Source organism: Kitasatospora sp. GP30 (assembly GCF_029892145.1).
GTDB classification, from domain to species: Bacteria; Actinomycetota; Actinomycetes; order Streptomycetales; family Streptomycetaceae; genus Kitasatospora; species Kitasatospora acidiphila.
In genome coordinates, this window is the sequence record NZ_JARZAH010000008.1 from 168,527 (window position 1) to 221,517 (window position 52,991).

At 71.2% G+C, this 52,991-nt stretch carries 70 protein-coding genes and 1 tRNA gene (2 of these 71 running past the window's edge); 54 read left to right on the top strand and 17 right to left on the bottom strand.

The window, feature by feature from the left end; translation table 11 throughout:
- From tpiA to P3T35_RS15370, 3 genes are all read left to right on the top strand, one after another.
- Nucleotides 1-287, top strand: partial view of a triose-phosphate isomerase gene (gene tpiA, locus P3T35_RS15360; protein WP_101382627.1) — the end only. The gene continues 499 nt to the left of window position 1, outside the view; 287 of the gene's 786 nt are visible here — the last part of the coding sequence; the start codon falls outside the window, past its left edge; it ends in the stop codon at nucleotides 285-287.
- A gap of 105 nt (nucleotides 288-392) precedes the next feature.
- Nucleotides 393-629, top strand: coding sequence for a preprotein translocase subunit SecG (secG, locus tag P3T35_RS15365; RefSeq protein ID WP_101382628.1), 237 nt, complete (start codon nucleotides 393-395; stop codon nucleotides 627-629).
- A 142-nt stretch (nucleotides 630-771) separates the two neighbouring features.
- Nucleotides 772-1,107 (top strand): RNA polymerase-binding protein RbpA, encoded by a 336-nt coding sequence (locus P3T35_RS15370; protein ID WP_035841977.1) that lies wholly within the window; start codon nucleotides 772-774, stop codon nucleotides 1,105-1,107.
- Nucleotides 1,108-1,171: 64 nt separating this feature from the next.
- Here P3T35_RS15370 and pgl read toward each other — a convergent pair whose 3' ends face one another.
- The 5 genes from pgl to tkt all read right to left on the bottom strand — a co-directional run bounded on the left by pgl (nucleotide 1,172) and on the right by tkt (nucleotide 7,959).
- Nucleotides 1,172-1,957 (bottom strand): 6-phosphogluconolactonase, encoded by a 786-nt coding sequence (gene pgl, locus P3T35_RS15375; protein ID WP_101382629.1) that lies wholly within the window; start codon nucleotides 1,955-1,957, stop codon nucleotides 1,172-1,174.
- Entirely contained in the window at nucleotides 1,954-3,030 is a 1,077-nt protein-coding gene (gene opcA, locus P3T35_RS15380) for a glucose-6-phosphate dehydrogenase assembly protein OpcA (RefSeq protein ID WP_101382630.1), read from the bottom strand. Before opcA ends, pgl begins: the two co-directional genes overlap by 4 nt.
- Nucleotides 3,027-4,541, bottom strand: a complete 1,515-nt coding sequence (gene zwf, locus P3T35_RS15385; RefSeq protein WP_101385328.1) for a glucose-6-phosphate dehydrogenase — start codon at nucleotides 4,539-4,541, stop codon at nucleotides 3,027-3,029. Before zwf ends, opcA begins: the two co-directional genes overlap by 4 nt.
- A 110-nt stretch (nucleotides 4,542-4,651) precedes the next feature.
- Nucleotides 4,652-5,797: a transaldolase gene (tal, locus tag P3T35_RS15390; protein ID WP_101382631.1), complete on the bottom strand. Its 1,146-nt coding sequence runs from the start codon at nucleotides 5,795-5,797 to the stop codon at nucleotides 4,652-4,654.
- Between the two features lie 62 nt (nucleotides 5,798-5,859).
- Nucleotides 5,860-7,959 carry a transketolase gene (gene tkt, locus P3T35_RS15395; protein ID WP_280706301.1) on the bottom strand — a complete coding sequence of 700 codons (2,100 nt, stop codon included), beginning with the start codon at nucleotides 7,957-7,959 and terminating at the stop codon, nucleotides 5,860-5,862.
- 439 nt (nucleotides 7,960-8,398) lie between these two features.
- Between tkt and P3T35_RS15400 the strand changes: the two genes are divergently transcribed.
- Nucleotides 8,399-9,340 carry a heme o synthase gene (locus P3T35_RS15400; RefSeq protein WP_101385329.1) on the top strand — a complete coding sequence of 314 codons (942 nt, stop codon included), beginning with the start codon at nucleotides 8,399-8,401 and terminating at the stop codon, nucleotides 9,338-9,340.
- Nucleotides 9,341-9,359: 19 nt separating this feature from the next.
- Here the strand turns inward: P3T35_RS15400 and P3T35_RS15405 are convergent, their stop codons facing one another.
- Entirely contained in the window at nucleotides 9,360-9,992 is a 633-nt protein-coding gene (locus tag P3T35_RS15405; RefSeq protein ID WP_101382632.1) for a DUF2461 domain-containing protein, read from the bottom strand.
- A 91-nt stretch (nucleotides 9,993-10,083) separates the two neighbouring features.
- Here P3T35_RS15405 and P3T35_RS15410 point away from each other — a divergent pair, with 91 nt between their 5' ends.
- A complete protein-coding gene (locus P3T35_RS15410; protein WP_101382633.1) occupies nucleotides 10,084-10,419 on the top strand; it encodes a hypothetical protein in 336 nt (111 codons plus the stop codon).
- An 89-nt stretch (nucleotides 10,420-10,508) separates the two neighbouring features.
- Here P3T35_RS15410 and P3T35_RS15415 read toward each other — a convergent pair whose 3' ends face one another.
- Nucleotides 10,509-11,510, bottom strand: a complete 1,002-nt coding sequence (locus P3T35_RS15415; protein ID WP_101382634.1) for a COX15/CtaA family protein — start codon at nucleotides 11,508-11,510, stop codon at nucleotides 10,509-10,511.
- A 152-nt stretch (nucleotides 11,511-11,662) separates the two neighbouring features.
- On the bottom strand, nucleotides 11,663-11,947 hold the full coding sequence (locus P3T35_RS15420; RefSeq protein ID WP_101382635.1) for a hypothetical protein: 285 nt from the start codon (nucleotides 11,945-11,947) through the stop codon (nucleotides 11,663-11,665).
- Between the two features lie 347 nt (nucleotides 11,948-12,294).
- Between P3T35_RS15420 and P3T35_RS15425 the strand changes: the two genes are divergently transcribed.
- Nucleotides 12,295-12,957 (top strand): hypothetical protein, encoded by a 663-nt coding sequence (locus tag P3T35_RS15425; protein ID WP_180356617.1) that lies wholly within the window; start codon nucleotides 12,295-12,297, stop codon nucleotides 12,955-12,957.
- Nucleotides 12,958-13,051: 94 nt separating this feature from the next.
- Here the strand turns inward: P3T35_RS15425 and P3T35_RS15430 are convergent, their stop codons facing one another.
- Nucleotides 13,052-13,822: an ABC transporter permease gene (locus P3T35_RS15430; RefSeq protein WP_101382636.1), complete on the bottom strand. Its 771-nt coding sequence runs from the start codon at nucleotides 13,820-13,822 to the stop codon at nucleotides 13,052-13,054.
- Nucleotides 13,819-14,748, bottom strand: coding sequence for an ABC transporter ATP-binding protein (locus tag P3T35_RS15435; protein WP_101382637.1), 930 nt, complete (start codon nucleotides 14,746-14,748; stop codon nucleotides 13,819-13,821). The genes P3T35_RS15430 and P3T35_RS15435 overlap by 4 nt, the downstream gene beginning before the upstream one ends.
- 388 nt (nucleotides 14,749-15,136) lie before the next feature.
- Here P3T35_RS15435 and P3T35_RS15440 point away from each other — a divergent pair, with 388 nt between their 5' ends.
- From P3T35_RS15440 to P3T35_RS15480, 9 genes are all read left to right on the top strand, one after another.
- A complete protein-coding gene (locus P3T35_RS15440; protein WP_101385330.1) occupies nucleotides 15,137-15,931 on the top strand; it encodes an HTH domain-containing protein in 795 nt (264 codons plus the stop codon).
- Nucleotides 15,928-17,343, top strand: a complete 1,416-nt coding sequence (gene sufB / locus P3T35_RS15445; protein ID WP_101382638.1) for a Fe-S cluster assembly protein SufB — start codon at nucleotides 15,928-15,930, stop codon at nucleotides 17,341-17,343. Before P3T35_RS15440 ends, sufB begins: the two co-directional genes overlap by 4 nt.
- 75 nt (nucleotides 17,344-17,418) lie before the next feature.
- Nucleotides 17,419-18,648: a Fe-S cluster assembly protein SufD gene (sufD, locus tag P3T35_RS15450; protein WP_101382639.1), complete on the top strand. Its 1,230-nt coding sequence runs from the start codon at nucleotides 17,419-17,421 to the stop codon at nucleotides 18,646-18,648.
- The gene (locus P3T35_RS15455) at nucleotides 18,645-18,962 is read left to right on the top strand and encodes a bifunctional 3-phenylpropionate/cinnamic acid dioxygenase ferredoxin subunit (RefSeq protein WP_101382640.1); all 318 of its coding nucleotides are present in this window, start codon (nucleotides 18,645-18,647) and stop codon (nucleotides 18,960-18,962) included. The genes sufD and P3T35_RS15455 overlap by 4 nt, the downstream gene beginning before the upstream one ends.
- A 5-nt stretch (nucleotides 18,963-18,967) precedes the next feature.
- Nucleotides 18,968-19,732 carry a Fe-S cluster assembly ATPase SufC gene (gene sufC / locus P3T35_RS15460; RefSeq protein WP_101382641.1) on the top strand — a complete coding sequence of 255 codons (765 nt, stop codon included), beginning with the start codon at nucleotides 18,968-18,970 and terminating at the stop codon, nucleotides 19,730-19,732.
- Nucleotides 19,729-20,991, top strand: coding sequence for a cysteine desulfurase (locus tag P3T35_RS15465; RefSeq protein WP_280706310.1), 1,263 nt, complete (start codon nucleotides 19,729-19,731; stop codon nucleotides 20,989-20,991). The genes sufC and P3T35_RS15465 overlap by 4 nt, the downstream gene beginning before the upstream one ends.
- Nucleotides 20,992-21,008: 17 nt before the next feature.
- Nucleotides 21,009-21,452, top strand: coding sequence for a Fe-S cluster assembly sulfur transfer protein SufU (gene sufU, locus P3T35_RS15470; RefSeq protein WP_101382642.1), 444 nt, complete (start codon nucleotides 21,009-21,011; stop codon nucleotides 21,450-21,452).
- Nucleotides 21,453-21,481: 29 nt separating this feature from the next.
- A complete protein-coding gene (locus tag P3T35_RS15475; RefSeq protein WP_280706312.1) occupies nucleotides 21,482-21,850 on the top strand; it encodes a metal-sulfur cluster assembly factor in 369 nt (122 codons plus the stop codon).
- Nucleotides 21,851-21,974: 124 nt separating this feature from the next.
- The gene (locus tag P3T35_RS15480; RefSeq protein ID WP_180356618.1) at nucleotides 21,975-22,631 is read left to right on the top strand and encodes a Uma2 family endonuclease; all 657 of its coding nucleotides are present in this window, start codon (nucleotides 21,975-21,977) and stop codon (nucleotides 22,629-22,631) included.
- Nucleotide 22,632: 1 nt separating this feature from the next.
- On the opposite strand, the gene P3T35_RS15485 is transcribed toward P3T35_RS15480, so the two are convergent.
- Nucleotides 22,633-23,955 carry an MFS transporter gene (locus P3T35_RS15485; protein ID WP_180356619.1) on the bottom strand — a complete coding sequence of 441 codons (1,323 nt, stop codon included), beginning with the start codon at nucleotides 23,953-23,955 and terminating at the stop codon, nucleotides 22,633-22,635.
- Between the two features lie 414 nt (nucleotides 23,956-24,369).
- Here P3T35_RS15485 and P3T35_RS15490 point away from each other — a divergent pair, with 414 nt between their 5' ends.
- Entirely contained in the window at nucleotides 24,370-26,037 is a 1,668-nt protein-coding gene (locus tag P3T35_RS15490; RefSeq protein ID WP_280706316.1) for a hypothetical protein, read from the top strand.
- Here P3T35_RS15490 and P3T35_RS15495 read toward each other — a convergent pair.
- Entirely contained in the window at nucleotides 26,015-26,497 is a 483-nt protein-coding gene (locus P3T35_RS15495) for an SRPBCC family protein (protein WP_101382645.1), read from the bottom strand. The genes P3T35_RS15490 and P3T35_RS15495 overlap by 23 nt on opposite strands.
- Nucleotides 26,498-26,775: 278 nt before the next feature.
- Here P3T35_RS15495 and P3T35_RS15500 point away from each other — a divergent pair, with 278 nt between their 5' ends.
- A complete protein-coding gene (locus P3T35_RS15500; protein WP_101382646.1) occupies nucleotides 26,776-27,921 on the top strand; it encodes a hypothetical protein in 1,146 nt (381 codons plus the stop codon).
- 50 nt (nucleotides 27,922-27,971) lie between these two features.
- Nucleotides 27,972-28,043 (top strand) — tRNA-Val (locus P3T35_RS15505).
- Nucleotides 28,044-28,111: 68 nt separating this feature from the next.
- Here P3T35_RS15505 and P3T35_RS15510 read toward each other — a convergent pair.
- A complete protein-coding gene (locus tag P3T35_RS15510) occupies nucleotides 28,112-29,704 on the bottom strand; it encodes a helix-turn-helix domain-containing protein (RefSeq protein ID WP_280706318.1) in 1,593 nt (530 codons plus the stop codon).
- 169 nt (nucleotides 29,705-29,873) lie between these two features.
- Between P3T35_RS15510 and pruA the strand changes: the two genes are divergently transcribed.
- Both pruA and P3T35_RS15520 read left to right on the top strand, forming a co-directional pair.
- Entirely contained in the window at nucleotides 29,874-31,502 is a 1,629-nt protein-coding gene (pruA, locus tag P3T35_RS15515) for an L-glutamate gamma-semialdehyde dehydrogenase (protein ID WP_101382648.1), read from the top strand.
- Nucleotides 31,503-31,645: 143 nt separating this feature from the next.
- Nucleotides 31,646-32,575: a proline dehydrogenase family protein gene (locus P3T35_RS15520; RefSeq protein WP_101382649.1), complete on the top strand. Its 930-nt coding sequence runs from the start codon at nucleotides 31,646-31,648 to the stop codon at nucleotides 32,573-32,575.
- Nucleotides 32,576-32,706: 131 nt separating this feature from the next.
- On the opposite strand, the gene P3T35_RS15525 is transcribed toward P3T35_RS15520, so the two are convergent.
- The 3 genes from P3T35_RS15525 to P3T35_RS15535 form a co-directional block, all read right to left on the bottom strand.
- The gene (locus tag P3T35_RS15525) at nucleotides 32,707-34,305 is read right to left on the bottom strand and encodes a tyrosine-type recombinase/integrase (RefSeq protein WP_101382650.1); all 1,599 of its coding nucleotides are present in this window, start codon (nucleotides 34,303-34,305) and stop codon (nucleotides 32,707-32,709) included.
- A gap of 40 nt (nucleotides 34,306-34,345) precedes the next feature.
- Nucleotides 34,346-34,633, bottom strand: a complete 288-nt coding sequence (locus tag P3T35_RS15530; protein ID WP_101382651.1) for a hypothetical protein — start codon at nucleotides 34,631-34,633, stop codon at nucleotides 34,346-34,348.
- A 100-nt stretch (nucleotides 34,634-34,733) separates the two neighbouring features.
- Nucleotides 34,734-35,090 (bottom strand): hypothetical protein, encoded by a 357-nt coding sequence (locus P3T35_RS15535; RefSeq protein ID WP_143676917.1) that lies wholly within the window; start codon nucleotides 35,088-35,090, stop codon nucleotides 34,734-34,736.
- 609 nt (nucleotides 35,091-35,699) lie between these two features.
- On the opposite strand from P3T35_RS15535, the gene P3T35_RS15540 reads away from it, so the two are divergent.
- The 19 genes from P3T35_RS15540 to P3T35_RS15630 all read left to right on the top strand — a co-directional run bounded on the left by P3T35_RS15540 (nucleotide 35,700) and on the right by P3T35_RS15630 (nucleotide 46,332).
- Nucleotides 35,700-35,987, top strand: a complete 288-nt coding sequence (locus tag P3T35_RS15540; RefSeq protein ID WP_107503364.1) for a helix-turn-helix domain-containing protein — start codon at nucleotides 35,700-35,702, stop codon at nucleotides 35,985-35,987.
- Between the two features lie 89 nt (nucleotides 35,988-36,076).
- Nucleotides 36,077-36,472 (top strand): hypothetical protein, encoded by a 396-nt coding sequence (locus P3T35_RS15545; protein ID WP_101382654.1) that lies wholly within the window; start codon nucleotides 36,077-36,079, stop codon nucleotides 36,470-36,472.
- Nucleotides 36,469-36,894, top strand: coding sequence for an AP2/ERF family transcription factor (locus P3T35_RS15550; RefSeq protein ID WP_101382655.1), 426 nt, complete (start codon nucleotides 36,469-36,471; stop codon nucleotides 36,892-36,894). Before P3T35_RS15545 ends, P3T35_RS15550 begins: the two co-directional genes overlap by 4 nt.
- Entirely contained in the window at nucleotides 36,891-37,457 is a 567-nt protein-coding gene (locus P3T35_RS15555) for a hypothetical protein (protein WP_101382656.1), read from the top strand. Before P3T35_RS15550 ends, P3T35_RS15555 begins: the two co-directional genes overlap by 4 nt.
- The gene (locus P3T35_RS15560; RefSeq protein ID WP_180356621.1) at nucleotides 37,454-37,621 is read left to right on the top strand and encodes a hypothetical protein; all 168 of its coding nucleotides are present in this window, start codon (nucleotides 37,454-37,456) and stop codon (nucleotides 37,619-37,621) included. Before P3T35_RS15555 ends, P3T35_RS15560 begins: the two co-directional genes overlap by 4 nt.
- Nucleotides 37,621-37,983, top strand: a complete 363-nt coding sequence (locus P3T35_RS15565; RefSeq protein WP_101382657.1) for a hypothetical protein — start codon at nucleotides 37,621-37,623, stop codon at nucleotides 37,981-37,983. Before P3T35_RS15560 ends, P3T35_RS15565 begins: the two co-directional genes overlap by 1 nt.
- A gap of 56 nt (nucleotides 37,984-38,039) precedes the next feature.
- A complete protein-coding gene (locus P3T35_RS15570) occupies nucleotides 38,040-39,185 on the top strand; it encodes an ATP-binding protein (protein ID WP_101382658.1) in 1,146 nt (381 codons plus the stop codon).
- Complete coding sequence (locus P3T35_RS15575; RefSeq protein WP_101382659.1) at nucleotides 39,182-39,709, top strand: hypothetical protein; 528 nt, start codon at nucleotides 39,182-39,184, stop codon at nucleotides 39,707-39,709. Before P3T35_RS15570 ends, P3T35_RS15575 begins: the two co-directional genes overlap by 4 nt.
- Nucleotides 39,706-40,425 (top strand): exonuclease domain-containing protein, encoded by a 720-nt coding sequence (locus tag P3T35_RS15580; protein WP_101382660.1) that lies wholly within the window; start codon nucleotides 39,706-39,708, stop codon nucleotides 40,423-40,425. The genes P3T35_RS15575 and P3T35_RS15580 overlap by 4 nt, the downstream gene beginning before the upstream one ends.
- Nucleotides 40,422-41,285 carry a hypothetical protein gene (locus P3T35_RS15585; protein ID WP_101382661.1) on the top strand — a complete coding sequence of 288 codons (864 nt, stop codon included), beginning with the start codon at nucleotides 40,422-40,424 and terminating at the stop codon, nucleotides 41,283-41,285. The genes P3T35_RS15580 and P3T35_RS15585 overlap by 4 nt, the downstream gene beginning before the upstream one ends.
- Nucleotides 41,282-41,719 carry a WhiB family transcriptional regulator gene (locus P3T35_RS15590; protein WP_101382662.1) on the top strand — a complete coding sequence of 146 codons (438 nt, stop codon included), beginning with the start codon at nucleotides 41,282-41,284 and terminating at the stop codon, nucleotides 41,717-41,719. The genes P3T35_RS15585 and P3T35_RS15590 overlap by 4 nt, the downstream gene beginning before the upstream one ends.
- Before the next feature lie 84 nt (nucleotides 41,720-41,803).
- Complete coding sequence (locus P3T35_RS15595) at nucleotides 41,804-42,787, top strand: hypothetical protein (protein ID WP_101382663.1); 984 nt, start codon at nucleotides 41,804-41,806, stop codon at nucleotides 42,785-42,787.
- A gap of 89 nt (nucleotides 42,788-42,876) precedes the next feature.
- Nucleotides 42,877-43,125 carry a hypothetical protein gene (locus P3T35_RS15600; protein ID WP_101382664.1) on the top strand — a complete coding sequence of 83 codons (249 nt, stop codon included), beginning with the start codon at nucleotides 42,877-42,879 and terminating at the stop codon, nucleotides 43,123-43,125.
- Nucleotides 43,126-43,127: 2 nt separating this feature from the next.
- Nucleotides 43,128-43,706, top strand: coding sequence for a hypothetical protein (locus P3T35_RS15605; RefSeq protein WP_101382665.1), 579 nt, complete (start codon nucleotides 43,128-43,130; stop codon nucleotides 43,704-43,706).
- Nucleotides 43,707-43,708: 2 nt separating this feature from the next.
- Nucleotides 43,709-44,023 (top strand): hypothetical protein, encoded by a 315-nt coding sequence (locus P3T35_RS15610; protein ID WP_101382666.1) that lies wholly within the window; start codon nucleotides 43,709-43,711, stop codon nucleotides 44,021-44,023.
- Between the two features lie 3 nt (nucleotides 44,024-44,026).
- Complete coding sequence (locus P3T35_RS15615; RefSeq protein ID WP_101382667.1) at nucleotides 44,027-44,815, top strand: hypothetical protein; 789 nt, start codon at nucleotides 44,027-44,029, stop codon at nucleotides 44,813-44,815.
- A 51-nt stretch (nucleotides 44,816-44,866) separates the two neighbouring features.
- Nucleotides 44,867-45,199, top strand: a complete 333-nt coding sequence (locus tag P3T35_RS15620; RefSeq protein WP_101382668.1) for a hypothetical protein — start codon at nucleotides 44,867-44,869, stop codon at nucleotides 45,197-45,199.
- A 106-nt stretch (nucleotides 45,200-45,305) separates the two neighbouring features.
- A complete protein-coding gene (locus P3T35_RS15625; protein ID WP_101382669.1) occupies nucleotides 45,306-45,845 on the top strand; it encodes an RNA polymerase sigma factor in 540 nt (179 codons plus the stop codon).
- 61 nt (nucleotides 45,846-45,906) lie between these two features.
- On the top strand, nucleotides 45,907-46,332 hold the full coding sequence (locus P3T35_RS15630; RefSeq protein ID WP_101382670.1) for a helix-turn-helix transcriptional regulator: 426 nt from the start codon (nucleotides 45,907-45,909) through the stop codon (nucleotides 46,330-46,332).
- On the opposite strand, the gene P3T35_RS15635 is transcribed toward P3T35_RS15630, so the two are convergent.
- Complete coding sequence (locus P3T35_RS15635; protein WP_101382671.1) at nucleotides 46,323-46,652, bottom strand: hypothetical protein; 330 nt, start codon at nucleotides 46,650-46,652, stop codon at nucleotides 46,323-46,325. The genes P3T35_RS15630 and P3T35_RS15635 overlap by 10 nt on opposite strands.
- A 168-nt stretch (nucleotides 46,653-46,820) precedes the next feature.
- On the opposite strand from P3T35_RS15635, the gene P3T35_RS15640 reads away from it, so the two are divergent.
- The 15 genes from P3T35_RS15640 to P3T35_RS15710 form a co-directional block, all read left to right on the top strand.
- Entirely contained in the window at nucleotides 46,821-47,183 is a 363-nt protein-coding gene (locus P3T35_RS15640; RefSeq protein WP_101382672.1) for a hypothetical protein, read from the top strand.
- Between the two features lie 6 nt (nucleotides 47,184-47,189).
- Nucleotides 47,190-47,447 carry a hypothetical protein gene (locus P3T35_RS15645; RefSeq protein WP_101382673.1) on the top strand — a complete coding sequence of 86 codons (258 nt, stop codon included), beginning with the start codon at nucleotides 47,190-47,192 and terminating at the stop codon, nucleotides 47,445-47,447.
- A 50-nt stretch (nucleotides 47,448-47,497) separates the two neighbouring features.
- The gene (locus P3T35_RS15650) at nucleotides 47,498-47,734 is read left to right on the top strand and encodes a hypothetical protein (protein ID WP_101382674.1); all 237 of its coding nucleotides are present in this window, start codon (nucleotides 47,498-47,500) and stop codon (nucleotides 47,732-47,734) included.
- Nucleotides 47,735-47,817: 83 nt separating this feature from the next.
- Nucleotides 47,818-48,408, top strand: a complete 591-nt coding sequence (locus P3T35_RS15655; protein ID WP_143676918.1) for a hypothetical protein — start codon at nucleotides 47,818-47,820, stop codon at nucleotides 48,406-48,408.
- Between the two features lie 62 nt (nucleotides 48,409-48,470).
- A complete protein-coding gene (locus P3T35_RS15660; RefSeq protein WP_180356622.1) occupies nucleotides 48,471-48,614 on the top strand; it encodes a hypothetical protein in 144 nt (47 codons plus the stop codon).
- Nucleotides 48,615-48,629: 15 nt separating this feature from the next.
- Complete coding sequence (locus P3T35_RS15665) at nucleotides 48,630-48,953, top strand: hypothetical protein (RefSeq protein ID WP_101382676.1); 324 nt, start codon at nucleotides 48,630-48,632, stop codon at nucleotides 48,951-48,953.
- A gap of 2 nt (nucleotides 48,954-48,955) precedes the next feature.
- Nucleotides 48,956-49,129 carry a hypothetical protein gene (locus P3T35_RS15670; protein ID WP_180356623.1) on the top strand — a complete coding sequence of 58 codons (174 nt, stop codon included), beginning with the start codon at nucleotides 48,956-48,958 and terminating at the stop codon, nucleotides 49,127-49,129.
- Between the two features lie 40 nt (nucleotides 49,130-49,169).
- Nucleotides 49,170-49,532 carry a hypothetical protein gene (locus tag P3T35_RS15675; RefSeq protein WP_101385335.1) on the top strand — a complete coding sequence of 121 codons (363 nt, stop codon included), beginning with the start codon at nucleotides 49,170-49,172 and terminating at the stop codon, nucleotides 49,530-49,532.
- Between the two features lie 140 nt (nucleotides 49,533-49,672).
- A complete protein-coding gene (locus P3T35_RS15680) occupies nucleotides 49,673-50,380 on the top strand; it encodes a hypothetical protein (protein ID WP_101382677.1) in 708 nt (235 codons plus the stop codon).
- Nucleotides 50,381-50,503: 123 nt separating this feature from the next.
- The gene (locus tag P3T35_RS15685; RefSeq protein WP_180356624.1) at nucleotides 50,504-50,653 is read left to right on the top strand and encodes a hypothetical protein; all 150 of its coding nucleotides are present in this window, start codon (nucleotides 50,504-50,506) and stop codon (nucleotides 50,651-50,653) included.
- A complete protein-coding gene (locus tag P3T35_RS15690; protein WP_280706341.1) occupies nucleotides 50,650-51,276 on the top strand; it encodes a hypothetical protein in 627 nt (208 codons plus the stop codon). The genes P3T35_RS15685 and P3T35_RS15690 overlap by 4 nt, the downstream gene beginning before the upstream one ends.
- A 41-nt stretch (nucleotides 51,277-51,317) precedes the next feature.
- Entirely contained in the window at nucleotides 51,318-51,608 is a 291-nt protein-coding gene (locus P3T35_RS15695; protein WP_218976710.1) for a hypothetical protein, read from the top strand.
- Nucleotides 51,605-51,934 carry a hypothetical protein gene (locus P3T35_RS15700; RefSeq protein ID WP_180356626.1) on the top strand — a complete coding sequence of 110 codons (330 nt, stop codon included), beginning with the start codon at nucleotides 51,605-51,607 and terminating at the stop codon, nucleotides 51,932-51,934. Before P3T35_RS15695 ends, P3T35_RS15700 begins: the two co-directional genes overlap by 4 nt.
- Before the next feature lie 133 nt (nucleotides 51,935-52,067).
- Entirely contained in the window at nucleotides 52,068-52,859 is a 792-nt protein-coding gene (locus P3T35_RS15705) for a DUF2637 domain-containing protein (protein WP_280706346.1), read from the top strand.
- Nucleotides 52,860-52,964: 105 nt separating this feature from the next.
- Nucleotides 52,965-52,991, top strand: the 5' portion of a protein-coding gene (locus P3T35_RS15710) for a hypothetical protein (protein ID WP_180356627.1). It continues 123 nt past the right edge of the window; only the first 27 of its 150 coding nucleotides appear in the window; the start codon lies at nucleotides 52,965-52,967; its stop codon lies off the right edge, out of view.

Below are 52,991 nucleotides of genomic sequence, written 5' to 3' on the forward strand. Positions count from 1 at the left end.
CCATCGTGGTGGCCTACGAGCCGGTCTGGGCGATCGGCACCGGCGAGGTGGCCACCCCCGAGGACGCGCAGGAGGTCTGCGCCGCGATCCGGGCCCGGCTGGCCGAGCTGTACGACGCCGAACTGGCCGAAAAGGTCCGGGTGCTGTACGGCGGTTCGATGAAGGCCGGCAATGTGGCCGGGCTGATGGCCAAGCCGGACATCGACGGCGGCCTGATCGGCGGCGCCTCGCTGGACACGGGCGAGTTCGTCAAGATCGTGCGTTACCGCGAGCAGGCGGTAGGCTAACGCCCTCGCAGCAACGTAGTCTTTGGGCCGGACCTCCTTTCCCATGGGGTCCGGCCCTGGTTGGTCTCAGCCGAATGAGCCTTGAACGAGAGAGTTGGTCCCGCCGTGGTTCTCGGGTTCTCGATTGCCCTGATCGTCTTCAGCGCGCTGCTGGTCGTCCTGGTGCTGCTGCACAAGGGGAAGGGCGGCGGTCTGTCCGACATGTTCGGCGGTGGCGCGCTCTCGACGGGTGGCGGTTCGGCGGTGGCCGAGCGGAACCTCGACCGCATCACGATCATCATCGGCCTTGCTTGGTTCGCATGCATCGTCGTACTGGGTCTGCTGATCAAGGTCAAGAGCTGATCCGGACTCAGTTCCGAAGGCGGTGCGGACAGATCCTTATCCGCTCCGTACACTAGGACAACTTGTCACCGTCCGCAGCGGGCGGTCGGTCGGCAGTGCCTGGGCGCCTCCAGGCAGTCAAGGGCATGCAGGGAGTCAGATCGTGGCAAGTGGCAACGCCATTCGAGGCAGCAGGGTCGGGGCCGGCCCGATGGGTGAGGCGGAGCGCGGCGAGTCCGCTCCCCGCAACCGGATCTCCTTCTGGTGCGCCAACAAGCACGAGACGCGCCCCAGCTTCGCCGCCGAGGCCGTCATCCCGGACACCTGGGACTGCCCGCGCTGCGGGTTCCCGGCCGGGCAGGACGAGCACAACCCGCCGGCGCCCTCGCGCAACGAGCCGTACAAGACGCACCTGGCCTACGTCCGGGAGCGCCGCACGGACGCGGACGGCGAGGCGATCCTGGCCGAGGCGCTGGCCAAGCTGCGTGGCGAGATCTGAGCGGTAGTCACAGACATTTGAGGGGCGGTGCGCTGGTGCGCACCGCCCCTCTCCTGTTGTTCTGTCAGGCCGAGGCCGGAGGGTAGAGCGCCGGCGGCAGCTTGGCGGCCGCCGCCCTGTCCAGCAGCCAGAGCGTGCGGACCGTGCCGTACGCCCCGGAGGCCGGGGCCTGCAGCTCGCCCGGGCTGGTCAGCGCCATCGCCACCGCGTCCGCCTTGTCCTCGCCGGCCGCCAGCAGCCAGACCTCGCGGGCCGCCCGGATGGCCGGCAGGGTGAGCGAGATCCGGGTCGGCGGCGGCTTGGGCGCCCCGCGCACCCCGACCACGGTGCGCGCGGTCTCCCGCACGCCCGGGTGCTCGGGGAAGAGCGAGGCGACATGGGTGTCCGGGCCGACGCCGAGCAGCAGCACGTCGAAGGCGGGCACCCCGGCGTGGTCCTCGGGGCCGGCGGCGGCCGCCAGCTCCTCGGCGTACCGCTCGGCGGCGGCCTCCACATCGGCGCCGGCCACGCCGTCCGAGGCGGGCATGAAGTGCACCCGCGCCGGGTCCAGCGGGACCTTGGCCAGCAGTTCGTCGCTCGCCTGCACGGCGTTGCGCTCCGGGTCGGTGGCGGGCACGAAGCGCTCGTCGCCCCACCACAGGTCCAGCCGCGACCAGTCCACCGCGTCCCGGGCGGGGGACTCGGCGATCGCGGCCAGCAGCGCATTGCCGTTGCGCCCGCCGGTGAGCACCACGGAGGCGGTGCCCCGGGCGGCCTGCGCGTCGACGATCCTGGTGATCAGTCGCGCGGCGGCCGCCTGGGCCATCAGCTCCTTGTCGCGGTGCACCACCAGCTGCGGCACCCCGGTCATGCGCCGGTCCGCTTCTTGGCTGCGGGCTTCTTGGCCGCCGGCTTCGTCGGCTCGGTGGCCTCGGCGATGTCCGCGGCCGTCTCCTCCGCAACCTGGGTGACCACCTCGGCGACCGGCTTGGCCACGGCGGCCTCGACCGCCGCCTCCTCGTCGGCGAGCTTGTCCACGCTGGTCCGCACGGCCGCCGCGTAGATGGCGTCCTCGTCCAGCCGGCGCAGCTCCTCGGCGATCAGCTCGGCGGTGTCGCGGCGCTTCAGTGCCACCATCCGGTCGGGCGCGCCGGGGATGGACAGGGTGCCCATCAGCCCGTCCGGCCGGTCCAGCACGATGTCGCCGTCCTTGGTGCGCAGCCGGACCGCGGTGATGCCCGGACCGTCGGTGACGATCCGCTGCACCGGCACCCCCAGCCGGTCGTGCAGCCAGAGGCCGAGCAGCTCGACGCTGGGGTTGTAGGACTCGCCCTCGACCACCGCGCCGATGATCTTGACCGGCTTCTGGTCCAGGGCGGCTGCCAGCATCGAGCGCCAGCCGGTGATCCTGGTCCAGGCGAGGTCGGTGTCGCCCGGGGTGTAGCTGTCGGCGCGCACCGCCAGCTGGCCGACCGGCGACTCGGCGGTGACCGCGTCGGTGATCCGGCGCTGGGCGAGCGCACCCAGCGGGTCCTGCGCGGGGTTCAGCGGCGCGTTCTCCGGCCACCAGACCACCACCGGGGCGTCCGGCAGCAGCAGCGGCAGCACCACCGACTGCGCGTGCGAGGTCAGCTCGCCGTGCAGTCGCAGCACCACCGTCTCGCCCGAGCCGGCGTCCGAACCCACCAGGATCTCGGCGTCCAGCCGGGCCCCGGCGCGGGCCCGCGGCGAACGGCCGGCCCGCTTGATCACCGCGAGGATCCGCGAGGGGTGCTCGCGGGAGGCGTCGTTGGCGCACTTGAGGGCGTCGTAGGCGCTGCCCTCGTCCACCACGATGACCATGGTGAGCACCATGCCGGCCGCGGTGGAACCGCTGGCCCGGCGGGCGTCCATCAGGGCACTGTTGATCTTGCTGGACGTGGTGTCCGTCAGGTCGATCCTCATGGCCGGCGCCAGCTCCTGCCGTCTCGTGCGAGCATTTCGTCCGCCTCGACCGGCCCCCAGGTGCCAGCCGGGTACTGCGCGGGCTTGCCGTGCTCTTCCCAGTACTTCTCGATCGGGTCGAGGATCTGCCAGGACAGCTCGACCTCCTGGTGGCGCGGGAAGAGGTTGGCGTCACCGAGCAGCACATCGAGGATGAGCCGCTCGTAGGCCTCCGGGCTGGACTCGGTGAAGGACTCGCCGTAGGCGAAGTCCATCGTGACGTCCCGGACCTCGAACGAGGTGCCCGGCACCTTGGAGCCGAACCGCACCGTGACGCCCTCGTCCGGCTGCACCCGGATCACCAGGGCGTTCTGCCCCAGCTCCTCGGTGGCGTAGGAGTCGAACGGCAGGTACGGGGCGCGCTGGAAGACCACCGCGATCTCGGTGACCCGGCGGCCCAGCCGCTTGCCGGTGCGCAGGTAGAACGGCACCCCGGCCCAGCGCCGGTTGTTGATCTCCAGCTTGATCGCCGCGTAGGTGTCGGTCTTGGACTCCGGGTTGATGCCGTCCTCGTCCAGGTAGCCGACCACCTCCTCGCCACCCTGCCAACCGCTCGCGTACTGGCCGCGCACGGTGTGGTTGCCGAGGTCCTTGGGCAGCTGCACGGCGCTGAGCACCTTGAGCTTCTCCGCCACCAGGGCCTTGGGGTGGAACGAGGCCGGCTCCTCGATGGCGGTCAGGGCCATCAGCTGGAGCAGGTGGTTCTGGATGACGTCACGGGCCGAGCCGATGCCGTCGTAGTAGCCGGCCCGGCCGCCGATGCCGATGTCCTCGGCCATGGTGATCTGCACGTGGTCGACGTACGACCGGTTCCAGATCGGCTCGAACATCGAGTTGGCGAACCGCAGCGCCAGGATGTTCTGGACGGTCTCCTTGCCCAGGTAGTGGTCGATCCGGAAGACCTCGTCACGGGGGAAGACCTCGTGCACGATCCGGTTCAACTCCTGGGCGCTCTCCAGGTCGTGGCCGAACGGCTTCTCGATCACCGCGCGGCGCCAGGAGCCGGCCGGCGGGTCGGCCAGGCCGTGCTTCTTCAACTGCTGGACCACGTTGGGGAAGAAGCGCGGCGGGACCGACAGGTAGAACGCGAAGTTGCCGCCGGTGCCCTGCGCCTTGTCGAGGTCCTCGATGGTGCGGCGCAGGTTGTCGAAGGCCTCGTCGTCGTCGAAGTCGCCCTGGATGAACCGCATTCCCTTGGCGAGCTGCTGCCAGACCTCCTCGCGGAAGGGGGTGCGGGCGTGGTCCTTGACCGCGTCGTGCACCTCGCGCGCGAAGTCCTCGTCCTCCCACTCGCGGCGGGCGAAGCCCACCAGTGAGAAGCCCGGCGGCAGCAGGCCGCGGTTCGCCAGGTCGTAGATCGCCGGCATCAGCTTCTTCCGGGACAGGTCCCCGGTGACACCGAAGATGACCAGACCGGACGGCCCGGCGATCCGCGGCAGCCGGCGGTCGGCCGGGTCCCGAAGCGGGTTCACCGGTCGCGCAACGTTGTCACCCTGCGTCACCTCGGCCCCCTCAAGGTCAGGAAATTCCTGTGCATTGCTCACTGGTGGGCTCCGCCCTCAGCTTTCGGTGCGAGTAGGTGTCACTTGCCGTCGGCGAAGCCGGCCAGCGAGGCCGTCACGGTGTCGAGCAGCTCCTGCCAGGAGGCGTCGAACTTCTGCACGCCCTCGTCCTCCAGGACCTGGACCACGTCGTCGTAGTCCACGCCGACCTTGGCCAGCGCGTCCAGCACGGCCTTGGCCTCGGCGTAGCCGCCGGTGATGGTGTCACCGGTGACCTGGCCGTGGTCGCCGGTGGCGTCCAGGGTGGCCTCCGGCATGGTGTTGACGGTGCCGGGGGCGACCAGCTCGGTGACGTACAGGGTGTCCGGCAGCGCCGGGTCCTTGACACCGGTGGAGGCCCAGAGCGGGCGCTGCGGCTTGGCGCCGGCCGCCTCCAGGGCCTTCCAGCGCTCCGAGGCCGGCTTCTTGCCGTCCACCGAGCCGAAGACCTCCTCGTAGGCCTGGTAGGCGAGGCGGGCGTTGGCCAGCGCGGCCTTGGAGCGCAGCGCCTTGGCCTCGTCGGTGCCGATCCCGTCCAGCCGCTTGTCGATCTCGGTGTCGACGCGGGAGACGAAGAACGAGGCGACCGACTCGATCGAGGAGAGGTCGATGCCCTTGCCCTTGGCCTGCTCCAGGCCGGTCAGGAAGGCGTCGATCACGGCCTTGTAGCGGTCCAGCGAGAAGATCAGGGTCACGTTGACGCTGATCCCGCGGCCGATCACCTCGGTGATCGCGGGCAGGCCGGCCTTGGTGGCGGGGATCTTGATGAACACGTTGGGACGGTCCACCAGCCACCACAGCTGCTTGGCCTCGGCCACGGTCGGCGCGGTCTGGTGGGCCAGCCGCGGGTCGACCTCGATGGAGACCCGGCCGTCGCGGCCGTTGCTGGCGTCGTAGACCGGGCGCAGCACGTCGGCCGCGTCCCGCACGTCCGAGGTGGTGATCATGCGGATCGCCTCGTCCGTGGTGACCTTGCGGACGGCCAGGTCGCGCAGCTGGCTGTCGTAGGAGGTGTCGCCGCTGCCGGCGATCGCCTTCTGGAAGATGGTCGGGTTGGTGGTCACGCCGACCACGTGCTTGCTCTGCACGAGCTCGGCCAGGTTGCCGCTGTTGAGCCGGCTCCGGCTGAGGTCGTCCAGCCAGATCGACACGCCTTCGTCGCTGAGGCGCTTCAGTGCGTCAGTCATGATGTTCCCAATTCCTGAAGGAGGGCGGGCCCTCTTCGTATCGTGCAGCCGAGGCGGCCGGGTCAGCGGTTGACGGCTTCGAGCGAACGCAGCGACTTGTGCGCCGCGTGCGCCACTGCCTCGGCGGTGATGCCGAACTCCTGGTACAGCACCTTGTAGTCGGCGGAGGCGCCGAAGTGCTCCAGGCTGATGATCTGGCCGTGGTCACCGACCAGGTCGCGCCAGCCCAGGGCGATGCCGGCCTCGACCGACACCCGGGCCTTGACGCTCGGGGGCAGCACCTGGTCGCGGTAGGCCTGGTCCTGCTCGTTGAACCACTCGACGGACGGCATCGAGACCACCCGGGTCGGGATGCCCTCGGCCTCCAGGGTCTCGCGGGCCTTGACCGCGAGCTGCACCTCGGAGCCGGTGCCGATCAGGATCACCTGCGGCACGCCGGTCGAGGCCTCGGCCAGCACGTAGCCGCCCTTGGCGGTGCCGTCGGCGGAGCCGAAGACCTCGCGGTCCCAGGTGGGCACGCCCTGGCGGGTCAGCGCCAGGCCGACCGGGCCGGGGTGGGTGGTCTGGCGCTCAAGGACGGTGCGCCAGGCGACGGCCGTCTCGTTGGCGTCGGCCGGGCGGACCACCGACAGGCCCGGGATGGCGCGCAGCGCGGCCAGGTGCTCCACCGGCTGGTGGGTCGGGCCGTCCTCGCCGAGGCCGATCGAGTCGTGCGTCCAGACGTAGGTGACGGGCAGCTTCATCAGCGCGGCCAGTCGGACCGCCGGGCGCATGTAGTCGGAGAACACCAGGAAGGTGCCGCCGTAGACCCGGGTCCCGCCGTGCAGCGCGATGCCGTTCATGGTCGAGCCCATGGCGTGCTCGCGGATGCCGAAGTGGATCGTCCGGCCGTACGGGCCGGCACCCTTGAGCGGGTTGCCCTCGGGCAGGAACGAGCTGCCCTCGTCGATGGTGGTGAGGTTGGACTCGGCGAGGTCGGCCGAGCCGCCCCACAGCTCCGGGATCAGCGCGCCCAGCGCCTTGAGGGTGTCGCCGCTGGCCTTGCGGGTGGCGACGTCCTTGCCGGCCGGGAAGTGCGGGATCTCCTTCTTCCAGCCGTTCGGCAGCTCGCCGGCCTGGATCCGGTCGAACTCGGCGGCCCGGGTCGGGTTGGCCGAGCGCCACTCCAGGTAGGTCTGCTCCCATTCGGCGCGGGTGGCCTTGCCGCGCTGGATCACCTGGCGGGCGTGGCTGAGCACCTCGTCGCTGACCTCGAAGGTGCGCTCCGGGTCGAAGCCCAGCACCTTCTTGGTGGCGGCGATCTCCTCGGCGCCGAGGGCCGAGCCGTGCGCCTTGGCGGTGTTCTGCGCGTCCGGCGCCGGCCAGGCGATGATGGTGCGCATCGCGATCATGGACGGGCGCGAGGTCTCGGCCTTGGCGGCGGCCAGCGCGGCGGCCAGCGCCTGCACGTCGATGTCGCCGTTGGCCTTGGGCGTGACCCGCTGCACGTGCCAGCCGTAGGCCTCGTAGCGCTTCAGCACGTCCTCGGAGAAGGCGGTGTGGGTGTCGCCCTCGATCGAGATGTGGTTGTCGTCGTAGAGCGCGACCAGGTTGCCCAGCGCCTGGTGGCCGGCCAGCGAGGAGGCCTCGGCGGAGATGCCCTCCTCCAGGTCGCCGTCGGAGACGATGGCCCAGATGGTGTGGTCGAACGGCGAGGTGCCGGCCGCCGCGTCCGGGTCGAACAGGCCGCGCTCGTAGCGGGCCGCCATCGCCATGCCCACGGCGTTGGCGATGCCCTGGCCGAGCGGGCCGGTGGTGGTCTCGACACCCGCGGTGTGGCCGTGCTCCGGGTGGCCCGGGGTCCGGCTGCCGTGCACCCGGAACGACTTCAGGTCGTCCAGCTCCAGGCCGTAGCCGGACAGGAAGAGCTGGGTGTAGAGCGTCATGCTGGTGTGGCCCGGCGACAGCACGAAGCGGTCGCGGCCGACCCAGTTGGGGTCGGTCGGGTCGTGGCGCAGGAAGCGCTGGAAGATGACGTAGGCGGCCGGAGCGAGGGCCATCGCGGTGCCGGGGTGCCCGTTCCCGACCTTCTGCACCGCGTCCATGGCCAGCACGCGGGCCGTGTCCACCGTGCGCTCGTCCAGCGCGGACCAGTCAATTGCGTTCGTCGGCGTCGTGCTCACCCTTCTCAGGGCTCCTTCCGTATTGAGGTATGACCCCGTGAAGGGACCGGGTCGGCGGCCACGACACTGTGGGCCTGACGCATGTTCGGTGTAGCCGGTCACGGAGGGTTGATCCCGCTTAAGGGCCGAGCCTACCGTCCGCGTCGGGGCCCGCCTTCCGTACCGGCACAACCGGGAGTTTCGAGCTGGGATTCCCGGTCGTACTGTGTGGAGTGCGGCGGTGGCGCCGGTACCACCTTCACCCGGTTTCGAGGGGCCCGCTCCCCGGCGAACTGCACAGTTCACCCACGGGAGTGCGGTAGGGCCCCGTCAGGAGACCCCGGGGCGGATCGCCATATATGCACCGTCTAAGGTGGCGTGGTACGCGCAGCGTGAACGGATTCACGAGCACATTCGACCCGGGGACGTCTGCGAAGATTCATCTTCAGTTGGGGTGTTCGTGACCGCCGTCGAATCCCGCCCCGCCGGGGTCCTCGGGACGACCCCCCCACACCGGCCACTGGGGGCCCGTGTCGGGGCATTTGTCGCACTGACCAAGCCGCGGATCATCGAGCTGCTGCTGATGAGCACCGTGCCGGTGATGTTCCTGGCGCAGCGCGGGGTGCCCGACCTGTGGCGAGTGCTCGCGGTGGTCCTCGGCGGCTACCTCTCGGCCGGCGGCGCCAACGCGCTCAACATGTACTACGACCGCGACATCGACGCGCTGATGAGCCGGACCGAGCGGCGCCCGCTGGTCACCGGGATGGTCTCGCCGCGCGAGGCACTGGTCTTCGGCATCACGCTGGGCGTGGTCTCCACGCTCTGGCTGGGCTTCCTGGTGAACTGGCTGTCCTCCGGGCTGGCGCTGGCCGGGCTGCTGTTCTACGTCTTCGTCTACACCATGGGCCTGAAGCGGCGCACCGCGCAGAACATCGTCTGGGGCGGGATCGCCGGCTGCATGCCGGTGCTGGTCGGCTGGGCCGCGGTCACCGACTCGCTCTCCTGGGCGCCGGTGGTGCTCTTCCTGGTGATCTTCTTCTGGACGCCGCCGCACTACTGGCCGCTGTCGATGAAGGTGCGCGACGACTACGCCAAGGCGGGCGTGCCGATGCTGCCGGTGACCGCCGGCAACCTGGCGGTGGCCAAGCAGATCGTCGCGTACAGCTGGATCATGGTGGCGGTCTCGCTGGCGCTCTGGCCGCTGGACCACACCAGCTGGCTCTACCCGAGCGCGGCGGCCGTGCTGGGCGCGTTCTGGCTGAAGGAGGCGCACGGGCTGTACGCGCGCGCCAAGGCCGGTGTGGTGGGCGCCAAGCTCAAGGAGATGCGGCTCTTCCACTGGTCCATCACCTACCTGACGCTGCTGATGGTCGCGGTCGCGGTGGACCCGTTCCTGCGCTGACCGACTTCTGGACCACGCTCTACAGCTGGCTCGGCCCCACTCGGGTGCCGAGCCAGTCGTGCAAGGGGCGGGCGCCGCGCAGGAAGGCGACGATCTTCTTCTTGGCCTCGGCCGTGCCCAGCCACGGCTCCACCGGCCACTCCTGCCAGGCGATCAGACCCTTGTGCCGCAGCAGCTCGATCCGCGGGTGGTCCTTCGGGTAGCCGCGCGGTGCGGTCTTCAGGGAGTTCAGCCCCACCACCTCGATCCGCTTCTTCGCCAGCCCCGCGAGCACCCGCTCCAGCTCCCGGCCGGTGACGTCCTCGGCGACCGCGCTGCGGTAGCGGTCGAGCTGGTCCGCGGCCAGGTGGTACATCCCGAGCCCGGCGGCCAGCCCGTTGGCCGACAGCTGCACATAGCCGCCCCGCTCCAGCACCGCCCCGATGTGCGTCTTGTACGGCGACTTGTCGGCGCTGAACCGCAGGTCGCGGTTCGGGCGGAAGATCTTGCCAGGTCCGAACTCGTCCTCCAGCTCCGCCAGCAGCGCGGCCATCGGCCCGTACACCGCCTCCTCGTAGAACGCCTTGTGTGCGGACCAGTAGGTCCTGGAGTTGTCCGCCTCCAGGCCCTCGTAGAACTCGAGGGCCTCGGCGGGCCAGCCGCGGAAGGTCATGAAGCTAGGCTAGATCCATCGGAAGGCGCTGTGGCCCGTGGCACACGCCCCTACCGTCGCCAGCCCCTCTACCCGTGGGTAGCATGCCGACATGAGCAGCGCAGAGACCCTCACCCCCGCCGCGGACGCCCGCACCGAGCGTCGCGCGAAGCGCATCGCCAAGCACCTGACCGCCTTCAGCAAGCAGCACGGCGGCAGTGCCGACGGCGTGGTGGAGTACGTCGGCCAGTCCGCCACCCGGATCGTGGTGGTCGGCGCGGACGGTTCCTGGGGCGACCAGGTGGCCCCCAGCTACGCCGTCGGCCGCCGGGCCGCCGAGCTGGCCGGCATCACCCTGCACGACTCCTTCGAGGGCGAGCTCGGCCTCAAGGTGCGCACCGGCCCGTACGAGTGGAAGCGGATGGCCGGCATCCAGCTCGGCGGTTGATCGCCTGATCGCCGATACGGCGAGGCCCTGGCCCCCCGGGTGCGGAGTGGGGGCCAGGGCCTCTGTCGTGCCGTGCTTCCGTACGGTGTTCAGGCGGCGGCGGTCTCCAAGGCGGCTTCCTGGGCCGGGAGTTCCGTCGGCAGCTCACCCCGGGTGCGCAGCGCCAGCGGGATCCGCACGGCGGCGATCAGGACCAGCGAGGCGCCCAGCATGTGGATGCCGACCAGGATCTCCGGCGCGTCGGTGAAGTACTGCACGTACCCGATCACCGCCTGGGCCAGCAGCACCAGGAACAGCTCCCTCGCCCGGGCCTTGGCCGGCGCCGGCGCCTTCACGGCACCGAGGATGAACACCATCGCCAGCGAGAGCCCGACGGTGAGGAAGACGAAGTCCGCGTGCACCTGGGTCAGCTGGTCGTAGCTGAGCCACGCGATCCGCGGCACGTCGCTGGAGTCGCCCGGGTGGTGCCCGGCGCCGGTCACCAGGGTGCCCGCGGCCACCAGCGCCCAGGTCACCCCGACCAGCAGGTAGCTCAGCTTGCGCAGCGGCTCCGCGACCAGCGGCCGCACCGGCCCGTCGCCCTCCTTGCTGCGCTCCCAGCTCAGCACCGCGATCCACAGCAGCGCCAGCGCCGAGAGCATGTGCGCGCCCACCACGTACGGGTTGAGGCCGACCAGCACCGTGATGCCGCCGAGCACCGCGTTGCTCATCACCACCCAGAACTGCACCCAGCCCCACTTGGTCAGGCTGTGCCTCCCCCAGCCTCCGGCCGGGGGGACCCCCATAGGCCGGGAGCACCGGGCCGCCAGGATGAACCAGCCGACCGCCGCGCACAGCACGTACGTCAGGGTTCGGTTGGTGAACTCGATCTTGCCGTGCAGTCCGTTGGCGGGCGTCGGCGTGATGCTCTCACCGTTACACGTGGGCCAGGTGTGGCAGCCGAGCCCGGACCCGGTCAGCCGCACGGCGCCACCGGTCACCACGATCACGACCGCCATGACGACGGCTGACATCGCGGCCCGGCGGACGATGACGGGGGAGGGCTGCCAGCGCTCGGCCAGCAGCGAGAAGGGGGTACGCACGCCCCTCATCCTAGGTCGCCTTATAGCGGATCTTGCGGCGGGGGAGCGGGGGCGGGGACAGCAACAGGGGGCCGGGACCGTCTTCAACCGAGTAGGGAATTGCACCGCGGGTCCATGGGGGCCGAGTGGACTTCGCGCCTGGTCTTGGAATCTGGTGATCGCTACTTCCTGGCCCGGGACGCCTCGGGAAACCGGTATGCCTCCTGCTTTCGGAGCAGGAAGCCGGTCGACCACAGCGCGTAAACGTCGGTGCGATTCGTGTCGACCTGGACCGTCGAGGTCCGTCCGGATCGCAGATTGTTCAGCGGTTCTTGGTGACTCGCATTCGCGGGGGCGAGGTCCGCCATGGCCCGCAGGAAGGCGATCACCAGGGTGGCGAGGACCGCTGCCCCTGATGAGGTGTTCGGGAAGTCCGCCGGGGCGTAGGAGCGCTCTGAGCGCTGCACCTCGTGGGTGCGGGCGGGGTCTGAGGCGTGGCGACAGCGTGTGGTGCAGGTGGTATCGGTGGCGGGATTGCTGTGGTGGCCAGGTGGGGGGCCGCAGCTGGGAAGGCCTGACGATATGTCAATAAATCCTGTGCTCTCCCGATGATCAGGAATGATCGCCAGGGGGCGCATTCGGCTGTGCATGATCCCGGGCATGGAACGGGCTGAACCGCCAGTTCTGTTCCGGTCGTTCTGTTTGGGGGATATGCCGCCACAGGGAGCGGTAGAGTCCCGGGCACCAGATGTAGCCGGTCGCTCACGATCATGCAACGTCCGTGCTGCGCAACATAGTTGGGGAGGATCACGTTATGGCACGACTGGGGCGGATCTCCGGCCGCTTGGCCGGGGCCGGGGCGCTCGCGGTGGCCGGCGTTGTCACGTTCGCGGGTGTGGCGTCGGCGCACCAACCGGACAAGTCGCGGGACTGCACCTCGTTCACCCTCGATCTGCACAGCTACCCGACAGGCGCCCAGGCCAACTGGGTCACCGTGACGGTCAACGGCAAGGAAATCGTCACGCACGAGTACTTCTCGGGTACGTACAACCCGGCGCCGTTCCCGGCCAAGCCGACGGACACGGTGACCTTCCACGTCCACACCAAGGACGACCCGGACGAGAAGAACCACCAGTGGAGCGGCGACTTCACCGTCCCGCAGCCGCCGAACTGCCCGTCGCCGTCTCCGAGTCCGTCGCAGTCGACGACGCCGCCTCCGCCGCCGAGCCCGTCGCACTCGCAGACGCCGCCCCCGCCGCCGAGTGCCACGCCCACCACCCCCGCACCCACCACCGCGCCGCCCACCACCGCCGCCGCCGTGCCCACCCCGTCCGCCACGCCGACCAAGCCGTCGCTCGCCTACACCGGTGGCGGTAGCGATGCCGGCCTGATCGCCGGGATCGGCGCTGGCGTGGTCGTGGTTGGTGGCGGGCTGGTGTTCATGACCCGGCGCCGTGCGGCTGGGCGTCACAACTGAACGTGAATAACCAGCCGTTGAGCTGATGACGGCAGGACAGCTGTGGGGCGGTGACCGATCGGTCACCGCCCCACAGTCGTCAAGGCCGAGCGGATCACTCCCAGCGGAAGAACCGCGCCGCAGCCGCCAGCGCCACCACCGCCCAGCCGGCCAGCAGCCCGAGGTCGCCCCACGGCACCCCCGCGCCGTTCTGCAGCACGGACCGCAGCCCGTCCGAGAGCGCGCTGATCGGCAGCAGTTCCAGGACCGAGCGCACCGCGCCCGGGAACTTGGTGAGCGGCACGATCACCCCGCCCGCGAGCAGCAGCAGGATGAAGACCAGGTTGGCCGCCGCCAGGGTGGCCTCCGCCTTGAGGGTGCCGGCCATCAGCAGGCCGAGCCCGGAGAAGGCGGCGGTGCCCAGGACCAGCAGCAGCGCCACGGAGACCACACCGCCGTGCGGGGACCACCCCAGGGCCAGCGCGATCACCGACAGCAGCGCCACCTGCAGCGCCTCGGTGACCAGGACGCACCCGGTCTTGGCGGTGAGCAGCGCCCAGCGCGGCAGCGGGCTGGCGCCGAGCCGCTTGAGCACGCCGTAGCGGCGCTCGAAGCCGGTGGCGATGGCCTGCCCGGTGAACGCGGTGGACATCACCGCGAGCGCCAGCAGGCCCGGGGCCAGGAAGTCGACGCGCTTGCCGGGGCCGGTCACCGACACCACGTCCACGGCGCTGAACAGCACCAGCAGCACGGTCGGGATCACGACGGTGAGCAGGAGCTGCTCGCCGTTGCGCAGCAGCATCTTGGTCTCGAACGCGGTCTGGGCCAGCAGCATCCGGCCGACCGGCGCCGCGCCCGGCCGCGGCGAGAAATCGGTGGTCGTCATGAGCGCAGCTCCCGTCCGGTCAGTTCGAGGAAGACCTCTTCGAGGGTGCGCTGCCGCACGGTCACCCGCTCCGGCAGCACCCCGGTGGAGGCGCACCAGCCGGTCACGGTGGCGACCAGCTGCGGGTCGACCGGGGAGGCCTGCACCCGGTAGCGGCCCGGGGTGGGCTCGGTGGCCGAGGCGCCGTCGGGCAGCACCTTGATCAGTCCGCCCAGGTCGAGGCCGGCGGGCGCCTCGAAGTGCAGGCTGTCCTCGGCGCCGCCCCGGCACAGCTCGGCGGGGCTGCCTTCGGCGATCACCTTGCCGTGGTCCACGATGGCGACCCGGTCGGCGAGCTCCTCGGCCTCCTCCATGTGGTGGGTGGTGACCACCACGGTGACGCCGTCCCGGCGCAGGTCGCGGACCAGCTCCCAGGTGGCGCGGCGGGCCTGCGGGTCCAGGCCGGCGGTGGGCTCGTCCAGGAAGACCAGCTCGGGGCGGCCGACCACGGCCATCGCCAGGGCCAGGCGCTGCTGCTGGCCGCCGGAGAGCCGGCGGTAGCTGGTGCGCCCGCAGGAGTCCAGGCCGAGCCGCTCGACCAGGGCGTCCACGTCCAGCGGGTGGGCGTGCAGCTTGGCGGTGTGGCGGAGCATCTCGACGGCCCGCGCGCCGGCGTACACGCCGCCGGCCTGCAGCATCACGCCGATCCGGGGGCGCAGTTCGGCGGCCTGCCGGACCGGGTCCAGGCCGAGCACGCGCACGGTGCCCGCGTCCGGCCGGCGGTAGCCCTCGCAGGTCTCGATGGTGGTGGTCTTGCCGGCGCCGTTGGGGCCGAGCACGGCGGTCACGGCGCCGCGGTCGATGCGCAGGTCCAGGCCGTCCACCGCGGTTTTCCCGGCGTACCGCTTGACCAGGCCGGCGATCTCGACGGCGGGGTTCGGATGCATACCCGGCAGTGTAAGAGCCGTTGACATGCGGGCTTCCGGCGCGGTCCGCCGGGGGAGGGGCGGGGAGGGCCGGCGCGGGCGACCGGCCGGAGGGACGGGTCGGGGCGGCCTGGAGCGGGGAGTCGGGGCGGTGGGCCGGAGCGAGCGTGTGCCGGCGGCCCGGCGTGGGGAGCAGGGGCGGCGGGCCGGAGGGAGTGGGCGCGGGCGGGGAAGCCGGGAGCGGGGAGTCGGGAACGGCCGAAGTAAGGCTTGCCTGAGTGACGGATCCCACCGCTGAGGCGTCGATCACCGCTTGTTCGGTCGGAACTAATTACGCAACAATGGTGTTGTGAAAAACACGCGTGAGCACCTGACGCAGCAGGAGGCCGAGTCGGCCCCCGGTTGCTCGGTGCCCGCGACCTCGGCGGAAGTCCTGCTGGACGGCCACCGGGCGACTCGGGACCGGGTCGCCCGCTCCATCCTGGACCACGGCCCGTCCTCCGCCGCCGACCTGGCCAACCGGCTCGGGCTGACCACCGCAGCCGTCCGCCGTCACCTGGACGGCCTACTGGCGGCCGGCTTGGTCGTCTCCCGCGAGCAGCGGGTCTACGGCAGCCGCGGCCGGGGCCGCCCGGCCAAGGTCTTCGCCCTCACCGAGTCCGGCCGGGACGCCTTCTACCAGGCCTACGACCAGCTCGCCGCCGACGCGCTGCGCTGGATCGCCGAGGCGGTCGGCGGCGGCAAGGCGGGTGAGGAGGCGGTCGCCGCCTTCGCCCGGGCCCGCTTCGGCCGGCAGGGCGAGAAGTACCTCAGCGCGCTGCAGCAGGCCACGGCCGATCAGCGCACCGAGGCGCTCGCCGAGGCCCTGAGTGCCGACGGGTACGCTGCCACGGTGCGGCGAGTGCCCAGCGGATCGGCCGGCAAGGCCCCTGCGGGCGCCCAGCTCTGCCAGCACCACTGCCCGGTCGCGCACATCGCCGAGCAGTTCCCCCAGCTCTGCGAGGCGGAGACCGAGGTCTTCTCCCAGCTCCTGGGCACCCATGTGCAACGGCTGGCCACCATCGCCCACGGCGACGGGGTCTGCACCACCTATGTGCCGGCACCCGGTGCCGCACCGTCGCCCCGCCAGGGCACCGGTGCAGCGCCGACTGCCGGTACGACCACCGAACCACCCGCTACGTCCGCGCGGAGGAGTCCCGCATGACTGACACCGTTTCCCACCCCGAGCTCGAGGGTCTGGGTACCTACGAGTACGGCTGGTCGGACCCCGACGCGGCCGGCTCGGTGGCCAAGCGCGGCCTGAGCGAGGAGGTCGTCCGCGACATCTCGGCGAAGAAGTCCGAGTCGGAGTGGATGCTCAACCTGCGCCTCAAGGGTCTGAAGCTCTTCGGCAAGAAGCCGATGCCGACCTGGGGTTCCGACCTCTCGGGCATCGACTTCGACAACATCAAGTACTTCGTGCGCTCGACCGAGAAGCAGGCGGAGTCCTGGGAGGACCTGCCGGCCGACATCAAGGCGACCTACGACAAGCTCGGCATCCCGGAGGCGGAGAAGCAGCGCCTGGTCGCCGGTGTCGCCGCGCAGTACGAGTCCGAGGTGGTCTACCACCAGATCCGCGAGGACCTGGAGCAGCAGGGCGTCATCTTCCTGGACACCGACACGGCGCTGCGCGAGCACCCGGAGCTGTTCCAGGAGTACTTCGGCACCGTGATCCCGCCCGGCGACAACAAGTTCGCCTCGCTGAACACGGCCGTCTGGTCCGGCGGTTCGTTCATCTACGTGCCGAAGGGCGTGCGCGTCGACATCCCGCTGCAGGCCTACTTCCGGATCAACACCGAGAACATGGGCCAGTTCGAGCGGACCCTGATCATCGTCGACGAAGACGCCTACGTGCACTACGTCGAGGGCTGCACCGCGCCGATCTACTCCTCGGACTCGCTGCACAGCGCCGTGGTCGAGATCATCGTCAAGAAGGGCGGCCGCTGCCGCTACACGACCATCCAGAACTGGTCGAACAACGTCTACAACCTGGTCACCAAGCGCGCCGTGGCGTACGAGGGCGCGACCATGGAGTGGGTCGACGGCAACATCGGCTCCAAGGTCACCATGAAGTACCCGGCCGTCTACCTGATGGGCGAGCACGCCAAGGGCGAGACCCTGTCGATCGCCTTCGCCGGTGAGGGCCAGCACCAGGACGCCGGCGCCAAGATGGTGCACCTGGCGCCCAACACCTCGTCCAACATCGTCTCCAAGTCGGTGGCGCGCGGCGGCGGCCGGACCTCCTACCGCGGTCTGATCGAGATCGGCGAGGGCTCCAAGGGCGCCAAGTCCAACGTGCTCTGCGACGCGCTGCTGGTCGACACCATCTCCCGCTCCGACACCTACCCGTACGTGGACGTCCGCGAGGACGACGTGTCGATGGGCCACGAGGCGACCGTCTCCAAGGTCAGCGAGGACCAGCTCTTCTACCTGATGAGCCGCGGCATGACCGAGTTCGAGGCGATGGCGATGATCGTCCGCGGCTTCGTCGAGCCGATCGCGCGTGAGCTGCCGATGGAGTACGCGCTGGAGCTCAACCGGCTGATCGAGCTGCAGATGGAGGGTTCGGTCGGCTGACGCATCGTCAGCAACCGTTGCCCATCCGAACTTTGAGACTGCCTCGAATTGAGAAAGTGAGCACCACGAACAGCTATGGCTGAGCAGAACACTTCCGGCTCCACCACCGCCGGGTCGATCGAGGTCGGGACCGCCGGCGCCGGTGCGCAGCTGGCCGGTCCCGGCACCGGCCGCGCCGAGGTGCGGCAGCCGATCGACGCCCGCGTCGCGGTCAAGCCGTCCTATGACGTGACCGACTTCCCGGTGCCCACCGGCCGCGAGGAGGACTGGCGGTTCACCCCGCTGCACCGCCTGGCGGGTCTGCACGACGGCACTGCCGTTGGTGCCGAAAAGGGCAACGACAAGGTCGAGTTGGGCCTGCCGGACGGCGTCACCGCCGAGACCGTCGGCCGCGACGACGCCCGGATCGGCAAGGCCGGCAAGCCCGTTGACCGGGTCGCCGCCCAGGCCTACAGCGCCTTCGAAGAGGCGCTGGTGGTGACCGTCCCCCAGGACGCGGTGCTCACCGAGCCGGTGAAGATCGACGTGCACGGCGAGGGCGGCGTCCGCTTCGCCCACGTGGTGATCGACGTCAAGCCGTTCGCCGAGGCCGTCGTGGTGCTGAACCACACCGGCACCGGCACCCGGGCGGCCAACGTCGAGCTGCTGGTCGGTGACGGGGCGAAGCTCACCTTCGTCTCCGTGCAGGACTGGGAGCGCGACGCGGTGCACGCCGCCCAGCAGACCGCGCTGATCGGCCGGGACGCCTCGCTGAAGTCCGTGGTGGTCACCTTCGGCGGCGACCTGGTCCGGATCCACCCGCGGGTCACCTACGCCGCCACCGGCGGCGAGGCCGAGCTCTACGGCCTCTACTTCGCCGACGCCGGCCAGCACCTGGAGCACCGGCTGCAGATCGACCACGACACCCCGCACTGCCGGTCCAACGTGGTCTACAAGGGCGCGCTGCAGGGCCAGGACGCGCACGCGGTCTGGGTCGGCGACGTGCTGATCCGCGCCGCCGCCGAGGGCACCGACACCTACGAGCACAACCGCAACCTGGTGCTCACCGACGGTGCCCGGGTCGACTCCATCCCCAACCTGGAGATCGAGACCGGCGAGATCGTCGGTGCCGGGCACGCCTCGGCGACCGGCCGGTTCGACGACGAGCAGCTGTTCTACCTGCAGGCCCGCGGCATCCCCGAGGAGGAGGCCCGCCGCCTGGTGGTGCGCGGCTTCTTCGCCGAGCTGGTCCAGCAGATCGGCGTGGCCGAGATCCACGACCAGCTGATGGAGAAGATCGAGTCCGAGCTGGCGGGTGTCGCGTGAGCTTCATGCGGGTTTGCTCGCTGAGCGAGCTGGCCGAGGACACCCCCAAGCGGGTCGAGGTCGACGGGGTGCCGGTCTCCGTCGTGCACACCGACGGCGAGGTGTTCGCGATCAACGACATCTGCTCGCACGCCAATGTGTCGCTCTCCGAGGGCGAGGTCGAGGACTGCCGGATCGAGTGCTGGCTGCACGGCTCCAGCTTCGACCTGCGCACCGGCAAGCCCTCCGGACTGCCCGCCACCAAGCCGGTTCCCGTTTACCCCGTAAAGATCGAAGGGGACGACGTGCTCGTCTCCGTCACCCAGGAGTCCTGAGCACCATGGCAACCCTTGAAATCCGCGACCTGCACGTCTCCGTCGAGGCCGAGAGTGGCCCGCGTGAGATCCTGCGTGGCGTCGACCTGACCGTGAAGCAGGGCGAGACCCACGCCATCATGGGCCCCAACGGCTCCGGCAAGTCCACCCTGGCCTACTCGCTGGCCGGCCACCCCAAGTACACCGTCACCAGCGGCCAGGTGCTGCTGGACGGCGAGGACGTGCTGGCCATGTCGGTGGACGAGCGGGCCCGCGCCGGCGTCTTCCTGGCGATGCAGTACCCGGTCGAGGTGCCGGGCGTATCGGTCTCCAACTTCCTGCGCACCGCGGCCACCGCGGTCCGCGGCGAGGCCCCCAAGCTGCGCACCTGGGTGAAGGAGGTCAAGGAGACCATGGCGGCGCTCCAGATGGACCCCGCCTTCGCCGAGCGCAACGTCAACGAGGGCTTCTCCGGCGGTGAGAAGAAGCGCCACGAGATCCTGCAGCTGGAGCTGCTGCAGCCGAAGATCGCGATCCTCGACGAGACCGACTCCGGTCTGGACGTCGACGCGCTGCGGATCGTCTCCGAGGGCATCAACCGGGTCCGCGCCACCGGTGAGGTCGGCACCCTGCTGGTCACCCACTACACCCGCATCCTGCGGTACATCCAGCCCGACTTCGTGCACGTCTTCGCCGGCGGCCGGATCGTCGAGTCCGGCGGCCCGGAGCTGGCCGACAAGCTGGAGAACGAGGGCTACGAGGCTTACGTGAAGGGTGGCGCTTCAGCGTGACGAACCTGACTCTGCCGGGGCTTCTGGACACCGACGCGATCCGCAAGGACTTCCCGGTCCTGCAGCGGCTGATCCACGACGACAAGCCCCTGGTCTACCTGGACAACGCGGCGACCTCGCAGAAGCCCCGGCAGGTCCTGGACGCGCTGTCGGCCTACTACGAGCAGCACAACGCCAATGTGCACCGCGGTGTTCATGTGCTCGCCGAGGAGGCCACCGCGCTCTACGAGGGGGCCCGGGACAAGGTGGCGGCGTTCGTCAACGCCCCCAGCCGGGACGAGGTGATCTTCACCAAGAACGCCTCGGAGTCGCTCAACCTGGTTGCCAACATGCTCGGTTGGGCCGACGAGCCGTACCGGGTGGACGCCGACTCGGAGATCGTCATCACCGAGATGGAGCACCACTCCAACATCGTGCCGTGGCAGCTGCTCTCGCAGCGCACCGGCGCGAAGCTGAAGTGGTTCGGGCTGACCGACGAGGGCCGGCTCGACCTGTCGAACATCGACGAGCTGATCACCGAGAAGACCAAGGTGGTCTCCTTCACCCTGGTCTCCAACCTGCTCGGCACCGTCAACCCGGTCGAGACGATCGTCCGCCGGGCCCAGGACGTCGGCGCCCTGGTGGTGATCGACGCCTCCCAGGCCGCCCCGCACATGGTGCTGGACGTGCAGGCGCTGGAGGCCGACTTCGTCGCCTTCACCGGCCACAAGATGCTGGCCCCCACCGGCATCGGCGTGCTCTGGGGCCGCCAGGAGCTGCTGGAGGACCTGCCGCCGTTCCTGGGCGGCGGCGAGATGATCGAGACCGTCACCATGGGCTCGTCCACCTACGCCCCGGCCCCGCACAAGTTCGAGGCCGGCACCCCGCCGATCGCGCAGGCCGTCGGCCTGGGTGCCGCGATCGACTACCTCTCCAACGTCGGCATGGCCAAGATCGCCGCTCATGAGCACGCGATCACCGAGTACGCGGTCAACCGGCTCCAGGAGGTGCCGGACCTGCGGATCATCGGCCCGAACACGGCCGTGGACCGCGGCGCCGCGATCTCCTTCGTGCTGGGCGACATCCACCCGCACGACGTGGGCCAGGTGCTGGACGAGCAGGGCATCGCGGTCCGGGTCGGGCACCACTGCGCGCGGCCGGTCTGCCTGCGGTACGGAATTCCTGCGACCACCAGGGCGTCTTTCTATCTGTACTCGACGCCGGGCGAGGTGGACGCCCTGATCGACGGGCTCCACCACGTCCGCAACTTCTTCGGCTGAGGACAGGGACTGGTGACATGAAGCTCGACTCGATGTACCAGGAGATCATCCTGGACCACTACCGCAACCCCCACGGCAAGGGGCTGCGGGACGGTGACGCCGAGGTCCACCACGTCAACCCGACCTGCGGTGACGAGATCACCCTGCGGGTGCGGCTGGACGGTGCCGTGGTCGCGGACGTCTCCTACGAGTCGCAGGGCTGCTCGATCAGCCAGGCCAGCGCCTCGGTGCTCAACGACCTGGTGGTCGGCAAGCCGGTCGGCGAGGCCCAGCAGATCCAGGAGGCCTTCCTGGAGCTGATGCAGAGCAAGGGCCAGCTCGAGGGCGACGAGGAGCTGCTGGAGGACGCCATCGCGTTCGCCGGCGTCTCCAAGTTCCCGGCCCGCGTCAAGTGCGCCCTGCTCAGCTGGATGGCCTGGAAGGACGCCACCGCCAAGGCGCTGGCCGCCCACCCCGCCTGACCCCACCCGACCAGAAGGAACCCCACCCCATGAGTGACACCCCTGAGACCCAGGAGGGCCCGGTCGCCATCGTCGGCACCACCGCCGGCACCGTCTCCGTCGAGGACCTCACCGAGGCCCTGATGGACGTGGTCGACCCCGAGCTCGGCATCGACGTGGTCAACCTCGGCCTGATCTACGGCATCCACATCGACGAGGACGACACCGCCACCGTCGACATGACCCTCACCTCCGCCGCCTGCCCCCTCACCGACGTCATCGAGGACCAGGCCAAGAGCGCCACCGACGGCCTGGTCAAGGACCTCCGGATCAACTGGGTCTGGATGCCCCCGTGGGGCCCGGACAAGATCACCGACGACGGCCGCGAGCAGCTGCGGGCGCTGGGCTTCAACGTCTGAGGTAGATCGCTGTCAATGCCGCTGCCGTGCGGCTCGTCCCCTCGAGGGAATGAGTCGTACGGCAGTGGTATATCTGGCTGCAGGCGGCCACGATGGGCTCGCGACCGTTGGAGGGAGCAACATCATGTCTGTTCTTGCTCACGGCCAGTGGGCCTTGCCGGACTCGCCCTATGCGATGTGGGTCCGCGGCGAGCTGGACGAGTACTTGCGGTTGCCGGACGACGGCACGCGGGTCGAGGTGATCGGTGGGGAGTTCGTAGTGTCGCATGCGGCTGGATATCCGCATGCCGGGATCCTTACTGATCTCACGGGTGCCTTCGAGTACGCCAAGCGAACCGATCCGGGCTTCCAGTGGCGGGCTGTCCAGACCATCAACCTCGATCTGGTCGATATCGGCGATGGATACATCCCCGACATGGTGGTGGTGCCCCGGGATATCGATCTGCGGAACCGGGTGGACAACGTGCTCTATGTGTACCCGGAGCAGGTGCAGATGGCAGTCGAGGTCACTTCGGAATCCAACGCCCGCAATGACCGCGAACCGCTCTTCGGGCGTAGCCGTGCCACCAAGTGGAGCGGATACGCCCGCTGCGGCGTCCCGTACTACCTCCTGATCGACCGCGACCCCCGGCAGCCCGGCGTCACCCTGTTCGGTGAGCCGGACCGCGCGGAGGGGCGTTACCGGGCGCTGGAGAGCTGGAAGTTCGGTGATCCCATCACTCTCCCGGAGCCCTTCGGAGTCGAGCTGGACACCTTGCTGTGGGTCCCCTGGCCGGCGTGACCTACCGCCGCCGCACCACCGCACCCGCCAGCGCCAGGCAGGCGGCTGCCGCGATGGCGGCGAAGCCGCTGACCGCGGGCAGCAGGCCGTAGCTGCGGGCCAGGGCGCCGACGGCGACGATGGGGGCGGAGCTGCCCAGGTAGACGATGACCCAGAGGGCGCTCATCTCGCTGGCGCGCTTGGCGGGGTCCATGGCGGCGATGGCCGTGGTGAAGAGCGAGCGGAAGGCGATGCCCTGGCAGGCGCCGCCGAGGACGCTGCCGACGAAGAGCAGGGCCGGCAGGTGGGCGTAGGCGGCGAGGACGACCAGGGTGAGGCCCGCCGCCAGGCCGGTCATGAAGAGGGCGATCAGCCGGGGGCTGCTGGTCGGCGGGATCACCAGCTGGGCGCCGGCCGAGGAGCCCAGCAGCAGGGCGGCCACGACGGCGCCGGCCATCGGGGCGTGGGTGTGCAGCAGCTGGGCCGAGAAGGCGGGCGCCAGGCTGAGGAAGACCCCGAACACCGCGTAGGACACGAAGCCCGCGGCGGCCGCCAGCAGGAACATCCGGCGCCCCTGCGCGGGCAGCACCAGCTTGCGCGGCTTGAGGTGCAGCGCGGTGGTGATCCGGGGCGGTTCGGCGGGGTGGCGGCGGGCGCCGGGGAGCCGGGGGTGCAGTACGGCGAGCGGGACGCAGAGCGCGACCAGCGCCACCGCGTGCACCAGGAACGGCGTGAGCAGCGGGTCGCGGCTGGTGACCAGGGCGGCGCCGACGATCGGGCCGAGCGCGACGCCGCCCGCCGAGCAGGCCAGGGTGAGCTTGGCGGCCAGCGTCTGGTGGTCGGGCAGCAGGTCGCTGAGCGCCGCGCCGGCCGCGCCGGTGGAGAGCGCCACCGCGATGCCCTGGACGGCCCGTCCGGCGGCGAGCTGGCCGAAGCCGTGCGCGGTGGCGAAGAGCGCGTCGCCGCCGGCGGCCAGCAGGATGGCCGGCAGGATCAGGGCGCGGCGGCCGAGCAGGTCGGACCAGTGGCCGACCGCGGCGAGCACCGGGATCAGCGCGAAGACGTAGATCGTGAAGAGCAGCGTGGTGTCGAGCGCCGTCAGCCCCATGCGCTGCTGGAGCAGCGGGTAGACCGGGGTGGCCAGGTTGGCCCCGATCAGCAGGAGCAGTAGGGCGCCGGCGACCAGGCCGACGCGTATGCCGCGTGCCGCGTTCCAGCGGCTGACCGCGGAGAGCTGGAGCTGGCCGCGCGGGGCGAGCTCCAGGGGAAGCAGGGCCTCCGAGAGCCGGGTACCGGTCAGCCGCCCTGTGGGCAGGCCGGGGCCGGCGGGGGAGAGGTCCGCCATGGCAGGGGTCTCCTGATGTGGCCGGGCGCCACCCCGGGCCGGCGGGGTGTGCCGGGGCGGTCCGTCCGTGGCCTGCTGTGGTGGCCAGGGGCGGGGTGCCGAGGTGGTGCGGGGGTGTGATGTGCAGTAGCGCATAAGGATACGGGCTGGTGGCGGGAGGTGCGGTCAGCGTGCTGGTGAGCCAGAGGCGTAGGCGGCGTGGTGGTGTGCCGAAGGCGCAGGCAGCGTCGTGGTGCGCCAGGGGCGCGAACGGCGTGGTGGTGCGTGAACAGCGTGGTGGTGCGACAAAGGCGTACGGCCGCGGCACGCGCCCCCGTAGGTGGGGCACGGGCGCCGGGTCGGCCGATACGCTGATCGCAGTGCAGTCCCCCACATGAATCGCAGTGCAGACCCCACCTGAGGAGACCGCTCCTGATGCCCGGACGACGCCGCAAGAACCCGGACCACCCGTCGGCGACCGGGCCTGGAACGCAGCCGGCGGAGAGCCTGCTGCCCGCCGACTTCGAGCTGGCCGACCTCTACGGCGCCCACGGCTCCGACGACGAGGACGCCGACGACCAGCCGGTGCTGGTCCCGCCGGTGCGCCTGCTGCCGGAGGACGAGCTGGCCGCTCAGGCCGCCGCCGTGCCGCTGCTGGCCCGGGCGATCCGGCTGGCCAGATGGGCGGCCCCGACCCGCCCGGTGGACGAGCTCGGCGATCTGCTGCCGGCCGACCAGGTGGCCGCCGCCCGCCACCTCGGCCTGGCCCCCGCCGAGGATGGGGGCACCTCCCGGCCGAAGGCTGGGGGAATCCCCGAGGACAGCGTGCTGGAAGCCCTGCGGATCTGGTCGCTGGCGAGCGACCTGGAGCTGGTGGTGCCCGCGCACGACGCCGAGGGCAACCGGGTGGCCGGCCCGAGCCAGGAGCTGGCCCCGGTGGAGGCCGGCGACGTGGAGGCGGTGCTGGAGCTGTGGCTGTCCGCCGCCGAGGTGATCAGCGAGCTGGCTGCCGAGATCGAGCCGCTGGACGCCGAGCCGGACGCCGGCGAGCAGGCCGACGAGGACCGGGCCGAGGAGTTGCTGAGCCAGTACGAGGAGGTCCAGGCGGAGGCAGCCGAGCTGCTGGACGAGGCCCTCCAGGTGCTCTACGAGGCCACCGCGTTCGCTCAGCCCGGCCAGGAGACCGTCCCGCTGGGCGTGCTGGCCGCCCTGCTGGTGGTGCCGGACGGCGAGGAGCCGGACGAGGAGATGCTCGGCGACATCACCGATGTGATGGTCGCCCTCGACCCGATGCTCTCCGACCTGGAGGAGATCGGCCTGCTGGAGTACCAGCCGATCGACCCGGAGCTCTTCGAGGAGGCCGAGGAGGAGATCGAGGGGGAGGCCGCGGCGGCCGAGGCCCGGGCCGCCGTGAGCCCCGAGGCGGACGACGCCGAGGCGGCCCGGTTCGGCCTGGTCAAGCTGACCCCGCTCGGCCAGTACGGCATCCGCCAGTGGCTGCTGGACAAGGGCTATGACGCCCCGCTGATCGGCGAGTACGCCACCGGCGACGCCGCCGCCCTGCTGCAGGGCATCGCCGAGGCCGTCAATGTGCTGCCGGAGCAGGAGATCCAGGTCTGGGTGGCCGGCCGCGAGCCGGTCGGCGCCGCCCGCGAGCTGCTGGAGGCGGCCCGGGGCAACGACCCGGTGGCCCCGCTGCGCCGGATGCTGGCCCAGCTGGCGATCGGCGAGCTGGGCGAGGCGGTCGAGCCGGCGGTGCGCGAGGTGCTGGACGACCGGGAGCTGGGCGGCGCCGCCCGGGCCCTGCTGCTCTCCCAGGGCGCCGCCAACGTGCCGGAGCCGGACCGCCCGATGGTGCTGTGGACCACCGTGGACACCTACGCCGGGCAGCTGCTGGACCTCGCAGGGGACGCCGAACTGGAGCGCGAGCTGATCGCCCGGATGCCGGTCGCCGATGACCCGGCGGGTTTCTTCGGCGAGCTGTGGCGGGTTGAACACCCGTACACCGCACAGGTGTTGGAGACGATCGGCGAGCTGCACCCGGACAAGCGGGTGGCGAAGGAGGCCCGCAAGGCGGCCTTCAAGGCCCGGTCCCGTAACTGACGGAGCCATCCGGGGAGCCGAGCAGCCGGCGTCGCAGCCCGCGCTCCCCGGCGCGCATCATCGCCGCGTGGTTGACCAGGAAGAGCGGCCGGCCGGGCAGCGCAAGCCGCCGCATCAGCGGCTTGCCGGGCCGGACGTCCTGCTCGAAGACGGCGCGGCCGCCCGACGGCCCGTCCGCGCCGACCGTCCACCGCGACCAGCCGACCAAGTCCCCGTCCAGTGAGGCTTCCAGCACCCCGCCGGCCTCGTCCTGGCGGCGCTCCCGCACCGTGACGAGCAGCTGGTAGGGCAGCACCGAGCGGATCCGCAGCCGCCCGGTGTGGTCGTCCAGCCGCCGCACCTCGCGCACCTGCGGCCACCACTGCGGGTACAGCGGCACGTCCCGCAGCGCCCGGTAGACCTCGCGCGGCGGGGCGGGCAGCAGCCAGACGCTGACCAGCCGGTACCGGTTCAGATCCATGGCGACTCCCGGAGAACTCCCTGGCCCACGGCGGCCACCCGGGGGTACGCAGTGGGCCCGGGAGGGGTTCACGGCGAGCACCGGCCCCGAGTGGGCGTGGGCACCGCCACCATAGGGCCGGCCCGGGGCGGGACGGGAGGGGTCGCGGGATCTGCCAGCCGTACGAGGGAAGCTGATGGCCCGCCAGGTCGAGCGCACGTATCGTGGGCGGACGCGGTCCGCGCCTGGCGGGGCCCGGCCGCGGATCGAGGAACGGCGAGACCGGGGGAGCGGCGAAAGTGGCGATCAGCGGTGAGAGCTGGGCGGTGGAGTCGGGCGAGGAGCACCTGCGGGGTCAGGAGCGGGCGGTGCGGGCGGTCTTCGAGGAACTGGACTTCCAGGTCTACGGGGTGGACCGGTCCGGCCGGGGCGCCCGGGGCGTGCCGCCGGTGGCCGGCCGGACGGCGGTCGCGGACAGTGACGCGCTGAGCGACTACGAGATGCTCGGCGACGAGGTCTCCTGGTTCGAGGTGCGGTCGGGCGACTGGAGCTCGCTGGACGGCCCGTACGTCACGGTGCGCACCTACCAGCCGGGCATCGAGCGCTACACCGCGATGCCGGAGCCGGAGGAGCTGATCGAGCGGGAGCGCGACCGGATCTACGAGTACCTCGGGCTGGACGAGGGCGACTGCCCCTCCCGGATCCGCACCCTGCGGGAGTGGATCAACGTGGACGGCGAGCCGGTGCCGGTGCAGATCCACGAGGAGCGCGGCAGCGGCCCCGGGGCGGGCGGCCACTCCCGCACCGTGTGGGCCGGGCGGCTGACCGTGGCGGGCTCGGTGGTGCTGCTCTGCGGGCGCGGGGTGGCGCCGGGCGATGTGGAACTGGACCGGCTGAGCGGGCCGGACTGCGACCGCTACCTGACCGGCCGCACCGAGCTGCTGCGCCAGCTGGAGACCGGTCGGCAGGCCCGGATCGCCCAGGCCCGGCGCGGGCACGCGGCGCTGACCGGCCTGGACGCGCACCGGCTGCTGGTGGAGTCCAGCGTGGAGCGGGCGCTGGCCGAGCGGGCCCACCGGCTCTCCGACGGCCGGGCCCGGCTGCCTCGGCGGCTGCGGGTCGGCGAGCCGGTGGAGCACTGGTCGGCGGCGGTGCGCCAGCAGATGCACTACGCCTCGGAGAGCCGCACCGAGGCGCGGACCGCACTGGAGCTGATGGTGGGCCAGCTCTGCCGACTGGCCGACCAGGCGGACTGGCTGGTCGGTTCGCAGGAGGGCCGGGCGGCGGTGGAGGAGGCGATCCGCTACACGGTCTTCGCCAGCCAGGTGCCCAGCCTGCCCGCGCACCAGGCCTGGGTGCGGGTGCGGGAGCGCGGCGGCGACCCGGAGGCGGAGGCGTGCTGGCTGGCCGCCTGGGACATCTGGCGGCGGCAGCGGCGGCGGTGAGGGGGCGTCCGGGCCAGTGCCGCGGATGGGATAAGGTTTTCCCTGCACCCGGGCGATTAGCTCAGCGGGAGAGCACTTCGTTCACACCGAAGGGGTCACTGGTTCGATCCCAGTATCGCCCACCGGATTGCGCAGCAAGGGCCCTGGTTGACCACCAGGGCCCTTGCTCTTTGTGCCACCACGTCGGCAACTAGGCGCTCGGCAACCGCAGTTGCAGCATCGCCAGCAGCCGCTGCTGCGGCTGCGCCAGGTCGATCCCGGTCAGCTGCTCGGCCCGCCGGACCCGGTACCGCAGGGTGTTCGGGTGGATGTGCAGCACCTGTGCCGCGACCCGCACCTCGCCCAGCGCGTCCAGCCAGGCCAGCACCGATTCGGCGAGCCGGGTGCCGTGCCGGGCGTCGTAGTCGGTGAGCGCAGCCAGCCGCGGGTCGCGCAGCTCGGGCCGCTCCTGGAGCAGCGCCAGCGTCTCGCTGACCAGCACCTCGGCCTGTACGTCGCTCAGCGCGGCGACCTCCGGCATCACCCCGCCGCGCCCCATCGCGTCCAGGATCCGGTCGGCCTGCGCGCGGGATTCGGGCACCCGGGCCAGCCCGGGCACGGTGCTGCCGATCGCCGCGCGCAGCTGCACGCCCAGGTGGTCGCGGGCCGCGTCGACCACCTCCTGGGCCCAGCCGCGCACGGTGGCCACCGGCAGCGCGGCCGGCAGGTCGGGCAGCAGTACGTAGATCCGCGAGTCGATCGGCGCGAGCAGCGCGCTGCGGTGCCGGGCCGCGGTGTGGACCGAGATCAGGCCGGTCACATCGGCCCGGGCGGTGTCGCCGCCGACCGCCGCATAGCCGAGCACGGCGGCCGGGCGCTGCGGGTGCAGCCCGAGGTGGGTGGCGAGCGACTGCGGCCCGGTGCTGCCTTCGAGCAGGCCGGTCAGCAGGGTCTGGGTGAGCCGCACGTCGGCCGAGAGCTCGCGCCGCCGGCGCACCAGCTGCGCGGCGGCCACCCGGGCGGCGCCGACCAGCGCCTGTTCGGCCTGCGGGGCGAGCGGCCGGGAGCCCTCCTGCACCCAGATGGTGCCGAGCGGTTGCGCGCCGGCTCGGATGCCGATGGCGAGTCGGCGCCGCAGCCCGAGCTCGGGGTGCGGCTCGACCGGGATCACGCTGTCCGAGCTGCGCAGGTGCTGGAAGACGCCCCACTCGCGCAGCTTGGACAGGTAGGGCTCGGGGCCCTGCCAGCCGAGGATGGAGAGCCGCCGCAGGTCGTCGACCTCGTCCAAGGCGGCGGAGCGGGAGTAGGCGAGGACCCGGCTGGAGGTGTCCTCGATGGAGACGATGCCGCCGGTGAGCACGGCCGTGGTCTGGGCGAGCGAGAACAGGTCGCCGGCGTTGTGCTCGGCGGTCTCCGGCGCGTCCGGCCCGCTGATGATGGCGCGGGCCAGCGCGTCCAGGTGCTCCCAGCGGGTCTCCCGGCGTACCGACAGCAGTGCCACACCGGCCTCGGTGGCGGCTTCGCGCAGCGCGTCGGCCTGCCCGGGGGCGTCCAACTTGACGGCGACGGCGGCCGCTCGGGCCCGTCCGGCGGCGCGCAGCGCGGGCAGTGCGGCGCGGCCGCGGGCGCCGATCGCCAGCACCAGTTCGCCGGTGGCGGCGGTGGCCGGGTCCTCGGGGTCGAGGATCGCCACCTCGCGCACCGGCACGTCCAACCCGGCCGGGGCGGCCTGGAGTTCGACCAGAGGTTCGCCAAGCGACATCAGTAGATGACGCAGTGGGATGCCGGGGGCCGGAGTAGTCATCGGCTCACCTTCATCCGGTTGAACAATGCCGTATGGATGACTTTAGCCGCCCGGCCAACCATAGGGGCGCCTCCGGCGCTTTAACGTTCCTTCATGGCGGCCGTGTGAACGACGGCGGCTCCGCTGCCCTACCCGAGGGCCCCCACGACTCGAAGGAGAGCGCGCGCTCATGGATGCTGTGACCCAGGTCCCCGCGCCGGTGAACGAGCCGGTCCACAGCTACGCCCCCGGCAGCCCCGAGCGGGCCCGGCTGGAGGCCAAGCTGAAGGAGCTGGGGGGCCAGGAGCCCGTCCAGCTGACCATGACCATCAACGGCGAGCGCCGGATGGGTGGCGGCGAGGAGATCCACGTCGTCCAGCCGCACAACCACGCGGCCCGCCTCGGCACCATGCGCAACGCCACCCAGGCCGACGCCAAGGACGCCATCGACACCGCCCTCGCCGCGGCCCCCGCGTGGCAGGCGCTCTCCTTCGACTCCCGCGCCGCGATCTTCCTCAAGGCCGCCGACCTGCTGGCCGGCCCGTGGCGCGAGACGCTGGCCGCCGCCACCATGCTCGGCCAGTCCAAGACCGCGCAGCAGGCCGAGATCGACACCCCCTGCGAGCTGGTCGACTTCCTGCGCTTCAACGTGCACTTCGCCCGGCAGATCATCGCCGAGCAGCCGATCTCCTCGGACGGCGTGTGGAACCGCAGCGACCACCGCCCGCTGGAGGGCTTCGTCTACGCGATCACCCCGTTCAACTTCACCGCCATCGCGGGCAACCTGCCCACCGCGCCGGCGCTGATGGGCAACGTGGTGCTCTGGAAGCCGTCCCCCACCCAGCAGTTCGCCGCGCACCTGCTGATGCAGCTGCTGGAGGCGGCCGGCCTGCCCAAGGGCGTCATCAACATGGTGACCGGTGACGGCCTGGCCGTCTCCGAGGTGGCCCTGAAGCACCCGGCGCTGGCCGGCATCCACTTCACCGGCTCCACCGCGACCTTCCAGCACCTGTGGCGCGAGGTCGGCAACAACATCCAGAACTACCGCTCCTACCCGCGGATCGTCGGCGAGACCGGCGGCAAGGACTTCCTGGTCGCCCACCCGTCCGCCGACCCGAAGGTGCTGAAGACCGCGATGACCCGCGGCGCCTTCGAGTTCCAGGGCCAGAAGTGCTCGGCGCTCTCCCGCGCCTACGTCCCGGCCTCGATCTGGGCCTCGCTCAAGGACGAGTTCCGCGACGAGGTCGAGGGCCTGACCATGGGCGACGTCAGCGACCTGTCGAACTTCATGAGCGCCGTGATCGACGAGCGCGCCTTCGCCAAGAACAAGGCCGCCATCGACCGCGCCAAGGCCGACCCGACGGTCGAGGTGCTGGCCGGCGGCAGCTACGACGACTCGGTGGGCTACTTCGTCCGCCCGACCGTGCTGGTCTGCCAGGACCCGGCCTCGGAGTACTTCCGGGACGAGTACTTCGGCCCGATCCTCGCCGTCCACGTCTACCAGGACGACGAGTACGAGCAGATGCTGGCCCAGATGGAGTCCGTCTCCGCCTACGGCCTGACCGGCGCGATCATCTCCCAGGACCGTGCGGCGGCCCAGGACGCGGCCGAGAAGCTGCGGTACGCGGCCGGCAACTTCTACATCAACGACAAGCCGACCGGTGCGGTCGTCGGCCAGCAGCCGTTCGGCGGCGGCCGGGCCTCGGGCACCAACGACAAGGCCGGCGCCAAGCAGAACCTGGCCCGCTGGACCTCGACCCGGTCCATCAAGGAGACGTTCGTCCCGCCGACGGACTACCGCTACCCGCACATGGGCTGACACCCCTCGCCCAGTGCCCTCCCGTCGCCCGCCGCCGCCCCGTCGAGGGCGCGGCGGCGCGCGACGACCCCTGTGGGGGCGGCGGCTACCCTCACCGCCGCCCCCACCTCCTCGCAACCTGCCCATCCCCCACAGGAGTACCGATGCTCCGTTCCGCACTGCTCGCCGCGTCCCGCTCCCCGCAGGTGCGCACCATGGTCGAGAAGTTCCCCCCGACCCACGCGATAGTCGAGCGCTTCGTCGCCGGCGAGCTGCTCGACCAGGGCATCACCGCCACTGACGAGCTGGTCGCCACCGGCCGCAAGGTGACCCTCGACCACCTCGGCGAGGACACCAAGGACGCCGAGCAGGCCGCCGGTACCGCCAAGGCCTACGAGCACCTGCTGGCCGCCCTCAAGGAGACCGGCCTCGCGGCCAACGCCGAGGTCTCCGTCAAGCTCTCCGCGGTGGGCCAGTTCCTGCCGGTGGACGGCGAGAAGATCGCGCTGGAGAACGCCCGGCGGATCTGCCAGGCCGCCGCCGACGCGGGCACCACGGTCACCCTGGACATGGAGGACCACACCACCACCGACTCCACGCTGTCGATCGCCCGCGAGCTGCGCGCCGACTTCCCGTGGCTGGGCGTCGTGCTGCAGGCCTACCTGCGCCGCACCGAGGCCGACTGCAAGGACTTCTCCGGCGCGGGCTCCCGGGTCCGGATCTGCAAGGGCGCCTACAAGGAGCCCGAGTCGGTGGCCTTCCAGGGCAAGCACGAGGTCGACCTCGCCTATGTCCGCGCGCTCAAGGTCCTGATGGGCGGCGAGGGTTACCCGATGGTGGCCTCGCACGACCCCAACATGATCAAGATCGCCGGCCAGCTGGCCGAGTGGAACGGCCGCACCCGGGACAGCTTCGAGTACCAGATGCTCTACGGCATCCGCCCGGAGGAGCAGCTGCGCCTCGCCCAGGCCGGCAACACCATGCGCGTCTACCTGCCGTACGGCCAGGAGTGGTACGGCTACTTCATGCGCCGCCTGGCGGAGCGCCCGGCCAACCTGACGTTCTTCCTGCGGGCGATGGCCACCAAGGGTTGACGATCAGCCACTTGACCTGGGGTTGGGTCGGGTTCGACCCGACCCCAGGTCCGTCCGAATGGACTGGACCACACCTCGACCCTGTGAACCGAAACGGCCTTCGTAGGGACTACGTAGAGATCCATTTCGAATCACGCGGCAAGCGTGGCGAGGAAGTCCGCGGCAACATCCGCGGCGAGGACCACGCGGCCCACAGTCGCTGACACAGGCTGAGACGACTGCTGCACAGTCACATTCTTCACCTCGATGATCTGCCCGCCAAGCAGGCTGGGATCATGCCGAAGCCACGCATCTGCCGTGGCGATCACCTGCTCGGGCTTGCCCGAACCAGTCTGGATCCGTCCCAGCGGCCTCTCGCCGGGGCCGCGCAGTAGCGACACTGTCCAGCCGCCCGACGTGGGCACCGCCACCAGGTACAGCAGGGCCAGGTCGCCGACCGGCACACGCTCCTGCTGCCCGACTGGCTCCACCACCTCGAACGAGAGGAGCCCCGCGGCCGGCCCGAGCCCGAGCCACTCGTCCATCGCGGCGCGGCCGCGCTGGCCATCGTCCGGCATGAAATGGGTGTAACGCCTCAAAGTGAAGCCCGGGTCGTCATGGCCGAGCCATCGGGATAGCGCCGTGGGGGACTCGCCGGACTGGAGCTGCACCGAGGCATAGGTGTGCCGTGTGATGTGGAATCCAAGCTCGCGCGCTGCTTCCCAGCCCGCGCGGTGGTGTGAAGCGCCTCGCGTGTTGTCCCAAGGACTGATCAGTCCTGCAGAGGCCAGGGCAGGCTTCCAGGCGTCGAGATTCCACGATGACTGGTTAACCGGGTTGCCGAATCGCGTGGTGATGATGAGCGATGCGGTCAACTGGCCACTCTCCGGCCCCCCAGGGCCCCGCCACGGCAACGTCACCGTCACCGGCTTGAACTGGTCCCGGTATCCGTCGAGGGACAGCCTGAGGCCGGGGGAGAGCGGCACGCTCCGCTCTTTGTCGCCCTTCGGCAGCTTGAAGTACGGGCGGCCGCGCTTGTCGATCTGAAGCTGCCGGTGGACGTGCAGATCCTCGGACCCGTCGATGTCCTCGTGGGAGACGCCGAACACCTCGCCCTGCCGGAGGCCAGCCCCCGTGCCCAGGTCGAAGGCGATTCGATCGCGGGGGCGCAGGCCGGCCCGCACGCCTATGCTCTGGTCCCTGGTGAAGGCTCGGGCCTTGACCTGCGGTGCTTTCGGCTTGATGCCGCGGGTGCTGCACGGGTTGCGAGTGATGCGCTTCGGAACGGCGCTGCCCAGGATGGCGGACAGGTAGTCGTAGATCACCCGGGTCGTTGAGGCCTCCAACTTCTTACGCAGGGTGGCGACCCAGATCCGCAGGTGCTCCTCGTCAATGGTGGCGATGGCCAGGTGCCCGAGGTGAGGGATCACGTGGGCGCGGATTTTCTGCTCCATGGTCTGAGCGGTTCCCACCGCTACCGTGACGCCTGGCCAGTACACGGTCTCGAAGTATTCGGCGAGCAGGATCTGGCCGAGCTCGGGGTCGATGAAGACGCCACGGCGAGAGTCGGTCTGAGCCGCTGCCAGCCAGTTCTTGGCGTCCTGAAGCTTATGGAACGACTCGTCCTTGACACCCGGGATGCCGCAGACGCGGTACCGCATGCCCTGACCGAAGCGAGTGAGCTTGTACTTCTTGCCTGTCTTCGGATCGGGGCGCTTGCTCCACCACCGGTCTTCAATGTATCCGGGCATGGCCCGTCCCCTCCCATACGCAGCCCAAGTAGATCCCGCCTCAGTCGGTCAGGGTGGCTTCGTCGCCGTCGCCAAGCCGAGGGGCAGGCACGCTGCCCGGCTCCGGCTGGCGCTGTGAGGGGTCGGCGGCGACGATGTCGCCTTTCCACTCCTGGAACCAGTGGCCGCCTGCCAAGACCGCGGCCGCACCTTCGTTCAGGGCAGAGATGATCTGCTCCGGCGCGAGGTGACTTGCGATCTTGTAGACGATCCGTCCCCGATCCTCGACGATGTCGATAGCCTGACCGACTGGCAGGTCGTCGGCCAGTTCGTACTCATGGATGATCACGTGCCACTCCCCACGGCATCGCGTGCACAGTTCGCGCACTTTGTGCGGAGAATTGACACTAGTTGTGGCATATGCCCCTGATCAACCGCTGGGTGAAAACTCAACGATCTGACGGTCTATCAGTTGAACTGGCTTTGCTTTCGCGCTCTTCCTGTTCGACTGCTTCGAGCATGACCCGCAGCCGGCGGCGCTCGCGCGGCTCCATGCCTGCTGCTAGCACGATGATGTGCCGCATGTCGTCGTCGTAGCCACTGAGCTCAACTGACTCCCATTCCAGCCACTGCGAAGCTGCCGCCTCCTGCACGACTCGGACAGGCGCGCGGAGCGCGCGGGCGACAGCCTGGAGCTCTTCCGGCTTCGGGGCGGTCAGGACGCCGCCCGTGGCGAGACGCTGGAACCATGGCTTGGACATGCCCTTCTCTCCACTGGGGCCAATGGACCGCTTGGCCATGTCCATGTACGAGAGTCCGTCGTCGTTGGCAGCCTGGACCATCGCGGAGAGTCGCCCGAATCGCCGGTTCGAGCCGCCGGCACCCGAGTCACTTCCTGTCACTGCTACCTCGCTCGTATATCTGCCGGTCGAACGCTTGAACCGGGTCGTCGCAGGATAGAGACGCTACACGGTCGCATTCTAGAGACGATTGGGCTATACAGCGAGACCTTCTGTCAGCGTGCAGCTGAGAGCGACACGTTTCGGCCGTCGAGATCTGTAGACGAGACGTCTCAAGATGTGCCATGATGGCGACATCGAGAGACGGAACGGCCCAACCGGAGACGCACTTGCCCAAACTCCTGCGACTCCATGCCCCGGACACCCTTCGATGGGTGATGGACCACCCCGGCGACAGTGCTCCATATACGGTTCGCAGTCTTGCTAAGGCTGCAGGCTGCAAGTCGGCCACGGTGGGGCACCTGCTCGCCGGACGCCAGCGCAGCACCAGTACCCAGACTGCGGAGCGCATCGCAGGCGCGCTTGGATGCTCGCTTGCGACGCTCTTCTTGGTCGTGCCGTCTATGGATCTCGACGAAGTGTCTCAAGAGGACTCGAATCAAGTGGAGTAAACCAATGCCCGCATCCACCGCCTCAAGCCCGCCGCCACCTGGGTGTCTCTGGCTGGAGCAGGCCGCTGAGCGTCTGGGCGTGAAGCCCACGACGCTCCGGAAATGGCGCGCGAAGCGTAAGGGGCCGGCCAGCTTTAAGTACACCGGCCGGGTCGTCTACCGCGAGAGCGCGATCACTGACTACGTGGACGGCTGTGAGGCCGCGGACTCGCGCTCGAACCCGGCACTCAACCCGCTGCTGCGCCGCCCCGAGCCGCACGTCCGTGCCGCCCGCGCGCCGCGCGCCGCCTGATCTTCCACCCATGTGGGTGGGCCGCCCCGGCAGCGAATCCGGGGGCGACCCGAGCCCACCTCACCCACGACAGAACAAGGAGGCAGGCCGTGATCACACAGCCTACCGACGCGCGTGCCGTGCTGGCACGAGCGGCCCAGATCATCGCCCTTCACGGGCTCCACCACGGGGACTACGTGGTCGACCCGTTCAACCGGGCGTCGCGCAGCCCGCACTACCTGCGGCCGATGTCGGCGGTCGGCGCTCTGAACTGCGCGGTGACCCGCGACCCGCGCACCCCGTCGAACCTGGCCTGGCAGGCCCTCCGGCTGCTGGCCGAGGTCGTGCTGGTCGACAGCGAGCCGGCCTGGTCGGCGAACATCGAGGACTGCGAGCGCCACGTGGAGGCGTGGTCGGACGCGTCGTCCGACACCCACGTGGTGCACACGATGCGGCTGCTGGCCGGCGAGAAGGCCCGCCGCGCGCTGACGGCGGTGGCGGCGTGAGCCGGGAGCCAATCAGCGAGGAGCGGCTGGCCGCGCTCCGCACCATGGACCTGGCCGTGCTGGTGCCGCAGTCCGCGGCTTGGCAGCCGTCGACCCGCCGGCAGGCCGCGCGGTGGCTGCGCCTGGCAGCGCCGGTGTTCACGGAGCTGCTGGACGAGATCGACGAGCTGGACGACGAACTGGAGCTCACGGACGACGAGCTGGACACGGCGCTCGCGAGGCTGAGGCGGCTGCGCCCGCAGGTGCCGGCGTCCGACGCGGTGATCAGCGCGGTGCGCCGCGAGCGGCTGCACGACCGCCGGTGGCGGGTTCGGTGGTGCGAGGACGGCCTGCGGAAGTCGCAGACGTTCCGCCTGCCGGAGCACGCACGCGAGGCGTACGAGTACCTGCGCGAGCAGCAGTACCGGGGCGGTGCCCGATGAGCGCCCGGGAGCCGCTGAGCGCGGCGCAGTTGGAGAGCATCGAGCGGCTGTTGGCCCGCGTGACGCCGGGGCATTGGGTGGTGCGGCTGCAGTCGGGGGCCGACCCGCAGGTGGCGATCGCCGACGGTGGACCGGTCGCGTTCGGTGTGCGCGCACCGGGGGACGCCGCCTTCATCGCGGGGGCTCCGGAGGTCGTGCGACTGCTGGTCGCCGAGGTCGGCTGGCTGGTGGCCGAGCTGACCAACGCCCGCGCGCTGCTGGCCAAGACCATCGACAACATGACCGCCCTTGCCGAGGGCAGCGAGGTGACGGCCTACCGCGCCGAGCACGGCGAAATCCCGCTCGGCACCTACCTCGCCGTTGAGGAGGCCCGGGCACACGCCGAGGACTCGTACCGCGCGCTGATCGGCCCGGCCCCCACGCTCCACTGGTACGACGAGGAACTCGACGACGACTCGGCGCTGCGCCTTTACGCCGAGCACGAGGGTGACGAGGTCGAGACCACCCACCGCGTGGTGCCGGTGCGGGTGTTGGCCGAGTACGACCCGGACGGTGAGTCGTGAACGGCCTCCAGTCCGGGCTGACGCTGGCCGCGATGTGGCTGCCGACCGGCGGCGTGATCGCCGGGTGGCGGCTGGCTGGCCGACTGCACGCCCGCCGCGCCCGCGCCGCCCGCCACCGGGCCCGCGCCATCCCGTACATCCCGCAGCAGAGGAAGGCCCTGTGATGAAGCTGCTGTCCCGCCTGCGCCGCCGCCCCGCCACCGCGCCGTGGCCCGGCAACCTCCGCACCGTCGCGGACGACCTGCGCCAGGCCCTGGCCCATGAGGCCGAACTGGCCGACCAGTTGCGCGCGGCCCGGCAGCGGGCCGACGTGGCGGACGCTCGCGCGGCTGCCGCTGGCCTGCGCGCTGACGAGGCCGAGCAGCGTGAGGCCCGGGCGCGTGGCGAGCTGGCCAAGATGACGGCCGCGCGCGACGGCCTGCGCATCGCGAACGCCGGTCTGGCGCGGCAGCTGCACGACGCGCTGTACGACGACGCCGACCAGTACGCGATCTCGACCGGCACCGGCCAGCCCCGCAAGGCCTGACGACACCCGAACTTCGGCCGGGCGCCCACCGCGCCCGGCCCACCAGGAGACACCTGATGAGCTTCACCTTTGCTCCCGCTACCCGAGAGCAGGCCCGGGCCCGCATTGCCCTGGAAGGGCCGTCCGGATCCGGCAAGACCTTCACCGCCCTCACCCTGGCCACCTCGATGGCCACCAGGGTGGCACTGATCGACACTGAGCGGGGCTCGGCGTCCAAGTACGCGGCCGGCACGTCCGGCAGCGGCTTCACCTTCGACACGCTCCAGATGAGCAAGTACGACCCGCGCGACCTGGTCGGCGCACTCGCAGCGGCCGGACAGGCCGGTTACAGCGCCGTCATCGTGGACTCGCTGTCGCACTTCTGGATGGGCACCGGCGGCATGCTGGAGCTGGTCGACGCGATCGGCAAGCGCGGCGGTGGCGGCGGCAACTTCGGCGGCTGGAAGGAGGCCCGCCCGTTCGAGCGGGCCATGATCGAGGCGCTGCTGGCCTACCCCGGGCACGTCATCGTCACGATGCGCACAAAGTCCGAGTGGGTCATCGAGGAGGACTCGCGCGGCAAGAAGCAGGTCCGTAAGGTCGGCACGAAGGCCGAGCAACGCGAGGGCCTGGAGTACGAGTTCGACATCGTCGGTGACCTGGACCAGGAGAACACCCTGGTCATCACCAAGAGCCGGTGCCCTGAGCTGTCCGGTGCGGTCATCAACCGGCCCGGTGCGGACATGGCTGCCACGGTGCTGGGGTGGCTCCAGGACGGCACCGAAGTGCCGGACGTGGCCGCGCTCCTGGCCGAAGCGGTGGCGGACAAACTCACTGTGGAGGGGGCGCTCGCGCTTCACTCGAAGGCGCAGCGTCACCGGCTGCTCGGCGCGGCCATTCTGCACCCGGTCACCGAGGCCCCGACGACGTTTGGGGACTACATCACCGAGCGGGGACGGGCCCTGCGCGCCTCGGGTGCCCGGCCGCCGCAGGCCGGGCCGGTCGGCTCCGTGCAGCCGCTGCGCACGGCGCCGCTCGCGGGCGAGCAGAAGGTGGACGAGCACGCGGCCGCGCTGGACGAGCTACGGGCCGCAGCCCTCCAGGCCGGCATCGCACCGACGCTGGACGCCAGCTTCGCGAGCTCGTACGGCGTGGCCCCGGCTGAGGCCAGCATTGAGCAGCTGCGCGAGATGACTGAGCTCCTCCAGGGGGCTGCCGCGTGAGCCTCAAGGAAGCAGCCACCAGGGCCGCCGTGCTCTCCAACCTGGCGGAGCGCATCGGCCTGGAGCTCAAGGCGGCGAAGGCCGACCTCCAGGTCGAGTTGAAGCGGGCCAAGGAGGAGACGGGGACGCGCCAGGTCGGCGCCGAGCTCCCCGACGGGCGCGCGGTCGCCAAGGTCACGCTGGTCACGCCGAAGCCGGCCGCGACCGTCACTGACGAGGACGTGTTCCTCGCCTGGGTGCGGGACAACCGCCCGGAGCAGATCGAGCGGCGGTTTGTCACCGAGGTCCGGGCCGCGTTCGTCAAGGTGCTGCTGGACGAGATGAGCGCTGCTGGTGTTGCGCAGTGGTGCGACCAGGAGACCGGCGAGGTGCACACGGTGCCCGGGGTGGAGATGCAGCCGCGTGCGGCGTACCACCGGGTGACGTTCGAGAAGGACGGCAAGGACGCGATCGCCGAGGCGTGGGCCTCCGGCCAGTTGACCGGCCTCGTGCTGCCGGAGCTCACCGCTGGGGGCGCCGAGTGAGCTGGCACCTCGGCCGCATGGCGGCGTTCGACTGCGAGACCACCGGCGTGGACGTGGAACAGGACCGGATCATCACCTCGGCGCTGGTCGAGGTGGGCGGCGGTCAGCGGGCCGTCACCCGGGCGTGGATGTGCAACCCCGGAATCCCGATCCCGCGCGCAGCCACCAAGATCCACCACATCACCGACGCGCAGGTCCGCGGGGCCCGGCCGGCCGCGGTGGTGATCGCGGAGATCGCCGCCGCGATCGTCGGCCACGCCCGCGCCGGACGCCCGCTGGTCGTGATGAACGCCCCCTACGACCTGACGCTGCTCGACCGGGAGTTGGGGCGGCATGGCTTGCCGTCGCTCGCCCACCAGCTCGCCGACACCGACCTGCACGTCATCGACCCGCTGGTGATCGACCGTCAGGCCGATCGCTGGCGGAAGGGCCCGCGCAACCTGGAGGCCCTCGCCAAGACTTACGGCGTGGAGCTGACCCGGGCGCACACGGCCGACGGTGACGCCCTCGCCGCCGCCCGCGTGGTCGAGGCCATCACGAAGCGCTACGGCACCATCCAGTCCTGGACGCTGGAGCACCTGCACTGGATGCAGGTCGAGTGGGCGGCCGCGCAGGCCATCGACCGGCAGGCGTACCTGCGCCAGAAGAACCCGGCCGCTCTGGTGAGCGAGCACTGGCCGATGATCCCGCGCCCGCGCACCGGCGGTGCCCGGTGAGCGAGATCAAGCACGGCACCCTCAGCGGCGCCAAGCACCACAAGTGCAGGTGCCTCCCGTGCGCGGTCGCCTCCGCCGCGTGGCAGGCCAGGAGGCACCGTCAGGTCGCGTACGGCACCTGGCAGCCCTTCGTGGACGCTGCTCCGGCGCTCGCCCACATCGAGAGCCTGCACGGTCGGGGCATGACCTGGCAGCAGATCGCCGCCGCGGCCGGCGTCTACGTGACCGACCTGCAGAGGCTCCGGGGCGTCGGCGCCCAGCGCCGATCGGACCGAATCAGGCCCGAAACCGAACGCAAGCTGCTCGCTGTCGAGTTCACCAACGCTCCAGCATCTCCTCAGTCCATGACTCCGGCGCTGGGCAGCATGCGCCGTTTGCGGGCTCTGCGGGCGAACGGCTGGTCGGCGCAGGTCCTGACGGAGCAGCTGGGTGTGCCGCGGCAGACCGTCGGGATCATTGCGCAGGCGCGCCAGAAGTTCGTCATGGCACGGACCGCGCAGGACATCGCCGAACTGTACGAGTTCCTGCACGACCAGGACCCGCTGAACGCGGGCCTGGGCCTGGTGGTGGTGGAGCGCACCGCGCGGGCCGCCGAGCATGCTGGCTGGGCGCCCCCGCGTGCGTGGGCTGGCCGGGACATCGATGACCCGGCGGCCGAACCGGGCCGCGCTCGGGGCCGTGGCGGCTACGCCGTCGCGCCGATGGGGTCGCGCCGGCAGGCGCTGGTGGAGGACACGGCGGAGCTGGCACGGCAGGGCCTGCCCCGCGAGGTGATCGCGGCCCGGCTCGGGGTGACCTGGGACGCCGTGCAGCACGCCCACAGCCGGTGCGGCGTCCCCATGCCGGAGCTGGCGGCATGACCGAGAGCCTCCGTTCCGACGGCCCGCTGCCCTGCCGGATCGCGCCTGACCTGTTCTTCGCGCCCGACGGCGCGCGGGACACGAAGGAACGTGTCCGCGACGCCAAAGCCATGTGCCAGCTCTGCCCGATCCAGGTCGCCTGCCGCGACGAGGGGCGGCGCCTGCACGCGGTCGGTATATGGGGCGGCGAGGACGACACCGAGCGTACCGACGCCATCGCCGAGCTCGGACCGACTCAGGTTGAGCCCTCCGCTGCAGACACCGTGGTCGAGACGGCCAAGAGGACGCCCCGACGGCCTGTGGAGCACGGTACGCGGCCCGGCTACCAGCGGCACCGCCGCCGCGGCGAGGCTGCTTGCGATCCCTGCCGCTTCGCCAACGCCGCGGCCGACCGGCTCCTCCGCACAACCGGCAGCACGAAGGCCTCCACGTAGCGCACCACCCTGTACGGCCCGTGGCGGGGCCGGCCGACACCCCCCGCCACGGGCGCCCAACCCCCAATGTAGGAGCACCTCCCGATGACGTGGTTCGCGGTGGACGACAGTGCGTACGCCCACCCCAAGATGCTGAAGGCTGGCAACGCCGCCATCGGCCTCTGGGTGCGCTGCGGCGCGTACTGCTCGGCGCACCTGACCGACGGCATCGTGCCCGGGGCCATCGCCAGCATGTACGGCACCCCGCCGCAGATCAGGAAGCTGATCATCGTCGGGCTGTGGCACGAGAACGGCCACAACTGCGGCCGATGCCCCCAGCCGCCGCACGGCGACTACGTGATGCACGACTACCTCGCTGGGGCGAACTTCTCCAAGAAGCAGGTCCTGGACCGCCGTGCGAAGGCTGCTGCGAAGAAGCGCAGCCAGCGCGCCGGGGCGGAAAACCGGGCGCGAATCGACCCTGAATCGAACGCGGATCGCGGCCGAAACGGAGACGAATCGAGCTCGATTCACAGGCCTGTTTTTGACGAAGCCACAGGTCAGCCAGCTGCGTCCCGGGGGGACTCCGATGGGACTCGCGCGCGCGCGTTCCCCTCCCCTCCCCTCCCTACTAGTGGTACAGAGAGAGAAGAAGGTGAACCACCCCGGGCGGTCGGCCACGAGGCTCTCTCTCTGGTCCCGGAGAGCTGGCAGCCAGACAGCGAGACCATCGCGGCCGCACAGGCAGCCCGGACCGCGGCAGGCCGCCCGGTGCTCACCGGAGCCCAGCTCCAGGAGCTGACGCGGAAGTTCATCCGCCGGCAGCGCAACTCCGGCCGGCTCACCACCCCCGCAGCCGCTGCGGACCGGTGGATCGACTGGGCCGAGCGGGAGCGCCCTGCCGACACCCAACAGCCGCCCCTCCTCCTCGGCCTGCCCGGCGGCCAGCCCGGACCCGCCTGGCCCCACGAACAGCCCCAGCAACGCACCCAACCGCGCGACGAGACCTGGACACCGCCCAGCTGGAGCGAGCAACGCGCCCAGCTCGAAGCACAGATCGCCGCAGACAACGCCCGCGACACCGGCTGACGAGCCGCCAGCCGCCCGGAGACCGGTCCCGCATCCGAACGCGCGCACGACCCGCCCACAGCCCGCCACGCACCCCCTGGAGCGATTCCGTGTCCGACACCACCACCGCCCGCGACGAGCTGCGTGCCCATCTGGTCACCGGAGTCATCGACGCCATGTACCGCGCCGACACCCTGATCGACACCTACCGGGACCAGGTCCTCACCGAGGCTGCCGAGCTGCTTCGCCAGCACCGCGGTGACCTCTGCGACGGCTACCCCTGGTGGGACACCCGCGACCGCGACACCGCCATCGCCGTGCTGCTCGCCGCCCGCGCCGCCACCGCCCAGGAGGACTGACCGTGTTCGACGCCGATATCACCGCCGACCGCCCCGCCCACTGGCCCGACGAGCGGCCCCGCCGCATCTTCCACCTGTCCGTGCCGGAGTCCACCGGCCCGTTCGAGGACTCCGCCGGCTACGAGCACGGCCAGCCGTGCCCCGGCTGCCAGCAGCGCCCCGAGCACGGCGCGGACATCGTCCGGCTCGGCAACCAGTGGTGGCACCTGCGGTGCGCCGCCCACCACATGCGCACCAGCGGTGCCGCCGCCGCATGGCTCGCCCTCGGCGCCGACCTCGCCGCCCGACCGTCCGCCTACAGCGTCACCGAGACCCGCGCCATCGTCCGCCAGCTCCTCGCCATCACCACGGCCACCGACGCCCCGCCCTGCCCCGACTGCGCTCTGAACCGCACCTGGGGCGAACTCGCCGCCCCAAACGCTGGGGCGCCCAAGACGGACGACGACGAGTGGGTGCGCTGCTCCAACCCGCGCTGCCACAGCGGGGAGCGGTTCGCGAAGGCCACGGGGCGCGGCTGGCAGGCCGGGCACATGGGCACCTGGCTGTGCCCCAACTGCCGCATCACCACTCAGGAGGATTGACCATGCCCGACATCAACGCCACCCCGCTCCCGCTCGACACCGACGCCCCCGAGCTGCCCCGCACGACCGACGTGGGCCGGGGCTACCTCCAGCGCTTCGCCGAGGCCGAGCAGGCCGGCGCTCCGGTGCACGTCTACCGCGACCCTGCCAAGCCCGGCAGCGGCGTCAGCCGCCCCGCACTCGACCGGCTGCGCGGCACCGGCCCCGATGACGCCCTAGTCCAGCTCGGCGACTACGTGCCGCTGCAAGGCCGCCCGGTCCGGGTCACCGACCTCGGCTACCAGGTCCTCGCCGCCCACACCACCCCGGAGAGCTGACCGATGACCGCCACCCCGCCGCCGCTGTCCGACGAGCAGCTCACCACCATCCGCGCCCGACACCAGGCGGCCACCAGCGGCCCCTGGCGCAACGAACCCTACGGCGGCCTCGGCCCTGAAACCGTGCTCGGCCCCGGCATGCCCGCAGTCGCCGCCCTCGACTTCGGCGACGGTGACCAGGCCGACGCCGACCGCGACTTCGTCCTCAACGCGCACACGGACATGGCCGCGGTGCTCGCCGAGCTGGACCGGCTCCGCGCCGAGCGGGACCGCTACCGCGCTGCCTGGCACTCCGCCCGGCGCCGCGCCAACCACAACCACAACCAGGGTCAGCGCTTCCAACTTGCCGGCGGCGCCGTCCGCGAAGCTCTCGTGCGCGCCGGCTACATCACCCGCCGCGACACCGTCGCCGACGCCGTCCAGAAGATCGACGCGGCGCCCCGGCCCTGGTACGTGCGATGGCTCGTTGACCGGCTCCAGTACGCCGCCAGGGCGCACGCCAGCACCGTGCTGCAGGCCAAGCAGCAGGCCCGCCGCGCCGACCAGTTCCAGGCCGAGGTGCGCGCCCAGGGCGATGCCCTCGTGCGCTGCCGCGCCCAACTCGCAACCGTCCAGGCTCAGGCCGTCGAGCAGAACCAGCGTGCCCACCGCGCCGAGGCCGTACTCCAACGCATCGACGACCTGCGCGAGCAGTGGGCTGACCACTGCCTGGGGGCGCAGGCCCGCGCGCTGCTCGCCGACGTCGCGGCCGCGCTCACGCCACCCGCTGACGGCCCGTCTACCAGCCGCTGACACCCGTCACCGGCCGCACACCGCGGCCGACCAACCACCCAGGAGACCACCGTGGCCACCGCCACCACCCCCGCCGACCTCATCCGCGCCGCCATCGACACCCTCGCCGCCGCTCGGGCCGCCGAGACCCTGCTCGCTGAACACCCCGAACTGCCCGTCGCCCGCCTGCATGCCTCTGGGACTGACGACGACGACCGCGTTGGCCCGCTGCTCGAAGTCCAGCTGGACACCAACCTGGACGCCCTCGCCGAGTACGCGAAGGCCATCGGTGTCGAGGTCGAGGAGTTCACCGAGACCGAGTTCAGGGCCGTCACCACGGTTCGTGGCGTGACGGTCTGGGTGACCGCGTGGGAGCCCCTCGACAGCGACCCCAACGGCTTCTGACCACCCGCCAGCCGCCGCATAAGCCGAAAGCGCCCGGCCGCGAAAGGCCGGGCGCCGGACGGCCCACCCGTACCACGCACCATACGCCGCACCAGGGAGCACGGGAATGCCCACGACGCCGCCACTCATCACCGCCGCCCAGGCCGGCGACCGCGAGGCCGTCGCAGGGCTCTACCTCCAGCACCACCGCGCGGTGCGCAGCTACCTGGCCCGCCGGTGCCCTGCGGACCTGGCCGACGACCTCGCCCAGGACGTGTGGGTTCGGGCCCTCCGCGCGCTCCCCAGCTACCAGCACACCGGCGCCCCATTCGACGCCTGGCTGTTGACCATCGCCCGCAACCTGCTGCTCGACCACCAAAAGCGCGCTGCGACCCAGCGCGAGGTGCTCGCCGATGACCCCGGCCGGCACCAGCACGGCGCTGCGCCCGGGCCCGAGGACCAGGTGCTCGCCGAGCTGGACGCCGCGCCGGTCCGCACCGCCGTCGGCCAGCTGCCCGCCGTCCACCGGCAGGCCCTCGTGCTCACCCACTGGGCCGGCCTCAGCACCGCTGAGATCAGCCACCGCATCGGCCGCAGCCCGGCCGCCATCCGCACCATCAAATGCCGCGCCAGTGCCGCCCTTCGCCGCCAACTGACGGCCGCCTGACGGGCGTCAGGCGGCCCCTGACCTGCCAACGAACGCCCACACAACTGCCTCCAGGAGCACGATGTCCGCGCCCGGCCCACGCATCGGCGACCCGCTCACCACCGGAGAGCTCGACGTCCTCCGACTGGCCGCCAACGGCGGCACCACCGCCACGATCGGCCGCGACCTGAACCTCAGCCCGCACGCCGTCAACTCCCGGCTCAAGGCGGCCTACACGAAGCTCGACGTCCACGACCGGGCGCACGCCGTCGCCCTGGTGCTGCGGCTCGGCATGCTGCACCTGGCCGACGTGGACGCCGGCCCGTACCTGGCGGCCGTCCACGACCGGGCCGCGGCGGCGGAGGCCCTGATCGCGGAGGCGCGCCGGCTCCTCCAGGAGCTCGGCCAGGACCCGATCGCCACTGCCCTCGTCGGCGCGGTTCCCGGGCAGCACGAAGGGCCGCACGGTGCACCGGGCGGTTGGCGGGGTGGTGCGGGTCAGTCCTGAGGGTCGGCTTTGGTGCGGCGGGGGTTGGCAACGGGCTCGGCCGGCAGGGCTTCGGCTTTGGCTGCGAGGCGGGCTTCGGCTTCGGCTCCGACGGTGGGTACGCGGCGGCGGTTGTCGGCGCCGATGGCGGTGGCGATCTTGCGGAAGAACTCGGCAGTGAGGCCGGTGAGTGCGGCGAGTTCCTGGTTGCTGGCGCCGGCTCGGATGGCTTCTTCGGCTGCGTCCCGGACCTGGGGCTTGAGTTCGCGTTCGGTTTCGACGGCTCGCTTGTAGCGGGTGAAGAGCTGGGCGGTCTTGGTGTCGGGGTCGTAGCTGGTCATGGGGTGATGTTCTCACGAGGGGTTGGCCATCGGGTAGGCCACCGTGTTGGGCTTCGCAAAGAATCTTTAAGACCAACACGTTGGCCACTTGATTGCCCAACGCGTTGGGCTCATACTGGAGTCATCAGGGCGGCACCAAGCGGCCCAACTCCCCACCAGGAGCACGAGATGCGCCGCACGATCACCGCGATCCGCCGCCTCGCCGCCGTCGCCCGCCAGATCCACATCGACCTGCGTCACGCAGTCTTCGGCCTCGGCAACCTGATCCGCACCGGCGACATGCTGGAGCGGCTCGGCATCCAGCTCCCCGACGGGCAGCAGTCCTGGTACGGGCGGCACGTCGCCAAGGCCTACCGCGCCGCCCACGACGGCCAGGACGCCCCCAAGGCCTGGGCGCAGCACCGCACGACCGGCCGCTGGATTCGGGTGTTCGTCTACTCGCCGACCGACCCGGCGCTGCTCGCCGGCCTCCGCTCGTACAAGGCCACCACCGACCTTGTCACCCGCGCCTCGTTCGCGGAGGCCGCGTAGACCGACATGACGAAGGCCGATGCCACCCGCCAGATCGCGACGATCCTCGTCCACGATCTCCGCCGAGTCGGCGAGTCCGAGATCACCAGCGCCACGGTCAACGCGGCGCTCAACGAGCTCCGCCGTACGGCCCCTGCCAGCAGCCCCGCCCGTGCCGCGCTCGATGCATTCGGCGAGGACGTGACCACGTGGCGGTGGCGCGAACTCAAGCGTGAGATGCGCGCAGCGATGCGCACCCGCTTGGAGTACGAGCGTCCCGCCTGACCGCCGCTCAGACCACCCGCCCGCGCACCACCACTCGCAAGGAGACCGCCGTGGCTGCCCCCGAGAAGCACACCGTCGTCATCACCCGCTCACAGCTCTACCCCGAGGTAGCCCGGCCCGGTCCGGCGTGGCGGTGGACGTACGACTACACCGTCGATGGCGGCCCGGTCTGCCAGTACGGCACCGGCCTTGCGTCCCTGCGCAGGATGCTCCGCGAAAAGTTCGGCGCCCGCAACGTCGACATCGTCGAGACCTGGAAGCAGCAGCCCACCGGTCCCGCCGTCTGATGGCCGCCCGGGTGCCCGTCTTGTACGGGCGCCCCACGAGGCACTCAGCCGACCAACCAGCCACCCGCCGCGAGGACTTCACCATGACCCTGGACACCCGCGTCTTCATCCTTGACCAGATCAGCCCGCAAGAGGTCTTCCAGCACTGCCGGGAGCTCCTCGGCTGCACCGACCACCACACCTGGACCGACGAACAGTGGTCCACCACGTCCGGTCGCTGGACGCTCAGCAACGCGCCCGGCCAGGGCCTTCCCGCGTGGCTCATGGTCTACCACCGGCCCGGCGCGCCGCTGCGCAGCGCCGAGCAGGCCGCCGAGCACGACCCAAGCATCTGCAACCTCCCCGGAACCTCCTGGTACGACGAGGAGGCCGGCCCCTGCGACGGCTCCGACCACGCGCCCGCCTGCTGGCTCACCGTCTCCTTCGACACCAGCTATGGCTACAGCGACGAGCGCGGCTACGGCTGCGGCGACCTCCACGCCGAGTACATCGCCCGCCTCGGCCAGTGGCTCGACGCCATGGGCATCCGCTGGTGCTGGGAGAACGAGTTCACCGGCGAGATCCACACCGGTTACGAGCAGCTGACCGGCCTCGCCTCCGGCGCGTTCGAGGCCTCTGCCTGGTTCCGCACCACGGTCCTGCCCGCGATCGAGACTCACGCCCGCCGATCCTGACCGCTGGCCGGGGCTGTCCGCCATCAGCCCCGGCCGCCACCAACCCACCCAGGAGGTGCCCGGTGGACGACGACACCTGCCACGGCTGCGGCCAGCCCGCCGACGGCCACACCGACCACAACGGCGACCCCGCCTGCACCGACTGCACCAGCACCTGGAACGCCCAAGACGACAACGCCGAATGGCGCCACTACGCCTACCACTGAACGGAGCTCAGACCCGTGACCGCGATCCGAACCGCCGAGACGCGCGTGATCACCATCACCGTCTCGGACCTGCCTGACCTCGCCAACTGGGACGGCAAGTTCCACATCACCCCCGCCACGGTCGAGCTCACCTACCGCTGGTGGCACCCCGACCACCGACCCGAGTGGTTCAAGCCCGGCCGCGCAGCCGCCAAGGTCACCGGCCCGCGCCGCCTGAAGTCCGGCGCCGTCGGCCAGCAGGAGTGCACGTTCGAGTTCCACGCCGACTACGGCCGCGAGCACCCGAATTGGCTGCGCGACCTGATCGCCGCGCACGCGCCGGAGGGCTGGGACCAGTGACCATGAACCCGCTGATCGTCCGCTGGGACCGCACCGTCATCCACCCCCAACAGCCCGGCGAGGACACCATCGTCTGCTGCCTCACCAACGGCGGACAGCCCGTCGCCCTCCTCCTGGACGATGAGCTCCGCGAGGCCCTCGGCCTGGTGCTCGTCGACCCCGACCCCGAGAACTGACGGCCCGTTGACGCCCGTCACCGCCACCAAGGAGAACACCATGGGACTCGACTTCAGCCACACCGACGCTCACTGGTCGTACGGCGGCTTCATGCGCTTCCGCCGGGCCATCGCCGCCCACGAAGGCATCACGCTGGACCACATGTACGGCTTCGCCCGCCCCGGCGACGACACCCCGAAGCTCGCCTGGGACACCGTCACCACCCCGCTCAAGCCGCTCCTCAACCACTCCGACTGCGACGGCGAACTGACCCCCGACGAGTGCCACCAGGTCGCGCCCAGGCTCCGCGAAGTCGTCAACGCCGTCTGGCCTGAGGACTGCTATGACCGCCAAGCCGGTCTGGAACTGGCTGACGGCATGGAGGCGGCTGCTGCCGCTGGCGAGTCGCTGCGGTTCTGCTGACGCCCGTCACCACCAGCCGCCCGACACCCGCCGGGCGGCTTTCCGCGTGCCCCGACGGCCTGGTGAAACGATTCTGCGCCTGGCCAGTTGAGTAGGGCGGGTGTGCGACGGGCGCACACCCGCACGCCGGAGGCCGCCCCTTGCACACCCAACACGCCCGCCACCACCTGCGCGTTGTCCGCGAACACCTCGGCGACCTGGCCGCCGCCGTCCACTGCCCCCCGGCGCCCGTCTGGCCCCCGCGTCAACTCGCCGCCCACCTGCGGGCGATCGCCGACGCCGAAGCCCGCGCCGAACGCCTCGAACGCGCCGACCTCGCCCTGGTCGACAAGCGGGCACCGCTCAACCTCGACGCCTACGACGCGCTGGAGACCATCACCGAGCAGCTGCTGGACCTCGCCGACCAGGTCGCCGGCGTCGTCCAGTGGCGCCACGACCAGGACCCGCGGCTCTGGCGCTTCGAGCACTCCCACCAGCAGGGCGCGCACTGGGCCGCGGTCTACGTGGACGGCCGGCTTGCTGGCGACGACCTCGGCGACGGCTTCATCGGCACGCCGGACTGGCTGATCGCCACCTGCGCGACGGTTGCCGAGGACTGCGCCCGCCGCACCCTCACCGTGCTCGGCCTGGACGAGCGGCACACCGTCATCCCCGGCCGCGGCTGCCCGTCCTGCGGGCAGGAGTTGACGCTCCACACCGGCCCCGACGAGCCGCCGACCGTGACCTGCCCCGCTGGCCCCCACTGCCAGGCGGCCGTGCCCGTCGACCCGCGCACCGGCCGCCGCGTCTGGTCGTGGCAGCACCTCCCCGCACTCCTCACCGCCCTCAACCAGGCGCACGCCGCCTGAACCCGGAGCTCCCGTGGACGACAACACCGCCGGCGTCCTCTTGGCCGCCATCATCGCCGCCGCCTACGCCATCACCACCGTTTCCCGCCACTGGGCACACCGCGACAACGAGGAGGACGACCTGTGACCGAGCAGCAGTCGAAGCAGACCCCATGGGTGCCGGTGGCCGGCCACCTGTCCGGCAGCGGCACCCACACCGACGCGCCGACGCCTCCCGGGATCCCGGAGATCGAGACGACCGAGGCCACCAACGAGCCGGAGGATCAGCGGTGATCGAGCCACAGCCTCGTCCCGGCGACATCGGCCTCACCTCCATCACCGGCACCGTCGGCTGGCTTATCCGCCTCGGCCAGTGGCTCAACGGCGACGGCTTCGCCCCGTACGAGCACGCGTTCATTGTCATCGGCCCGGGTGCTGACGGCCGTCAGTGCCTTGTCGAAGCCCAGCCGGGCGGGGCTCGTATCGGCCTGCTCGACGAGTTCAGCGACCGGCACGTCGAATACGTCGCCCCGGCAGGACTGACCGATGCCCAGCGGGTCCGGATCGTTCACGCCGCCGTCTTCCTCGCCGTGGCCCGCACCCCGTACAGCTTCCTCGACTACCTCGCCCTGGCCGCCCACCGCTTCCGCCTGCCCATCCCCGGCCTGCGCCGGTACGTGGCCGACAGTGGGCACCTGATCTGCTCGCAGCTTGCCGATGAGGCCTACCGGCGCGCCGGCGTGCAGCTGTTCGCCGACGGCCGCTGGCCCGGGTACATCACCCCCGCCGACCTGTGGCAGCGACTCGGCCGCAGCATGCCCATCCCCGGTGCCGTCGTCGGGTTCCCGCCCCACTGGGGCTCGGACCTGGTGGCGCACTGGCTCACCGAATTCGAGGAGCGAGGCGAGCGGCAGTGACCCGGCTCGTCACAGCAGAGACGGAGCGCTTCCGGCGCCGGATGCCCAGCGCTGAGAAGGCGGCCGCCTTCGACCCGATCCACCACCACCTGACCCACTGGCTGGACCAGATGCTCCACCTCGTGGACGTCGTCCTGGAGGACGAAGGCGTCACCACGGAGACCCGCCAGCGGGTAGTCCGCGGGATCCTCTACGGCAGCCCGAACCCGGCGGACGCCGAGATGCGGGCAGCGCAGCGGGACCAGCTGGCCGACATCCTGGAGGCCCGGCCGCCGAGCTCGGTCGTGCTGCGCGACGCCACCGAGCAGTGGCTGGGCGGTGAGCAGCGGTGAGCGCTCTCGATGCGGCCCGTGCGGCCGTGTTGGCGGGGACGGCATGGGAACGGGCGATACGTCTCCTGGTCGGTGAGCAGCAGGCCGTGCCGCTGGATCCGGCCGTGGTGGCACTGGGCCGTAAGCCGACGGACACAGAGCGAGAGCTGGTGGCCTCTGCCGTGATCACCTGGGATGAGCTGGCGATGGTTCTGGCCAGCATGACGGAGGTGTATCAGCCAGCCCCGCAGAAGCCCCTGTTTGAGGCGTTGGCAGAACATCGGGCTGCGAACAGTGGGCAGTATCCGCGCCGTCAGCGGGCCCGGGTGAAGCGGAGGCGGCGGTGAGCGGCCTGGTCCGGGTGCCCCCGCTGACGCCCGTCACATGCGCCGTCAGGAGTAGGCTGACCTCCACCAACTAGCGGGCCAGGCACGGGGATCGCAGCCCCGGCCCGGCCCTGACCACGGAGGAATCAGCTCCATGGCTACCGCCAACCCTAGCGTCGGCATGCCCGACCGCGCCCGCGCCGTCCAGGCGCTCGCCGTCGGCGCCGCGCTCGTCACCATCGCCCTGACCGCCGCCGCGTTCTGGCTCTCGTACGAGTCCCTGCACCAGCTCGCCGCCGGCCACCACCTCACCGGCGCCCGAGCCTGGGCGTGGCCGGCCGCGATTGATGCGTTCGTGATCGTCGGCGAACTGCTCGTTCTGCGGAGCGCGTTGCTTGGTCGGCGGGACTGGCTCGCCATCGCCCTGACCGCCGCCGGGAGCGCGGGCAGCATCGCCCTCAACGTGGTGAGCGTCGGCGCCCGCGTGGACCTGGTGACGCAGATCGTCGCCGCCGTACCGCCAGTCGCGGCGCTGCTCGCATTCACCGCGTTGATGCGCCAGCTACACCGCGCGCTGGCCGGGCGCCCGGCCCCGTCCGGACCGGCCCCCGGGCGCTCGCCCGCACCGCTCGTCGAGCAGCCGCTGACGCCCGTCACGACGGCCGTCGATGCCCACATCCCGGCCATCCCGCCCATGCCCGCCCAGCCGCCTGTGCTCCCGCCCATTGCCTACGCGCTGCCCGGCTGCGACATCATCCGCCCGCTGTACGGCCCGTACCGGCCCGGCACCGCCACCATGCGTGCCGCCCTGGCTGCCGCCGGATACACCGGGCCGAGCAGCGACGGCCACCTGCGCGGCAAGATGCGCGCCGAGGTCGAGAAGCACGAACCCTGGCTTGCCGACTTGGAGCCCGAGCCGACCCGGCTCGCCGCCGTCGCATCCTGAGCGATACCCCGACCCGGCCCCGCAGTTGAGCAGCAACTGCGGGGCCCTTCGCGTTCCCGGCGCGGCAGCAGCGGCCGGCCGTCGCTGGTCGGGAGGATGCTGGGCATGGACGACTGCCCGGCAACTGCCCTG

What these genes read in the sequence shown, in the direction of transcription:
- P3T35_RS15425 (WP_180356617.1), top strand. Translation starts at nt 12,295, where the DNA reads ATGGCACGACTGGGGCGGATCTCCGGCCGCTTGGCCGGGGCCGGGGCG.
- P3T35_RS15675 (WP_101385335.1), top strand. Translation starts at nt 49,170, where the DNA reads ATGGGACTCGACTTCAGCCACACCGACGCTCACTGGTCGTACGGCGGC.
- P3T35_RS15655 (WP_143676918.1), top strand. Translation starts at nt 47,818, where the DNA reads ATGACCCTGGACACCCGCGTCTTCATCCTTGACCAGATCAGCCCGCAA.
- P3T35_RS15415 (WP_101382634.1), bottom strand. Translation starts at nt 11,510, where the DNA reads ATGAGGGGCGTGCGTACCCCCTTCTCGCTGCTGGCCGAGCGCTGGCAG.
- P3T35_RS15435 (WP_101382637.1), bottom strand. Translation starts at nt 14,748, where the DNA reads ATGCATCCGAACCCCGCCGTCGAGATCGCCGGCCTGGTCAAGCGGTAC.
- P3T35_RS15670 (WP_180356623.1), top strand. Translation starts at nt 48,956, where the DNA reads ATGAACCCGCTGATCGTCCGCTGGGACCGCACCGTCATCCACCCCCAA.
- P3T35_RS15490 (WP_280706316.1), top strand. Translation starts at nt 24,370, where the DNA reads ATGCCCGGACGACGCCGCAAGAACCCGGACCACCCGTCGGCGACCGGG.
- P3T35_RS15630 (WP_101382670.1), top strand. Translation starts at nt 45,907, where the DNA reads ATGTCCGCGCCCGGCCCACGCATCGGCGACCCGCTCACCACCGGAGAG.
- P3T35_RS15645 (WP_101382673.1), top strand. Translation starts at nt 47,190, where the DNA reads ATGACGAAGGCCGATGCCACCCGCCAGATCGCGACGATCCTCGTCCAC.
- P3T35_RS15635 (WP_101382671.1), bottom strand. Translation starts at nt 46,652, where the DNA reads ATGACCAGCTACGACCCCGACACCAAGACCGCCCAGCTCTTCACCCGC.
- sufB (WP_101382638.1), top strand. Translation starts at nt 15,928, where the DNA reads ATGACTGACACCGTTTCCCACCCCGAGCTCGAGGGTCTGGGTACCTAC.
- P3T35_RS15405 (WP_101382632.1), bottom strand. Translation starts at nt 9,992, where the DNA reads ATGACCTTCCGCGGCTGGCCCGCCGAGGCCCTCGAGTTCTACGAGGGC.
- P3T35_RS15570 (WP_101382658.1), top strand. Translation starts at nt 38,040, where the DNA reads ATGAGCTTCACCTTTGCTCCCGCTACCCGAGAGCAGGCCCGGGCCCGC.
- P3T35_RS15595 (WP_101382663.1), top strand. Translation starts at nt 41,804, where the DNA reads ATGACGTGGTTCGCGGTGGACGACAGTGCGTACGCCCACCCCAAGATG.
- P3T35_RS15520 (WP_101382649.1), top strand. Translation starts at nt 31,646, where the DNA reads ATGCTCCGTTCCGCACTGCTCGCCGCGTCCCGCTCCCCGCAGGTGCGC.
- pruA (WP_101382648.1), top strand. Translation starts at nt 29,874, where the DNA reads ATGGATGCTGTGACCCAGGTCCCCGCGCCGGTGAACGAGCCGGTCCAC.
- P3T35_RS15590 (WP_101382662.1), top strand. Translation starts at nt 41,282, where the DNA reads ATGACCGAGAGCCTCCGTTCCGACGGCCCGCTGCCCTGCCGGATCGCG.
- P3T35_RS15525 (WP_101382650.1), bottom strand. Translation starts at nt 34,305, where the DNA reads ATGCCCGGATACATTGAAGACCGGTGGTGGAGCAAGCGCCCCGATCCG.
- P3T35_RS15695 (WP_218976710.1), top strand. Translation starts at nt 51,318, where the DNA reads ATGCCCAGCGCTGAGAAGGCGGCCGCCTTCGACCCGATCCACCACCAC.
- P3T35_RS15495 (WP_101382645.1), bottom strand. Translation starts at nt 26,497, where the DNA reads ATGGATCTGAACCGGTACCGGCTGGTCAGCGTCTGGCTGCTGCCCGCC.
- P3T35_RS15430 (WP_101382636.1), bottom strand. Translation starts at nt 13,822, where the DNA reads ATGACGACCACCGATTTCTCGCCGCGGCCGGGCGCGGCGCCGGTCGGC.
- P3T35_RS15540 (WP_107503364.1), top strand. Translation starts at nt 35,700, where the DNA reads ATGCCCGCATCCACCGCCTCAAGCCCGCCGCCACCTGGGTGTCTCTGG.
- sufC (WP_101382641.1), top strand. Translation starts at nt 18,968, where the DNA reads ATGGCAACCCTTGAAATCCGCGACCTGCACGTCTCCGTCGAGGCCGAG.
- P3T35_RS15480 (WP_180356618.1), top strand. Translation starts at nt 21,975, where the DNA reads ATGTCTGTTCTTGCTCACGGCCAGTGGGCCTTGCCGGACTCGCCCTAT.
- tal (WP_101382631.1), bottom strand. Translation starts at nt 5,797, where the DNA reads ATGACTGACGCACTGAAGCGCCTCAGCGACGAAGGCGTGTCGATCTGG.
- P3T35_RS15705 (WP_280706346.1), top strand. Translation starts at nt 52,068, where the DNA reads ATGGCTACCGCCAACCCTAGCGTCGGCATGCCCGACCGCGCCCGCGCC.
- P3T35_RS15535 (WP_143676917.1), bottom strand. Translation starts at nt 35,090, where the DNA reads ATGGACATGGCCAAGCGGTCCATTGGCCCCAGTGGAGAGAAGGGCATG.
- P3T35_RS15625 (WP_101382669.1), top strand. Translation starts at nt 45,306, where the DNA reads ATGCCCACGACGCCGCCACTCATCACCGCCGCCCAGGCCGGCGACCGC.
- sufD (WP_101382639.1), top strand. Translation starts at nt 17,419, where the DNA reads ATGGCTGAGCAGAACACTTCCGGCTCCACCACCGCCGGGTCGATCGAG.
- P3T35_RS15640 (WP_101382672.1), top strand. Translation starts at nt 46,821, where the DNA reads ATGCGCCGCACGATCACCGCGATCCGCCGCCTCGCCGCCGTCGCCCGC.
- P3T35_RS15615 (WP_101382667.1), top strand. Translation starts at nt 44,027, where the DNA reads ATGACCGCCACCCCGCCGCCGCTGTCCGACGAGCAGCTCACCACCATC.
- P3T35_RS15610 (WP_101382666.1), top strand. Translation starts at nt 43,709, where the DNA reads ATGCCCGACATCAACGCCACCCCGCTCCCGCTCGACACCGACGCCCCC.
- opcA (WP_101382630.1), bottom strand. Translation starts at nt 3,030, where the DNA reads ATGAGGATCGACCTGACGGACACCACGTCCAGCAAGATCAACAGTGCC.
- P3T35_RS15410 (WP_101382633.1), top strand. Translation starts at nt 10,084, where the DNA reads ATGAGCAGCGCAGAGACCCTCACCCCCGCCGCGGACGCCCGCACCGAG.
- P3T35_RS15475 (WP_280706312.1), top strand. Translation starts at nt 21,482, where the DNA reads ATGAGTGACACCCCTGAGACCCAGGAGGGCCCGGTCGCCATCGTCGGC.
- P3T35_RS15565 (WP_101382657.1), top strand. Translation starts at nt 37,621, where the DNA reads ATGAAGCTGCTGTCCCGCCTGCGCCGCCGCCCCGCCACCGCGCCGTGG.
- pgl (WP_101382629.1), bottom strand. Translation starts at nt 1,957, where the DNA reads ATGACCGGGGTGCCGCAGCTGGTGGTGCACCGCGACAAGGAGCTGATG.
- P3T35_RS15555 (WP_101382656.1), top strand. Translation starts at nt 36,891, where the DNA reads ATGAGCGCCCGGGAGCCGCTGAGCGCGGCGCAGTTGGAGAGCATCGAG.
- sufU (WP_101382642.1), top strand. Translation starts at nt 21,009, where the DNA reads ATGAAGCTCGACTCGATGTACCAGGAGATCATCCTGGACCACTACCGC.
- P3T35_RS15485 (WP_180356619.1), bottom strand. Translation starts at nt 23,955, where the DNA reads ATGGCGGACCTCTCCCCCGCCGGCCCCGGCCTGCCCACAGGGCGGCTG.
- P3T35_RS15510 (WP_280706318.1), bottom strand. Translation starts at nt 29,704, where the DNA reads ATGACTACTCCGGCCCCCGGCATCCCACTGCGTCATCTACTGATGTCG.